The organism is Bhargavaea sp. CC-171006 (assembly GCF_009761675.1).
Taxonomy (GTDB): domain Bacteria; phylum Bacillota; class Bacilli; order Bacillales_A; family Planococcaceae; genus Bhargavaea; species Bhargavaea changchunensis.
In genome coordinates, this window is record NZ_QUZH01000023.1 from 57672 (window position 1) to 115215 (window position 57544).

At 53.3% G+C, this 57544-nt stretch carries 57 protein-coding genes and 1 riboswitch (1 of these 58 running past the window's edge); of the genes, 50 read left to right on the forward strand and 7 right to left on the reverse strand.

The genetic code is table 11. The features are described from left to right. The 8 genes from DZC51_RS09975 to DZC51_RS16345 all read left to right on the forward strand — a co-directional run. On the forward strand, window positions 1–693 hold the 3' portion of the coding sequence (locus tag DZC51_RS09975) for a LacI family DNA-binding transcriptional regulator (protein WP_198304099.1). The gene continues 291 nt to the left of window position 1, outside the view; the window shows 693 of its 984 coding nt (coding positions 292–984); its start codon lies off the left edge, out of view; its stop codon occupies window positions 691–693. Window positions 694–818: 125 nt separating this feature from the next. Beyond that, a complete protein-coding gene (gene hisD, locus DZC51_RS09980; RefSeq protein ID WP_157295340.1) occupies window positions 819–2102 on the forward strand; it encodes a histidinol dehydrogenase in 1284 nt (427 codons plus the stop codon). A 69-nt stretch (window positions 2103–2171) separates the two neighbouring features. Further along, window positions 2172–3491 carry a GntP family permease gene (locus DZC51_RS09985; protein ID WP_198304100.1) on the forward strand — a complete coding sequence of 440 codons (1320 nt, stop codon included), beginning with the start codon at window positions 2172–2174 and terminating at the stop codon, window positions 3489–3491. Between the two features lie 69 nt (window positions 3492–3560). Continuing rightward, on the forward strand, window positions 3561–4496 hold the full coding sequence (locus DZC51_RS09990; protein WP_157295341.1) for a 3-hydroxyacyl-CoA dehydrogenase family protein: 936 nt from the start codon (window positions 3561–3563) through the stop codon (window positions 4494–4496). Further along, window positions 4493–5266, forward strand: a complete 774-nt coding sequence (locus DZC51_RS09995; protein ID WP_157295342.1) for an SDR family NAD(P)-dependent oxidoreductase — start codon at window positions 4493–4495, stop codon at window positions 5264–5266. The genes DZC51_RS09990 and DZC51_RS09995 overlap by 4 nt, the downstream gene beginning before the upstream one ends. A 53-nt stretch (window positions 5267–5319) precedes the next feature. Continuing rightward, a complete protein-coding gene (locus DZC51_RS10000; protein ID WP_157295343.1) occupies window positions 5320–5961 on the forward strand; it encodes a FusB/FusC family EF-G-binding protein in 642 nt (213 codons plus the stop codon). Between the two features lie 14 nt (window positions 5962–5975). Beyond that, a complete protein-coding gene (locus tag DZC51_RS10005) occupies window positions 5976–6740 on the forward strand; it encodes a 3-hydroxybutyrate dehydrogenase (RefSeq protein ID WP_157295344.1) in 765 nt (254 codons plus the stop codon). A gap of 93 nt (window positions 6741–6833) precedes the next feature. Further along, the gene (locus DZC51_RS16345; protein WP_255448120.1) at window positions 6834–6956 is read left to right on the forward strand and encodes a hypothetical protein; all 123 of its coding nucleotides are present in this window, start codon (window positions 6834–6836) and stop codon (window positions 6954–6956) included. Between the two features lie 52 nt (window positions 6957–7008). Here DZC51_RS16345 and DZC51_RS10010 read toward each other — a convergent pair whose 3' ends face one another. Continuing rightward, a complete protein-coding gene (locus DZC51_RS10010; protein ID WP_157295346.1) occupies window positions 7009–7785 on the reverse strand; it encodes an NRDE family protein in 777 nt (258 codons plus the stop codon). Window positions 7786–7965: 180 nt separating this feature from the next. Between DZC51_RS10010 and DZC51_RS10015 the strand changes: the two genes are divergently transcribed. Then, window positions 7966–9438: a S1C family serine protease gene (locus DZC51_RS10015; protein WP_157295348.1), complete on the forward strand. Its 1473-nt coding sequence runs from the start codon at window positions 7966–7968 to the stop codon at window positions 9436–9438. Between the two features lie 19 nt (window positions 9439–9457). Then, window positions 9458–9775: a thioredoxin family protein gene (locus DZC51_RS10020; protein WP_157295350.1), complete on the forward strand. Its 318-nt coding sequence runs from the start codon at window positions 9458–9460 to the stop codon at window positions 9773–9775. Between the two features lie 75 nt (window positions 9776–9850). Here the strand turns inward: DZC51_RS10020 and DZC51_RS10025 are convergent, their stop codons facing one another. Further along, window positions 9851–10138 carry a hypothetical protein gene (locus DZC51_RS10025; RefSeq protein ID WP_157295352.1) on the reverse strand — a complete coding sequence of 96 codons (288 nt, stop codon included), beginning with the start codon at window positions 10136–10138 and terminating at the stop codon, window positions 9851–9853. A 26-nt stretch (window positions 10139–10164) separates the two neighbouring features. Beyond that, a complete protein-coding gene (locus DZC51_RS10030) occupies window positions 10165–10983 on the reverse strand; it encodes an EcsC family protein (RefSeq protein WP_157295354.1) in 819 nt (272 codons plus the stop codon). 153 nt (window positions 10984–11136) lie between these two features. On the opposite strand from DZC51_RS10030, the gene DZC51_RS10035 reads away from it, so the two are divergent. The 6 genes from DZC51_RS10035 (at window position 11137) to DZC51_RS10060 (ending at window position 18274) form a co-directional block, all read left to right on the forward strand. Continuing rightward, a complete protein-coding gene (locus DZC51_RS10035; protein WP_157295356.1) occupies window positions 11137–12258 on the forward strand; it encodes an NAD(P)/FAD-dependent oxidoreductase in 1122 nt (373 codons plus the stop codon). An 11-nt stretch (window positions 12259–12269) separates the two neighbouring features. Next, window positions 12270–13487: an MFS transporter gene (locus DZC51_RS10040; protein ID WP_157295358.1), complete on the forward strand. Its 1218-nt coding sequence runs from the start codon at window positions 12270–12272 to the stop codon at window positions 13485–13487. A 130-nt stretch (window positions 13488–13617) separates the two neighbouring features. After that, a riboswitch (purine riboswitch) is annotated at window positions 13618–13719 on the forward strand. 144 nt (window positions 13720–13863) lie between these two features. Beyond that, window positions 13864–14451: a xanthine phosphoribosyltransferase gene (locus tag DZC51_RS10045; protein ID WP_157295360.1), complete on the forward strand. Its 588-nt coding sequence runs from the start codon at window positions 13864–13866 to the stop codon at window positions 14449–14451. After that, window positions 14448–15776 (forward strand): nucleobase:cation symporter-2 family protein, encoded by a 1329-nt coding sequence (locus DZC51_RS10050; RefSeq protein WP_157295362.1) that lies wholly within the window; start codon window positions 14448–14450, stop codon window positions 15774–15776. Before DZC51_RS10045 ends, DZC51_RS10050 begins: the two co-directional genes overlap by 4 nt. Window positions 15777–15945: 169 nt before the next feature. Further along, window positions 15946–16800 carry a YitT family protein gene (locus DZC51_RS10055; RefSeq protein ID WP_232524115.1) on the forward strand — a complete coding sequence of 285 codons (855 nt, stop codon included), beginning with the start codon at window positions 15946–15948 and terminating at the stop codon, window positions 16798–16800. Between the two features lie 259 nt (window positions 16801–17059). Further along, complete coding sequence (locus DZC51_RS10060; protein ID WP_157295366.1) at window positions 17060–18274, forward strand: NupC/NupG family nucleoside CNT transporter; 1215 nt, start codon at window positions 17060–17062, stop codon at window positions 18272–18274. A gap of 331 nt (window positions 18275–18605) precedes the next feature. On the opposite strand, the gene DZC51_RS10065 is transcribed toward DZC51_RS10060, so the two are convergent. Further along, complete coding sequence (locus tag DZC51_RS10065) at window positions 18606–20348, reverse strand: ABC transporter ATP-binding protein (protein WP_157295368.1); 1743 nt, start codon at window positions 20346–20348, stop codon at window positions 18606–18608. Between the two features lie 163 nt (window positions 20349–20511). On the opposite strand from DZC51_RS10065, the gene DZC51_RS10070 reads away from it, so the two are divergent. The 11 genes from DZC51_RS10070 (at window position 20512) to DZC51_RS10120 (ending at window position 33839) form a co-directional block, all read left to right on the forward strand. Then, on the forward strand, window positions 20512–21153 hold the full coding sequence (locus DZC51_RS10070) for a GGDEF domain-containing protein (RefSeq protein ID WP_157295370.1): 642 nt from the start codon (window positions 20512–20514) through the stop codon (window positions 21151–21153). A gap of 68 nt (window positions 21154–21221) precedes the next feature. Then, entirely contained in the window at window positions 21222–22283 is a 1062-nt protein-coding gene (rlmN, locus tag DZC51_RS10075) for a dual-specificity RNA methyltransferase RlmN (RefSeq protein ID WP_157295372.1), read from the forward strand. Between the two features lie 82 nt (window positions 22284–22365). Then, entirely contained in the window at window positions 22366–22851 is a 486-nt protein-coding gene (locus tag DZC51_RS10080) for a GNAT family N-acetyltransferase (RefSeq protein WP_157295374.1), read from the forward strand. Continuing rightward, complete coding sequence (locus tag DZC51_RS10085) at window positions 22848–23585, forward strand: hypothetical protein (RefSeq protein WP_157295376.1); 738 nt, start codon at window positions 22848–22850, stop codon at window positions 23583–23585. Before DZC51_RS10080 ends, DZC51_RS10085 begins: the two co-directional genes overlap by 4 nt. 202 nt (window positions 23586–23787) lie before the next feature. Further along, window positions 23788–25329 (forward strand): aldehyde dehydrogenase, encoded by a 1542-nt coding sequence (gene adh, locus DZC51_RS10090; RefSeq protein WP_157295378.1) that lies wholly within the window; start codon window positions 23788–23790, stop codon window positions 25327–25329. 20 nt (window positions 25330–25349) lie between these two features. Beyond that, window positions 25350–25706, forward strand: coding sequence for a DUF779 domain-containing protein (locus DZC51_RS10095; protein ID WP_157295380.1), 357 nt, complete (start codon window positions 25350–25352; stop codon window positions 25704–25706). A 359-nt stretch (window positions 25707–26065) separates the two neighbouring features. After that, the gene (locus DZC51_RS10100) at window positions 26066–27439 is read left to right on the forward strand and encodes a hypothetical protein (RefSeq protein ID WP_157295382.1); all 1374 of its coding nucleotides are present in this window, start codon (window positions 26066–26068) and stop codon (window positions 27437–27439) included. A gap of 203 nt (window positions 27440–27642) precedes the next feature. Continuing rightward, a complete protein-coding gene (locus tag DZC51_RS10105) occupies window positions 27643–28101 on the forward strand; it encodes an OsmC family protein (RefSeq protein WP_157295384.1) in 459 nt (152 codons plus the stop codon). Window positions 28102–28182: 81 nt separating this feature from the next. After that, window positions 28183–29355 carry an exonuclease SbcCD subunit D gene (locus DZC51_RS10110; protein ID WP_157295386.1) on the forward strand — a complete coding sequence of 391 codons (1173 nt, stop codon included), beginning with the start codon at window positions 28183–28185 and terminating at the stop codon, window positions 29353–29355. Beyond that, the gene (locus DZC51_RS10115) at window positions 29352–32435 is read left to right on the forward strand and encodes an AAA family ATPase (RefSeq protein WP_157295388.1); all 3084 of its coding nucleotides are present in this window, start codon (window positions 29352–29354) and stop codon (window positions 32433–32435) included. Before DZC51_RS10110 ends, DZC51_RS10115 begins: the two co-directional genes overlap by 4 nt. A 102-nt stretch (window positions 32436–32537) precedes the next feature. Continuing rightward, complete coding sequence (locus DZC51_RS10120) at window positions 32538–33839, forward strand: serine hydrolase domain-containing protein (protein ID WP_157295390.1); 1302 nt, start codon at window positions 32538–32540, stop codon at window positions 33837–33839. A gap of 305 nt (window positions 33840–34144) precedes the next feature. Here DZC51_RS10120 and DZC51_RS10125 read toward each other — a convergent pair whose 3' ends face one another. After that, window positions 34145–35416: an MFS transporter gene (locus DZC51_RS10125; protein WP_232524116.1), complete on the reverse strand. Its 1272-nt coding sequence runs from the start codon at window positions 35414–35416 to the stop codon at window positions 34145–34147. A gap of 178 nt (window positions 35417–35594) precedes the next feature. On the opposite strand from DZC51_RS10125, the gene DZC51_RS10130 reads away from it, so the two are divergent. From DZC51_RS10130 to DZC51_RS10170, 9 genes are all read left to right on the forward strand, one after another. Beyond that, window positions 35595–37484: an ABC-F family ATP-binding cassette domain-containing protein gene (locus DZC51_RS10130; protein ID WP_157295394.1), complete on the forward strand. Its 1890-nt coding sequence runs from the start codon at window positions 35595–35597 to the stop codon at window positions 37482–37484. 22 nt (window positions 37485–37506) lie between these two features. Continuing rightward, window positions 37507–38640, forward strand: a complete 1134-nt coding sequence (locus DZC51_RS10135; protein ID WP_157295397.1) for a conserved virulence factor C family protein — start codon at window positions 37507–37509, stop codon at window positions 38638–38640. 3 nt (window positions 38641–38643) lie between these two features. Continuing rightward, window positions 38644–39078, forward strand: a complete 435-nt coding sequence (locus DZC51_RS10140) for a BrxA/BrxB family bacilliredoxin (protein WP_157295400.1) — start codon at window positions 38644–38646, stop codon at window positions 39076–39078. Continuing rightward, entirely contained in the window at window positions 39075–39857 is a 783-nt protein-coding gene (locus tag DZC51_RS10145; protein ID WP_232524117.1) for a class I SAM-dependent methyltransferase, read from the forward strand. The genes DZC51_RS10140 and DZC51_RS10145 overlap by 4 nt, the downstream gene beginning before the upstream one ends. 132 nt (window positions 39858–39989) lie before the next feature. Continuing rightward, window positions 39990–40256 carry a hypothetical protein gene (locus DZC51_RS10150; RefSeq protein WP_157295402.1) on the forward strand — a complete coding sequence of 89 codons (267 nt, stop codon included), beginning with the start codon at window positions 39990–39992 and terminating at the stop codon, window positions 40254–40256. Between the two features lie 267 nt (window positions 40257–40523). Further along, entirely contained in the window at window positions 40524–41108 is a 585-nt protein-coding gene (locus DZC51_RS10155) for a YpjP family protein (RefSeq protein WP_157295404.1), read from the forward strand. Between the two features lie 141 nt (window positions 41109–41249). Then, window positions 41250–42194, forward strand: a complete 945-nt coding sequence (locus DZC51_RS10160; RefSeq protein WP_157295406.1) for a thymidylate synthase — start codon at window positions 41250–41252, stop codon at window positions 42192–42194. An 18-nt stretch (window positions 42195–42212) separates the two neighbouring features. Further along, entirely contained in the window at window positions 42213–42701 is a 489-nt protein-coding gene (locus DZC51_RS10165; RefSeq protein WP_157295408.1) for a dihydrofolate reductase, read from the forward strand. Further along, window positions 42698–43462, forward strand: coding sequence for a lysophospholipid acyltransferase family protein (locus DZC51_RS10170; protein ID WP_157295410.1), 765 nt, complete (start codon window positions 42698–42700; stop codon window positions 43460–43462). Before DZC51_RS10165 ends, DZC51_RS10170 begins: the two co-directional genes overlap by 4 nt. 41 nt (window positions 43463–43503) lie before the next feature. Here the strand turns inward: DZC51_RS10170 and trhA are convergent, their stop codons facing one another. Then, on the reverse strand, window positions 43504–44133 hold the full coding sequence (gene trhA / locus DZC51_RS10175) for a PAQR family membrane homeostasis protein TrhA (protein ID WP_157295412.1): 630 nt from the start codon (window positions 44131–44133) through the stop codon (window positions 43504–43506). A gap of 102 nt (window positions 44134–44235) precedes the next feature. On the opposite strand from trhA, the gene DZC51_RS10180 reads away from it, so the two are divergent. The 14 genes from DZC51_RS10180 to DZC51_RS10245 all read left to right on the forward strand — a co-directional run bounded on the left by DZC51_RS10180 (window position 44236) and on the right by DZC51_RS10245 (window position 56125). After that, the gene (locus DZC51_RS10180) at window positions 44236–45075 is read left to right on the forward strand and encodes a DegV family protein (RefSeq protein WP_157295414.1); all 840 of its coding nucleotides are present in this window, start codon (window positions 44236–44238) and stop codon (window positions 45073–45075) included. 60 nt (window positions 45076–45135) lie between these two features. Then, the gene (locus DZC51_RS10185; RefSeq protein ID WP_232524118.1) at window positions 45136–45942 is read left to right on the forward strand and encodes an SGNH/GDSL hydrolase family protein; all 807 of its coding nucleotides are present in this window, start codon (window positions 45136–45138) and stop codon (window positions 45940–45942) included. A 6-nt stretch (window positions 45943–45948) separates the two neighbouring features. Beyond that, on the forward strand, window positions 45949–46530 hold the full coding sequence (locus tag DZC51_RS10190) for a YpmS family protein (protein WP_232524119.1): 582 nt from the start codon (window positions 45949–45951) through the stop codon (window positions 46528–46530). A 10-nt stretch (window positions 46531–46540) separates the two neighbouring features. Then, entirely contained in the window at window positions 46541–47065 is a 525-nt protein-coding gene (msrA, locus tag DZC51_RS10195) for a peptide-methionine (S)-S-oxide reductase MsrA (protein ID WP_157295418.1), read from the forward strand. A 4-nt stretch (window positions 47066–47069) separates the two neighbouring features. Further along, a complete protein-coding gene (gene msrB / locus DZC51_RS10200; protein WP_157296052.1) occupies window positions 47070–47501 on the forward strand; it encodes a peptide-methionine (R)-S-oxide reductase MsrB in 432 nt (143 codons plus the stop codon). Window positions 47502–47551: 50 nt separating this feature from the next. Then, window positions 47552–47770 carry a YozE family protein gene (locus DZC51_RS10205; protein WP_157295420.1) on the forward strand — a complete coding sequence of 73 codons (219 nt, stop codon included), beginning with the start codon at window positions 47552–47554 and terminating at the stop codon, window positions 47768–47770. Window positions 47771–47870: 100 nt separating this feature from the next. Continuing rightward, complete coding sequence (gene deoD / locus DZC51_RS10210) at window positions 47871–48572, forward strand: purine-nucleoside phosphorylase (protein ID WP_157295422.1); 702 nt, start codon at window positions 47871–47873, stop codon at window positions 48570–48572. A 93-nt stretch (window positions 48573–48665) separates the two neighbouring features. Further along, window positions 48666–50156: a lmo1851 family serine protease gene (locus DZC51_RS10215; protein ID WP_157295425.1), complete on the forward strand. Its 1491-nt coding sequence runs from the start codon at window positions 48666–48668 to the stop codon at window positions 50154–50156. Between the two features lie 59 nt (window positions 50157–50215). Beyond that, entirely contained in the window at window positions 50216–51115 is a 900-nt protein-coding gene (locus DZC51_RS10220; RefSeq protein WP_157295427.1) for a CobW family GTP-binding protein, read from the forward strand. Continuing rightward, window positions 51108–51362 (forward strand): hypothetical protein, encoded by a 255-nt coding sequence (locus tag DZC51_RS10225; protein WP_157295429.1) that lies wholly within the window; start codon window positions 51108–51110, stop codon window positions 51360–51362. Before DZC51_RS10220 ends, DZC51_RS10225 begins: the two co-directional genes overlap by 8 nt. A gap of 174 nt (window positions 51363–51536) precedes the next feature. Next, window positions 51537–52415 (forward strand): CAP domain-containing protein, encoded by an 879-nt coding sequence (locus DZC51_RS10230; protein ID WP_157295431.1) that lies wholly within the window; start codon window positions 51537–51539, stop codon window positions 52413–52415. 184 nt (window positions 52416–52599) lie between these two features. Next, window positions 52600–54000 carry a spore germination protein gene (locus DZC51_RS10235; protein WP_232524120.1) on the forward strand — a complete coding sequence of 467 codons (1401 nt, stop codon included), beginning with the start codon at window positions 52600–52602 and terminating at the stop codon, window positions 53998–54000. Further along, the gene (locus DZC51_RS10240; protein WP_232524124.1) at window positions 54000–55040 is read left to right on the forward strand and encodes a GerAB/ArcD/ProY family transporter; all 1041 of its coding nucleotides are present in this window, start codon (window positions 54000–54002) and stop codon (window positions 55038–55040) included. Before DZC51_RS10235 ends, DZC51_RS10240 begins: the two co-directional genes overlap by 1 nt. After that, a complete protein-coding gene (locus tag DZC51_RS10245; protein ID WP_157295436.1) occupies window positions 55037–56125 on the forward strand; it encodes a Ger(x)C family spore germination protein in 1089 nt (362 codons plus the stop codon). Before DZC51_RS10240 ends, DZC51_RS10245 begins: the two co-directional genes overlap by 4 nt. 56 nt (window positions 56126–56181) lie before the next feature. Here the strand turns inward: DZC51_RS10245 and DZC51_RS10250 are convergent, their stop codons facing one another. Further along, complete coding sequence (locus tag DZC51_RS10250; RefSeq protein WP_157295438.1) at window positions 56182–57543, reverse strand: MATE family efflux transporter; 1362 nt, start codon at window positions 57541–57543, stop codon at window positions 56182–56184. Window position 57544 lies beyond the last annotated feature (1 nt).

Sequence of the window (57544 nt, forward strand, 5' to 3'; positions counted from 1 at the left end):
ATTGATACAGATGATATCGAACTGCAAATGCATGATATAGATGCCCTGCTGTCTTACCACGTTGCAGGAGTGGTCATCATGGACGCGACTGCATCTCTCCAAACCGCTGAGATGCTCAAGCGTTTCCGCATACCGGCCGTGCTGTTCAATCGTGTCGTTCCGGGTTCCGGGCTACACTCGGTCAGCTGTGAAAACGAAACGGCTGCCAGGGAAATCGCACGTCTTCTTATCGACCGGGGATGTAAATCATTTACATACGTTGGAGGACGTGAAGGAGCTTCCACGCATATTGAGCGCCTGAAAGGGTTTACTGAGGAACTGGAGAATCATGGTTTTGGATGCCAAGTATTGCCGGGTGACTTCACCTATGGCACCGGGTACCGGAATGGTGCTGAAATGGTCGAGTCCGGCCGCCTCACGGATGCGGTGTTTGCCGTGACTGATATTATGGCCTATGGGATTTTTGATGCTTTCCGTGACCGGGGGGTCCGTGTTCCGGAACAGGTCAAGCTTATCGGATTCGATGATATCGAAATGTCTTCCTGGTCCCCTTATCAGCTTTCTACATATGCGCATCCGGTGGACAGGATGGTCGCACTCTCCATTGAACTGCTTCTCGATCCGGAGCGTAGCCATGCGGACGGAGAAGTTCATTATCTCCCGGGTGAGATGAAATTGCGGGGGACTACATAAAAAAACAGTCTTGACTGTTTCGATAATTTTAAGTAATGTACTTTTTGTAAGCGTTTTTGCATACGTATTCACCCATGTTTGCATACGTATTCATTCCAGCAGATCTTGAAAGGGGTCCATCCAATATGAAATTCATCAAACAGGGAAAATCCACTGAAGAAGTTAAACAGAGTGACGCAAAGGTTTCAGAAACGGTAGCTGCGGCACTTTCCGATATCGAAGAAAAAGGCGATGCGGCAGTACGTGAAATGTCTGCTCGGTTCGATAAGTGGGAGCCGGAATCGTTCCGTCTGAGTGAAGAACAGATTTCCGAAATTGTCGGCCGTGTGCCGGATCAAGTCATCGAGGACATCAAGTTCGCACAAAAGAATATTCGTGAATTCGCGGAAGCTCAGCTGGCCTCGCTGAGCGATGTTGAAGTAGAAAACATCCCGGGCGTCATCCTCGGCCACAAAAACATTCCGGTCAACAGCGTCGGATGCTACATCCCGGGCGGCCGTTATCCGATGGTCGCGTCGGCCCACATGAGTGTACTTACAGCAAAAGTGGCAGGTGTCAAGCGGGTGATCGCATGCACACCTCCGATTAACGGAGAGATTCCTGAAGCGACGGTTGCAGCGATGCACCTTGCGGGCGCTGATGAAATCTACCTTCTCGGCGGCATCCAGGCTATGGGCGCCATGGCAATCGGCACGGAAACAATCGAATCGGTCGATATGATTGTCGGACCGGGTAATGCGTTTGTCGCGGAAGCGAAGCGTCAACTGTATGGCCGAGTCGGAATCGACCTGTTCGCAGGCCCTACAGAAACACTTGTTGTCGCAGATGAAACAGCCGATGCAGAAATGATTGCAACCGACCTGCTCGGCCAAGGGGAACACGGCCCGACATCACCGGGTGCTCTCGTCACGACAAGCGAAAAGCTCGCGCATGAGACACTCGAAGAAATCGAGCGCCAACTGCAAGTATTGCCGACTGCTGATGTTGCTCGCGTTTCCTGGGACGATTACGGCCAGGTGATTGTGGTTGATTCGATCGAGGAAGCAAGGGAAGTGGCGGATGAGATGGCTTATGAGCACGTCGAAATCCTGACCGAAAATCCGGATTACTTCCTCGAAAACATGACTAATTACGGCTGCCTGTTCCTCGGTCCTGAAACAAACGTCGCATACGGCGATAAAGTGATCGGAACAAACCATACGCTTCCTACAAAAGGAGCAGCCCGTTACACAGGCGGTCTGTGGGTCGGAAAATTCATCAAGACAGTCACTTACCAGAAAGTGAAGCCAGAAGCAAGCGCCTATATCGGTGAATACGCAGCTCGTCTCTGCCAGCTTGAAAACTTCGCGGGACATGCCGAGCAGGCCTTGCTCCGTGTCCGCAGATACGGCGACCAGAAGAAAAACTAAAAAATCATTTTTTCCGGCCCCGGGTCTTAGGACTCGGCGGCCGGGATACATAATTAGGGGGATTTGTTCATGCTCGGAATGATAGGGATGATCGGGGGCCTGGTTCTGCTCATTTGGTTGACGATGCGCGGAATGAACCTTTTGATCGTCGCGCCGCTCTCGGCGCTGTTTGTTGCTTTGATGAACGGCCTGCCCCTCTTCCCGCAGCTTGCGGAAAAGGGCGCAGCCAACTTCTTGACGGGTTACATGGAAGGGTTCTCAGGGTTCATTATGTCCTGGTATCTGATGTTCCTGGCTGGTGCGATATTCGGTAAAGTCATGGAAGACAGTGGTGCTGCGGATGCGGTATCCAAATGGATCGTTGATAAGCTCGGGATGAAACAGGCGGTTCTTGCGGTAGTCGCGGCCTGTGCGGTCCTGACTTACGGCGGTGTCAGCCTCTTCGTCGTAGCCTTCTCTGTGTACCCGATGGCGGTCAGCCTCTTTAAAGAAGCAGATCTGCCACGCAGGTTCATTCCGGCAGCACTTGCTTTCGGTTCTACAACGTTCACCATGACATCGGCAGGTTCTCCGGAAATCCAGAACTGGATTCCGATCGAGTTTCTTGGCACATCGCCACTTGCTGGATGGGAAGTGAGTCTGATTGTCGCTGTGTTCATGATGGTCTTCGGTTATTGGTGGCTCCGGAAGATGATCCGAAAAGCCGTTTCCAATGGTGAGCATTTCATCGAGAGAGAGTCGGATCACAGGGAAGATCGGGACGAGCTTCCACACCCATTCCTCAGCCTGATTCCGCTGCTCGTTGTACTGTTCGTCTCCTTTGGGTTCCACGACTCCCTGGGTACTTCCGCTCTGATCATTGCGCTTTCGGGCGGGGTGATCGCCACTTACCTTTTGAACCGCAGGTATTTCAGGAACTTCGGGAACGCGGTTTCCGAGGGGACACTCGGCGCGATCGTCGCTATTGCAAATACTGCCGCGGTCGTCGGGTTCGGCGGCGTGGTCAAAACGACACCGGCCTTTGCAACTGCGGTAGATGCGATTACAAGCATACCGGGAAGCCCGCTGATTGGCGGAGCGGTCGCGGTCGGCATTATCGCCGGTTTGACCGGTTCTTCTTCGGGCGGACAGGCCATCGCGTTGCCGCTCCTCGCGCCGCATTATCTGGACATGGGCGTAAATGCGGAAGCCCTTCACCGTACTGTCGCCATTTCCTCCGGATCGCTTGACTCCCTGCCACACGGCGGTTATACAGTCACGACAATCCGGTCTATTGCCGGCGAGACCCATAAGGATGCTTATCCGGCCATGGGCGCCATGACGGTTATCGTACCGCTCGTAGGTGCAGCCCTTGCCGTCATCCTGTTCTCCCTTGGACTGGGTATCTGATCTATCCCCGGCAGCATCCCATGCTGCCGGGTTTTATTTGTGAAATAATGAATGGAAAGGGATGGGAATATGGAAAAGTTGGCAGTGATCGGCAGCGGTACAATGGGACACTCCATTGCGCTCAATGCGGCATGGCGTGATATGGACGTCAAAATGTATGCAACTAATGAAGAAGACATCAGGAGGGCTGAGCAGGGTATTATCCAAAAGCTGCGCACCATGACTGATAATGGCCTGTTCAGCAGCGAGGAAGCCAAATCAATCCGGAAGAGAATCATCATCTCGGATAAACTGCAGGAAGTGGTGGACGGAGCGACATTCGTCATCGAAGCCATTCCGGAAAACCTGGAGCTGAAGCAACAGTTCTACAGCCGTCTGGAAGCGCTGATCGGGCCCGATACGGTCCTTGCCAGCAACACTTCCGGCCTTCAGCCATCTGATCTGGCTTCCGCCCTCAGTCATCCGGAACGGTTTATCGTTACTCACTTCTGGAATCCGGCCCACCTGATTCCCCTGGTGGAAGTGGTTGGCGGCAAACATACATCCGACAGCACAAGAGACCGTGCCATGGACCTGCTCAATGCGATGCAGAAAAAGCCGATCGTCGTGAAGCAGGAGATACAGGGGTTCATCGGGAACCGTCTACAATATGCACTGTTCAGGGAAGCTCAGGCATTGCTCGATGCTGGTGTGGCCGACAAAGAAGACATTGATGCTGCCGTGACATACAGCATAGGCAGACGTCTTCCTGTGACGGGTCCGCTTATGTCGGCTGATTTCGGCGGACTGGATGTATTTAAGTCCATCTCAGATTATTTGTTCAGGGATTTAAGCACGCTTCAGGCTTCGGGCGAAACACTGGACTCATTGGTCGGTTCCGGAAAGCTCGGAGTGAAGTCCGGCGAAGGGTTCTACGATTGGGGCGGCAACCACAGCGAAAAAGTCAGCGCAGAGCGGGAAAATATGCTGATCCGCTTCCTGAAGGATGATGAAAGGAAAGGATGAGTAGAGTGAATAATCATTTTGGGGATTTAGAAGGGAAGTCGGTCCTCGTCACTGGTGGCAGCAAAGGAATCGGCAAATCGATCGCATTGGCTTTTGCTGATCTGGGGGCAAACGTCACCATTGTCGGCCGGAACCCTGATGCCCTTGAGTCGACGCGGCAGGAACTGTTGGTCAGCAGTGCCGGCAGCAGTGCCATCAAGGCGGACCTCTCGGACATTAATGAGACCCGGCGTGTGGCAGATATGACATACGAACGGTACGGTTCGATTGATGTTCTCGTCAACAACGCCGGCATCAACATCGCGAAGCCGGCCTTTGAAGTGACAGAAAATGACTGGGACACGGTACTGGACATAAACCTGAAAAGCGCTTTCTTCATGTGCCAGGCTGCCGGCAGACATATGCAGCGGCAGGGCGGCGGAAAAATCATCAATATCGCTTCCCAGATGGCGTTTGTCGGCTATTACAACCGGGCTGCCTACTGCTCGAGCAAAGGAGGGCTTGTCCAGCTGACAAAAGCCCTCGCGGTCGAATGGGCTCCTCATAAAGTTAATGTCAATGCGGTGGCCCCGACATTCGTCGAAACAGAGATGACGAGCGGTATGATGGAAGATCCCGCATTTATGGAAGAAATCCGCAGCCGAATTCTTTTCGGCCATCCGTCCAAACCGGAAGACGTCAACGGAGCGGTGCTGTTCCTTGCTTCGGCCATGTCCTCATTCGTGACAGGAGACACGATTAAAGTCGATGGAGGATGGACAGCCATCTGACCGGACAAAAGATTCATGTAGAGGTACACTTTTTGTGAGAAGGGGTGTTGCTCATGCAAGAATCCATTAATGGAAGTGAATTTCATTTTATTCTCCGGCAAGCCCGGAATGTCTTGAACGGCCATATGAATGCGAATGATGAGGATGTCCTTGCCGCTGTCAGCCAGATGGCCATCGAGCGCGCCGAACATTCTGCGTCAGATCTGCCTGATGAATTGGCGGATTTAATCCGGAGTATCGGAACCATCAGAGAACGCGAAGACTATGACCGGTTCAGGGAACAGTTGCTTGCGTTTGTCAGGCCGATGGCGGAAGTGGCGGACAGGGATGTGAAAAAGCTGTTTCCGAAAGTCAAGAACTTGCGTATGCCGAAGTTTGCAGAAGCTGTGCGCAAAGAACTCACTTTCCTCGGCTGGAATGATCCAGGCACCAACCGGAAGTATATCGTGTTTGAAAATAGACGGGGATTCACAGGCCTCTACGGACAATTCCGCCCTTCCGGCAAAAAAGGGGTCTGCTCGATCTGCAACGGGATTAACGAGACCGGGCTGTTTCTTACCGAGACCCGCCATTCCGGAGGCGAGACGTACACAAAACGGGGCAATTACATCTGCACCGACAGCATGGCCTGCAACAGGCGGCTGGACGACCGGGAACGGTTTGATGAATTTATCAGGACAGTAACAAAATCTTAAGGGGGATACAGACAATGGAAGATAAAGTATTACTGATCACTGGAGCTGCAAGGGGGATCGGATTCGAGATTGCTAAAGGATTCTCCGAAACAGGGGCGAAAGTGGTCTTGTCGGATATGAACGAGGAAGGCGTCAAACAGGCGGCTGCATCTCTCGGGGAAGGAGCCGAAGGGATTGCATGCGATGTCACTAAAGAGGAAGATGTCATCCGTGCCATCGAATTTACAGTTGAACGCTTCGGCAAAATCGATATTCTGATCAACAACGCCGGAATGCAGCATGTTGCGGATCTGGAAGAATTCCCGACCGAAAAATACCGTCAGCTTATTGATATTATGCTGGTCGGACCATTCATGGCGACCAAACACGTGCTGCCTTATATGAAAAAACAGGGCTGGGGCCGCATCATCAATATGGCTTCCATTAATGGTCTGATCGGCTTCGCCGGCAAGGCTGCCTATAATTCAGCCAAGCATGGCGTCATCGGCCTGACCAAAGTTGCAGCGCTCGAAACGGCTCAGGACGGAATCACCGTCAATGCAATCTGCCCGGGATACATCGATACCGAACTTGTCCGAAACCAAATGGGCGACCTTGCGAAAACAAGAGGTGTTTCGGTAGAAGAAGTGCTGGGAGAAGTGCTTTATCCCCTTATTCCGCAGAAACGCCTGATTGAAATCGGTGAAATAGTGTCGCTCTCAAAATACATCGCAAGTGATGATGCCAAAGGAATGACCGGCCAGGCAGTTGTTTTGGACGGCGGCTATACTGCACAATAATGAAGGAAACCTCTCTGTGAGCCTGTTTCGGCCGTGGCCGTCTGGGGAATCATGAATACAGACGATCAAGCTGAGCAGACAGGAGGGATTTCATTGACCAAGCACTATCCGGACAGCCGTCCGTATCCGTACGATACGGACAAGCCACAATGGGCTACATTCTGGATCGCACTTGTGGGAATCGTAATTGTTATCCTTCTCGAAGCCATGATGTAAAAGAAAACCGGCAGGCTCCATTCGGAGGCCTGCCGGTTTTCGCGATCCGGTATTAATTTTTCCGGATCTGGAAAGTAAAGCGTTCTTCGTTCGTGAACGTCCCGTCCGAAAAGCTGCGTTCGATAAATGTAGCACGGCCGTCCCGGTCGACGAGGATGACCGTCTGGCAGCGGGTGCCGTAACCGCTCATACGGATAAAAAGCGGGGAAAGCGAACGCTCCAGATCAGGGCCGACGCCTGTGTCCGGAAGACGGTGATCAGGGAACGGTTCCGCTTCACCCAAGATTTCAAACAGAACGTCAGGATCGATCGGACAAACATCATCCGCAATCCGTGAAAGCCGCTCGACCCCCAGCTCGACCTTTGGCCATGGCGTATCCAGCATGGCGTTGCTGAGACCATGCGTACCGGGCGGAATCTCTCTGAAACTTCCCGGTGCCTGGTTCGTCTCATACAACAGACGGCCTGGCGTTCCAGCGATGACATTGAACAGATCGTATTGATTTCCATGTACAGAAAGACGTTCCAATGTCGTTTCCATCGGCAGAGAATCATCAAGAAGGTCCAAGACAATGCCGCCTCTCGACCGGGCGCCCGGAGGAGGGGGAATATCAGGCTTACGGACGTTTGTGAGGGCTGCAAAACGGCCCGATTGAGTCAGCCCGAGCCAGGTACCACCGCCGGTCAGGTCCTTACCGGCGATGAGCCCTTCGGGTTTCTCCCAAATATGGGCCGGCGCAGCCGGCCGTTCATAGAACTCATCCCGGTTGGCCGCCACAATCAGCGGGTAGACCGGGTGCTCGCCGTGATTCAACAGCACCAGGCACATGAACATCACCCCTTTGTCAGTTTCAAGTATACCCAACTGCAAGAACGGGGGCGAGAATTGAAATTATGTCTTTTTTCGTGTGCCGGTCTTCATGGAAGCATGATAGAATGAGTGATAATTGTCGAATTGGAAAGGTCACATGGACATTACATATCCACCAGCGGACGGAGTGAACTAATCATGAAATGCCCGAACTGCAAACATAAATTGGATCAACACGAAGGAACCTGTCCGGAATGCGGCGAGCGGCTGACACGCGGCATGCGGAAAAAGAAAAGAACAGGGCTGATTGCCGGCTTGGTTGCAGCGTTGTTCATCCTGACGGGAGGGACATTCGCCACCCTCCAATTCTTGGGAGATGAAGAGGCGGCGGAAGAGACGGTCGCGCCGGAGGAAGAAATTCTTCCGGAAAAGGATGAGGCTGACCTGACAAAAGAAGAGGAACAGCCGGAAGAGGAAGAGGAAGCAAAAGAGGAAACCGAGAACGAGGAAACCGATAAAGAGGAATCGGAAGAACCGGTTGTCCGGGAGGGAACCGTGGAGCGCGCAATCCAGGAAGACAATGCCGTCGCCCAGGAAGCCATCATCCTTCCGGAAAAGATCGCCGGACAGGAGCGGGATGTCCAGCAGATCATCAAAGAATCGTTGCCGAAAGTGTTCACGATCCTCACCGATGAAAATATCGGCTCCGGTTTTCTCTATAAAAAGGGCGGTCTCATTGCGACAAACGCCCACGTCGTGAGCGGCTATACGGATGTCACAGTCCGGAACAGCAACGGGAAGGAATCCCAGGGCCGTGTGATCGGCATCTCGGACCGCTCCGATGTGGCGCTGATCAAGGTCGATGACTATGCCAACAGCGAACCGTTTCCGCTTGAAACCGGTGTGACGCCGATCGGGGCGGAAGTCATCGCGATCGGCAGCCCGAATGGCCTGTCAAATACGGTCACAACGGGCAAACTGACCGCGCACGATCAGAATCTTGAACTGGGTTTCATCTATGAAAATATTTATCAGATCAATGCACGGATCGAACGCGGGAACAGTGGCGGTCCGCTGATTGACGCCAAGACAGGGAAAGTCGTCGGCATCAACTCCCTTGTCATGCAGGACAACAGCCTGGTGGGCTTTGCCATTCCGCTCTACAGCATGACCGGCCTGCTTGACCAGTGGGCAGCAAACCCGATGACTCCAGAACAGGTCGCAGGCATTTTTGGTGCGTATGATGAATTTGAGGGCGGAGCCGCATCGCCGGAAGACGACCAATTTGAAGGCGGCTGGGAAGGCGATTCATTTAATGAGATTGCCCTTGAAAACTTCATTCTGAGTTTTGGCCACTTCCAGACACTCATGAAGGATGCAGGAGATTTCTTCTGGGTAGAGGATCTTGTCCAGCCGGAAAGCCCTGCCTATGATAAACTGTCACAAGAGGCGAAACAGCTGGCCGACAGCGGCATCAAGTATGAATTAACCGGCCAGGACGTCACATCGTCAGAGATTTTTGATGAATATGCAATTGTGCATTCAACCGAAACAGAAAAGACGACCGCAGCTGACGGTACGGTCACTGAGAACGAAGTGAAGCGGGACTATAAGGTCATCATCGACAGCAATGGCTTCTTCCAGGTGTCCGACGTCACCGTCGCCGAATGATGCAATAGGGGGTATCTTAATGGAAAAGTTGGAATCGATTGATCAGTTTAATGAACTGAAGCAGGAAGAACGCGTCGTATTTATGTTCACTGCGGGCTGGTGCCCGGACTGCCGCTTTGTCGATCCGTTCATGCCGATGATCGAGGCGGATTATCCGGAGTATACATTTGTCTCGGTAGACCGCGACGAATTCATCGATCTGTGCGGGGAACTGGATATCTACGGCATCCCGAGCTTCATCGCCTTCAGCGAAGGTGAAGAAACGGGCCGATTTGTCAGCAAAGACCGCAAGACAAAAGAGGAGATTGAATCCTTCCTGAATGGACTTGCCTCTTAAACTATCAGAAAACGCCTGCCGGCCGGCAGGCGTTTTTATTATCCGTAAGACAGGCGGGGGAATTCTCAATGAACGTTAGAGTACCTGTAAACTCAGCGAGAGAATGTGTAATTCCGTTGGGGCAATGTGCAGACTCATGAGAGAACGGGCAAACTCACTGCAGGAATGTATAAATTTAACCTGAATCCCTGCGTTTAAGCTTGATTCTCCTGCTTCCAATTGACGGCTATCCGGATTCACTTTAAAACCAAACGCCTGCCGGTTTGGCAGGCGCTTTTTGCTATCAATTTCGTCATTCGAGTGCTCAGTTTCTTCATTTGATGTCTTAACTTCGTCATTCGGTTCTTCCTGTTCCCAAGTCACTATTGTCATGCTTCTTGGAAAAACTGCTAGTCCATACTTGACCCCGCCTGAACATGCAGTGATGCAAGCCGTTCGCGGATTCGGCGTTTCCGATAAAGGATGGCACCGGCTTCCGCCAGTTCCGAAATCGTGTTCCGGTTGGTGATGGCGCCGAATACGAGTCCTGCCACCGGAATCAGTTGAAACAATTTCTTCATTCCCCACCGGTCACGGAATGATAGGACGACTTCCCGCCAGCCCTTCAGTTCCGATACGATCTCCCGACGGGCCTCTTCGCTTCCTCCATCAAGGTGATCCATCTGCTTCAGGATGGAATCTCTGCCGTGACTGTCGGACGTGACAAATTGCATTACTTTGACGATAAAAAGCCGTTCCTTTGGATCTGCGGGATCATATCCATAACACATGGCAATGTCCTGGAGGGTCTTCAACTGCAAACCGAGCAGCACAGGAATATCCAGCGACAAGGTGAAGATGCCTCCAAACCCGGTGGATGCCCCCTGGACGGTCGCGAGGTTCGTCCTGGTGCCGGCGACGCGGTCCGCGGCTTCGTCCATTGCAGAGACCGGCATCCGCCCTGCATCAGCGATGGTGCGGACCTGCTGGTTGTGGAAGTAGTTGGAGACCGCTTTTTCGGTACTCAGGTAACCGCCGCCCGTCTGGACAAACTTGCCAAGCTCGTCCAGTGCCTTGCCCACCTTGTTTTGGATGAACTCAGGGGTCACCTTGTCCAGCAAAGCGAAAGGGATCCGGCCGAGGCGGTCCCAGATTCTCATCTTTCCCTGGTCCTTCTCCCATTTTCTGATCTGTTCCAGTTCCTGTTCAAGCCATTGTCTTGATTCCATAAGCTACCTCCAGTACGGTTTGTCTGATCTGTATACGTCTCCTATACCCGAAATGTTTCATCGGAAGCGGCAAACGCAGTTGGAACGGCTTGCCAGTGCCTGCTGTTCAGATACAATAGAAGAGGAATCCAAACAGAAATCAGGTGTCAGTCAATGAATCATGTAATCATCATCGGCGGCGGAATCCTCGGAGCTTCTGCCGCCTATCATCTTTCGAAATCAGGACATGCCGTGACGGTTATTGACCGGGAAGAACCCGGACAGGCGACGGGAGCAGCTGCGGGTATCATTTGTCCGTGGCTTTCACAGCGCCGGAACAAGGCATGGTATGCGCTAGCCAAAGGGGGAGCCGCCTTCTATCCGGATCTCATCCGCTCCCTTGAACAGGACGGTGAGACGGAAACCGGTTACCGTCGTGTCGGCGCACTGAGTGTACATACGGATCCCGCGGTGCTCGATCTTGCGGAAGAAAGGGCCATTACCCGGAGAGCGGAGGCTCCTGAAATCGGGGGGATCCGAAGACTCGGCGAAGAAGAAACAAGGGAACTAATCCCGATGCTTGGCGATGAATTTGCTTCGGTATGGGTCAGCGGGGCGGCCAGGGTCAATGGCGGACAGCTTCGTGACGCGATGCTTTCCGCTGCCCAAAAACACGGTGCAGCATTTGTCCGCGGTTCCGCAATCGTTTCCGTGGAAGACGGTCAAGTAAACGGAGCGGTTGTTGACGGAAAACTGATCCCGGCGGATACCGTGATGGTGACAGGGGGTGCCTGGGCTGCGGAGGCAGTTGCGCCGCTTGGCCTCAAGCTTGAAGTCCACGCTCAGAAAGCCCAGATCCTCCATCTTCGGCTTGAGGGAGAGCCGACGGGAGATTGGCCGGTCATCATGCCGCCGCGCCGCCACTATATCGTGCCGACCGATGGCGGAAAGGTCATCGTCGGAACCACCCATGAGGATGAACACGAATTCGAGATGACTCCGACTGCAGGGGCCATCCATGAAATGCTCGACAAGGCGTTTGTCACGGCTCCGGCACTGAAGGAAGCGGTATTCGAGGAAGTGAACGTGGGTTACCGGCCGTTTACGGCGGATAATCTGCCAGTAGCAGGACTGCTCGGCGGCATCGGCGGACTGTATTTCGCGAACGGGCTGGGCTCCTCCGGTCTGACCGTCGGGCCTTATCTTGGTGTTCAGCTCGCCAAAATGGCTATAGGTGAACCGCTGGACATCGATCCTTCACTTTACAGTCCTGATAAGGCGATCGCTGCGGAATAGGGGGTGACACTATGGCGGCTACAGCTGCTACATTGAAACGGGCGCCGGATCCCGTTTATCCGGTCATGTTCGCCATCGGCGGATGCCATCTTCTGAACGACGCCATATCGGCAGTTGTTCCGGCGATGTATCCGATTCTGCAGGCGGAAAACGGCTACAGCTATTTTCAGCTTGGCTTGATCACGTTCGTGCTTCAGATGCTATCTTCGGTCATGCAGCCGGTCGTCGGAATCATCAGTGACAAAAAACCCCGTCCGTGGATGTTGCCGGCTGCCATGGCACTTGCGTTCATCGGAATTGTGCTGCTTGCATTTTCTCCTGAGTACTGGATGCTCCTTGTCGCGGCGATGTTCCTCGGACTCGGATCTGCAATCTTCCATCCGGAGGGATCCCGGGTGGCCTTCCTGGCCGGCGGGGCAAAGCGCGGGATGTCGCAGTCGATCTTCCAGGTCGGCGGGAACAGCGGACAGGCCCTTGCTCCGGTGATCACGGCACTGATCCTGATTCCGCTCGGACAGACGGGTGCCGCATGGTTCCTGCTCCTTGCCGCTGCAGGGATCGTCATCCTGTCCCGCGTCGCTCGCTGGACAAGTAATCGCCTCAAGGAAGAGGATGCGGCAGCCAAGGGCAGGAAGCGCCAGATTGCCGGCATTTCAGGACTGACTCCGGGGAAGGTGAAAGCGGGAATCGCACTTCTCCTGATTGTCATTTTTGTGCGGTCTTTTTATGTAGTGAATATGCAGGGGTACTATGTTTTTCATCTGACCGGTGAATACGGACTGACTGTCCGTCAGGCGCAGTACTTTATCTTCATGTTCCTTGCGCTCGGCGCGGCCGGAACATTTTTCGGCGGACCGTTCGCTGACCGGTATGGAAGAAAGCGGGTCATTGCGGCTTCTGCCCTCATTCCGATCCCGCTTGCCGTCGCTTTGCCTCATCTGCCGATCTGGCTGGTTGCGCCGGTACTCGGCATCATCGGTTTTGTCCTGATGTCAAGTTTTTCCGTCTCCGTCGTCTATGCACAGGAACTTGTTCCGGGGAAAATCGGGACAATGGCCGGCCTGACTGTCGGGTTTGCCTTTGGCATGGGAGCAATTGCCTCCGTCGCAATTGGTGCGTTCATGGACCTGGCGGGTGTCTATGCGACGATGGTCGTCATTAGCCTCCTGCCGATTCTCGGTATTGTCTCCCTTTACTTGCCGGATGAACGCCAATCTGTACCTTCATGATCAGAAAGGTGATAAACGTTCGGATGCTGGTGTGCTGCAGTATGGCAGAGCACCGAAAACGCTTCCTGTTTTCGGTGAATTCCGTATATTGACGTCTTGCTTGAAAACTTCTGTTGCCGTGATATACTAAGCCCAATCAATATCAGACGCTCATATAATCGCAGGGATATGGCCTGCAAGTTTCTACCGGCCCGCCGTAAACGGGCCGACTATGAGAGGCAATGGGAATCAGAGATGGGGGACAGCCCCCGTCTTGTTTCTTTTCCACCGGAATCTATTCAGCCGGCGGCCATGCCCCTCTTCTTGGGGCATCGGACGCCGGCTTTTTGGTTTCCTGCCAGTTGAGCGCCGTGGTAAACAAACGGGAGGAATCATATTGAAACAGCTTCAAGAAAAGATTGCTTCGGAAGGCCGTGTGCTTTCTGAAGATGTGCTGAAGGTGGACTCGTTCCTGAACCACCAAATCGATCCCAAGCTCATGCAGGCGATCGGGGAAGAATTCTCCCGCCGGTTTGAACATGACGGAATCACCAAAATCCTGACCATCGAATCATCCGGCATTGCACCCGCAGTGATGGCGGGACTGATCATGGGGGTTCCGGTCGTCTTCGCCCGTAAACGGGCATCGCTTACGCTCACGGAAGGGCTGATCAGTGCAGATGTCAAATCGTTCACCAAACAGACTGTGAATACGATCTCGGTCTCCGGTGATTATGTGACATCCGATGATACGCTTCTCATCATTGATGACTTTCTTGCTAACGGTCAGGCGGCACTTGGTCTTCTGGATATCGCGGGCCGTGCCGGTGCATCTGTGGCAGGGGTGGGAATCGTCATTGAAAAAGGCTTCCAGCAGGGCGGCAAGTTACTTCGGGAACAGGGCGTCCGCGTTGAATCACTTGCCATCATTGACTCGCTTGCAGACGGAAAAGCCACATTCCGTGAGGAGGCTGAGACACGATGAAGCAAGGTATCCGTGAAACAACACTCGGCATCCAGCATCTTCTGGCCATGTATGCCGGTGCAGTCCTCGTGCCGCTCATAGTGGGCGGGGCAATCGGGCTCAGTGCCGAGCAGTTGACTTATCTCGTTGCAGTGGATATCTGCCTGAGCGGTGTGGCGACCCTGATGCAGCTTGCCTCCAACCGTTTCTTTGGTATCGGGTTGCCGATCGTACTCGGCTGTACGTTCACGGCTGTCGGTCCGATGATTGCCATCAGCGGGGAATATGGGCTGTCGGCGCTCTATGGCTCGATCATCCTGTCCGGCCTGTTCATCGTGCTGATCAGCCCGTTCTTCAGTATGCTGAGAAAATTCTTCCCGCCGATCGTCACCGGCACGGTCGTCACGATCATCGGGCTCACTTTGATCCCTGTTGCCATCAATAACATGGGCGGCGGACAGGGTGCGGCGGACTTTGGTTCCGCTGCAAACGTGTCGCTTGCATTTGCAACACTTCTGATTATTATTCTGATCTATAAATTCGCCACAGGCTTTATCCGGGCCATTTCGATCCTGCTTGGTCTGGTCGCCGGCACGCTTATGGCATCTGCAATGGGGATGGTCAGCTTCAACAATGTCCGGGAAGCGTCCGCGTTCCATATGCTTGAGCCGTTTTATCTCGGTACCCCGTCCATAGTCTGGCCGGCAGTGATCACGATGTGCCTCGTAAACATCGTGTCCCTCGTCGAATCTACCGGTGTTTATTACGCGCTGAGTGATATCACCGGCAAAAAGATCACCCGGAAAGACCTGTCCCGCGGTTATCGTGCCGAAGGGCTCGCGGTCATGCTCGGCGGATTCTTTAACGCCTTCCCGTACACGGCCTTCTCGCAGAACGTCGGACTTGTGCAAATGACCGGAGTCAAGACACGTCGCGTCATTGTGATTACCGGCATCATGCTGATTGCGCTCGGCTTCCTGCCGAAAGTCGCGGCGATCACCACCGTCATTCCGACTTCTGTACTTGGCGGAGCGATGCTTGCCATGTTCGGAATGGTCGCCACACAAGGCATCAAGATGCTGAGCAAGTGCATGGGCGAGTCTCAGGAAAACGCGCTGATCGTGGCATGCTCGGTCGGCCTTGGCCTTGGCGTCTCCGTTGTTCCCGATCTGTTCAGTGCACTGCCTCAGGGCGTGCAGATCCTGACCAGCAACGGAATCGTCGCAGGAAGCTTCACCGCAATTGTGCTGAACATTGTCTTCAATATGCTACCCACCAAAGCTTCTGCACCGGCAGCACAGGACGCTGCGGCCGTCACAAAGCAGAGTGCACAAGAAGCTTCCTAATAAAAAGAAACCATACTGTGATACTGGCAGTGCGGTTTCTTTTTGGTTTCCCTTTTCTATTAAACTCTTTATTTATTGTGCTATATCATCAGTCAGCTAAAGGAATTCAGAACTTCCGTACGGAGCGGGACTGCTAAAATAGATGGGATGCAACAAGGAGGGAACCGGTTTGAAGCGTTTCAGGCAAGCTGTATTTAATGATTATCTGCTAATCATCTTCGGGTCGGCACTGGTCGGTTTGAGCTTTAATCTGTTTCTCCTGCCCGCCAGACTGGCTGCCGGCGGAGTGTCGGGGATCAGCACCATCACATATGAGCTGTACGGATTCAATCCTGCAATTGTTCAGTGGCTGATCAACATTCCGCTGTTTATCCTGGCGGTGATCCTGGCCGGGCGAGACTTCAGTATGAAGTCTCTGGTCGGCACGCTATTTGTCCCGCTGACCATATGGATGACAGGCGGGCTTAAAATAGGGGTGGAAGACCCGTTTCTGGCATCGATCTACGGCGGGATTCTCCTCGGGGTCGGGCTTGGTATTGTATACCGGGGCAACGGCTCGACAGGGGGTACCGCGCTGATTGCGCAGATTCTGAAGAAGTTTACCGGGCTTTCCAGCGGGTTCGCCCAACTGATCGTCGATGGCGCAGTTGTTCTGACCTCGGCATTTGTATTTGACTTTGAACTGGCACTGTTTGCTCTCATAGCCATCTATGTGACAAGTAAAGTCATCGACTTCGTCCAGCTTCGGACCTCTCCACAGAAACTGATTCTGATCATCACCGAGAGGGAAGAGGAGGTCAGGACGATCATCCGGGATGAAATCGATCGGGGGCTCACAAAATTGCGGGTCACAGGTGGTCACTCCAACAAGGAACGGACAATGATTCTCTGTGTGGCTGAACAGGCAGAAGCAGTGTATCTGAAAAAGATGCTGAATGAAAAAGAACCCTCGTCTTTTGTCATTTTTGTGAACGCTTCCGAGATTCTGGGGCATGGATTTTCAAAGGAACGGATTTACGAATAAAACCGGCGAAACGGCTTTCTGAAAGGGAACCGGAATGCCGGTTTTTCCTGTTTATAGGACTCGGACGAAGGGAATGTTGAAGTTGTCATACTTTCCGATGGTTTGCGCAATTGCGGAAATGAATTAGTAGGACATTAAGCATTTACAATGGTATGGCCTATTTGATAACTTAATTAACGACAATGTCTGAAGTCAGACAACATTAATCGATCCGCCTTCCACCCGCGATGGCCGGATTTGAAATGATAGGGGATTAGTCATGAATATTTTGTGGGGCCTGATGGGTATGGCCGTCGTGCTTGGAATCGCTTTTCTGCTGTCGACAGGGAAAAAGTCGATCAACCCGCGTACAATCTTAGGCGGACTGGCACTTCAGCTACTGTTTGCTTTTATCGTCCTTAAGTCGGAAATCGGCCGGAAAGTGCTGTTGAAAGTGACCGAAGCCGTCAACAATGTGATCGGATATGCCGGCGAAGGGATCTCGTTCCTGTTCGGGCCGCTCGCTGACGGCAACGGAGAGTTCGGCGTCATCTTCGCCTTCCAGGTACTGACCATCATCATCTTCTTCTCGGCTCTGATTTCAGTTCTTTACTACCTTGGCATCATGCAGTGGATCATCAAACTGCTCGGGGGCGGACTTTCGAAGCTGCTTGGGACGAGCAAGACTGAGTCCACCTCGGCTGCGGCGAATATCTTCGTGGGGCAGACGGAAGCGCCGCTCGTGGTCCGGCCTTTCCTTAAGAACATGACCAACTCGGAACTCTTCGCGGTCATGACCGGGGGCCTTGCTTCCGTAGCCGGTTCCACACTTGCAGGATACGCGCTTCTCGGTGTTCCGCTTGAGTATCTGATCGCTGCAAGCTTTATGGCTGCTCCTGCAGGTCTGATCATGGCGAAGATCATCATGCCTGAAAAAGAAAAGCCGAAAGATGATGCATTCGTCATGGAAAAAGACACCGGCGCGACCAACGTCATCGATGCCGCGGCAAAAGGGGCGGGGGACGGAATGGCTCTTGCGCTGAACGTCGGTGCGATGCTTCTCGCATTCATCGCGCTCATCGCCCTGCTGAACGGTCTTCTTGGCGGAATCGGATCTTGGTTCGGAGCCGAAGGCCTGACGATCCAAAGCATTCTCGGCTATGTATTCTCGCCACTGGCGTTCGCCATCGGTGTTCCTTGGCAAGAGGCTGTACAGGCGGGAAGCTTTATCGGACAAAAGCTTGTGCTTAATGAGTTCGTGGCATATGCTTCGTTTGCACCGCAAATCGCGGAGCTTTCCGATAAGACGGTCATGGTTGTCAGCTTCGCTCTCTGTGGCTTTGCCAACCTGAGCTCGCTGGCCATCCTGCTCGGCGGCCTCGGCGGCATGGCGCCTGAGCGCCGCCCGGACATCGCCCGCATGGGTATGCGTGCAGTAGCGGCGGGTATGCTTGCTTCACTGCTCAGCGCATCGATCGCCGGCATGTTCATGTAATCGTATATAGGAATTGGAAAAGGGATGCGTCCGCAGTAGCGGAGCATCCCTTTTTTAAATAGGCAATGTTCAGTTGAAGCCAATCGTTTCCGTTTTTCTCCCCCGTTTTGCTCTGGGGGTTCTTTGCCGCGGTATGAATCCACTCACATGCTAACCCAAGCAACGCAATCCCTACCTGCTATTGCGTCCTTGCGGCCCTATAGCCGCGCCAGCGTGAATGAGTGTCCTCCGCATCATGCGAATGGACGCCAGTTCAAACCGATTCCGTTCAATATGAAGCATCACAAGTATTAATAATAACAGATATAGGAAATGGAGTCAAGTGTTTGTTTCAGATCAGCTGTTGCTCGGCATATTCCCTGTACACTGTGTGGGAATCATATAATTCCTGATGGGTACCACTCCCGGTCACACGACCGCCCTCGATAAAAACGATGCGATCTGCATCGACAATCGTGGACAGCCGGTGGGCAATCGCGAATGTCGTGCGTCCGGACATGAGCCGCTGCAGGGCTTCCTGGACAATACCTTCAGAATGGCTATCGAGGCTTGCCGTCGCCTCGTCCATCATGAGGATTTTCGGATCTCTGAGAAATGCCCGGGCGATGGCAATGCGCTGTCGCTGCCCGCCGGAAAGCCGGATGCCCCGCTCGCCGATTTCGGTGTCGAGACCGGACGGGAACCTTCTGATAAATTCTGTAGCGAAGGCCATATCGGCTGCCAACCAGATTTTCTCCTCGGGGATGTCATCCTGTTCAATTCCGTAGAGAAGATTATCCCGTATCGTTCCCGACATCATTGCGCTTTCTTGGGGGACATAACCGATCTGTCTCCGCCAATTCTCAAGTGACAGGTCGGTGATCGGTGTACCTCCGATACGGATCGTCCCGCTGTCAGGTTCGTAAAACCGTTCGAGCAATGCGAACATCGTGGATTTCCCGCCCCCGCTCGGTCCGGCGAATGCAATCATTTCACCGGGTTCCGCCCGGAAGGAGATGTTGTCCAACACCGGCTCTCCGGCCTGGTAGGAGAAGCTGACGTTTTCCGCTGTGACCGGAAGACCCGCCACATCCACGGCAACACCTTGCTGTCCCGGCTCCGGTTCCAGATTGAGAATCTGGATAATCCGTTCTGTAGCTCCCTTTGCTTTCTGCAATTGGGTAAAGAACATGGCAAAAGTCGTGACCGGGAAGACGATCTGGAACAGATACAGAAGAAAAGCGACCAGTGTGCCGGTGGACATCGTTCCATCTGCGACGCGCACGCCGCCATATACGATGATGAATGCGATCACGGCCCACATAATGAGCCCCATCAGCGGCCCAATGACCGCATTGATACGGGCTTCCCGGAGTCCGAAGTTAAAGAGGCGGAGAATCCCGGCCATGCCTTTGTTTTCCTCATCTTCCTCTGCATTCGATGCTTTCATCAGACGGATTTCGCTGATGGTCTGCTGGATGCTTCCGCTGAATGCCGCAGTCTCATCCTGCATTCCACGGGATATTTTGGCCATCCGCCGGCCAAGAGGGATCATAAGCGCCATCGTAACCGGAATCGATACCAGCATGACCAGTGTCATCTGCCAGTCGAGGACCAGCAGCAGCGCCACCGCGCCGATGATCGAAATCAGGCCGCTGATAAACTGCGGCACATGGTTCGAGATGAGTTCCTTCACGATGCCGGTATCATTCACGACCCGGCTGACGGTCCCGCCGCTTGCCTCGGTGTCGAAATGCGAGACCGGAAGCCGCAGCAGTTTGCGCCACATGTTCACTCTCAGGTCTGCCACCAGCTTCTGCCCGGTGTACCCGAGGAGATAGGTTGCTACACCGTCGATGGCGGTCTGGATGAGAAATGCGGCGATAATGGCTGCGATCAGTACAGGACTGAGTGATTCAAGAGAGAACCCGTCCACCAGTTCTTTTGTAAGAAGCGGGATCACAAGACCGACAACGGTTGTGATCAGAAAACCGGCGATGCCGAAGCCGAATGCCGCTTTCGGGATGCCGGTGGAGCGGATCAGGCGCATGAACGGCTTAAGGCCGTCCTGTTCTCCTGCATTTTTAGATACCATGGACAGGCTCCTTTCAATTGATGCTATTTATACGGAACGTTGAACCGGAAAGTTCCATGCCATCCAGCGGGCAGGCGCTTTCAGTCTTTTCCGCCTTCTGAGGATTTCCTTTTTTTATAGTATAATGATAAACATTGTGCAGATTTGATCGGGGAGGGCGGACATGCGCTGGAGGGGGAGGCTCGTCGCAGCCGGAATTGTGGTGTTGTTCAACATCATCCGTTATTTCTACTACCATGTCTATTTGGATGTGCCGTTTGACGGTTCCTTCTTCGTGTTGACGGCAATCTTTCTTGCCATCGCCTATGCAGGAGGCTATCAGTACGATCGTGCGGACTATCTGTCAAGGCGGGACCCGCTCACGGGTGCGTACAACCGCCGCTCACTGATTGACTATGTCAGGAAGCTCCGGCTTTCCGGACATCACGGATACGGAGTGGTCTTGTTTGATCTGGATGATTTTAAGGAGATCAACGATACTTACGGGCATGAAGCCGGGGACGCTGTGCTCCGGGATTTTGCGGAGACCCTTACCGATTTCGTCGGCAGCCGGGGCATCATCGCAAGATGGGGCGGAGACGAGTTTCTCGCCATTTTCCGGGATACAGATGCGGATTTCAAAATGGTCAGGGCCGAGGAAATCTCGGCACGGATGAACGCTCTCGGGTATGCCGGCGGCCGGTCAATCGGAGTGTCGTTTGGCATTGCGGTCTCACCTTCGGATGGCAGAGATCTGGAGTCGCTCGTGGATGCGGCGGATCATGCCATGTATGTCAACAAAACAGGCAGAAAGAGTCAAGTGTGAATACTTGTCGGATCTGCCTGCTTCATATAGGATAAAAAAAGAATTTCAACGGAATGGGGCAATATACCATGAAACAATCGATCTACGGATTGACCTTCGAACAGCTTCAGCAGTGGATGGCTGACCACGGCCAGCAGAAGTTCCGTGCTGCTCAGGTATGGGACTGGCTGTACAAAAAGCGGGTCAAGTCGTTCGATGAAATGAAAAACGTCAACAAGGACTGCCGCGAGGTTCTCGACGGAGCCTTTACCATCCGGACGATGGACATTGCCGTCAAGCAGGAATCCAATGACGGTACGGTCAAGTTCCTGTTCCGCCTGGCGGATGGAAACCTGATCGAAACGGTACTGATGCATTTCAGCTATGGACAATCGGTTTGTGTGACGACCCAGGTCGGCTGCAACATCGGCTGCAGTTTCTGCGCGAGCGGGCTGCTGCGCAAGAGCCGTGACCTGAACGCCGGCGAAATCGTCGAGCAGATCATGAATGTCCAGGAGCACCTCGACGTGCTCGGAAAAGGCGAGCGGGTTTCCAACATCGTCGTCATGGGAATCGGGGAGCCGTTCGACAACTACGATAACCTGATGAACTTCCTGCGTGTCGTGAACGACGGGAACGGGCTCGGCATCGGTGCCCGGCACATCACCGTTTCGACAAGCGGCCTCGTAAAGGGCATCCGCAAGTTTGCGGACGAGGATCTCCAGGTCAACCTTGCGCTTTCGATCCATGCACCGAACAATGAGCTCCGCACGAAAATCATGAAGATCAACAAAGCGTTCCCTCTGGAACAGGTCATGGATGCCATCGACTACTTCCTATCGAAGAAAAACCGGCGCATCACGTTCGAATACATCCTTCTTAGTGACGTAAATGACCATGTCGAGGAAGCTCAGCAGCTGGCCAAGCTTCTGCAGAACAAAAAGCACCTCAGCTACGTCAACCTGATTCCGTACAATCCGGTTGAGGAGCATGACCGCTACAGCCGCAGCACTCCCGAGGCGATCGCCGCCTTTGAAAAAACACTCAAGTCCAAAGGCATCCAATGCGGCGTGCGCCTTGAGCAGGGCACCGACATCGATGCGGCATGCGGGCAGCTCCGCAGTAAGCAAATCAAAAAAGACGTCTCCTGACGATACCGGCACGGAATTCATTTTCCGTGCTTTTTTCTTTGCTCGGAATCCGGTATCGTTGAAGGAAAGGGGGAAGCTTCCAATGAAAGATGAAAACCTGTTATTCCGTCCTGCCGTGCGTGTCGATCTCGAGGGGATCGTCGGCATGCTGGCAGACGACAATCTGGGCCGGACACGGGAAAATCCGGAACTGCCGCTTGAGCGTTCTTATGAAGAGGCGTTCCAAGCGATTCATGAGGATCCGAATAATGAGCTGATCGTGGCGGAAGCGGATGGTCAGTTGGCGGGAGTGCTACAGCTCACCTTTCTCCCTTCCATCACCTACAGGGGAAGCTGGCGGGCCATGATTGAAGGCGTCAGGACGGCCTCCTCCATGAGGGGCAGGGGAATCGGCAGGGAACTGATCCTCCATTCCATCCGACTTGCCGAAGAAAAGGGCTGCAGGCTCATCCAGCTGACCACAGACAAAAGCCGGCCGGATGCTATCCGGTTTTATGAAAGTCTCGGATTCAGCCCGACACATGAAGGCATGAAAATGCGGCTGGATAAGGGGGACGGGAAAGAATGAAATCGGTTTTTGCTTTTGAAACCCCGGGGGAAGGCGCCGCTTACGAAACGACAGTCAAACGGCTCATGATGCGGCTCGGTTCCTACGAAGCGTTTCTCCGCAATGCGTTCGGCCTTACGGAAGTGCCGAAGGCCGTGGTATGGACGAGCGGGGATATGGCGCGGGATGTGTTCGGGAATGTTCCGATTCCTGCCTATACCAGAGAAAATCTGATCTTCATGTGTCCGGATCAGGAGGAATGGAAGCAGATCATGTTCGAACAGATGGACGGTGAGGACCTTCCGGAAGTGAGAGCGTTTTACGAATCGGTCGGCGAAATGCAGCTGCTGGATATTCTCGCCCATGAACTGACCCATCATCTGGACCTGTTCCCCGACGATTTTGAGGACGAGCGCACGGATGCGATCTGGTTTGAGGAAGGCATGTGCTTTTACCTGCCGCGCCGGCATCTGTTTGGCGATCCATACTTCGGTCAAGTCATAGCAACCGAGCGTTCGCTTTACAATGCGTTAAGAAACCGCTACGGAAAACATTCACTTGATGATTTCGGAACGGCGTCCTATGAGGGGAGCCTGCCTTCGATCATGTTTGATTACTGGCGCAGCTTTCTTGCTGTCTGTGAATTGGTGGAACGGGAGAACGGCAGCGCACATGCAGTGTTCAAGAAGTACAACAATTGGCATGAAGGGGGAAGGGAACTCCCTCTGACCGAATACTTCGAGATAGAAGTCTGATTGAACTGAAGATTCCGACTATCATAGATTCTGTCATAACCCGAACCGCGGCACATATGTATATATAGGCTGCGGTTCTATTTCTTGGTGCGCGGCAACCTATTTCCACCAAAAAAAGAAATAGAGGTTGAAATGTTCTGTGCTTTCTGACAATATAGAATTGCAGGTAGAAAGCGCATACAAGAATGGGAGGAATGAACAAATGGTAGAAGTGATCAAGTCCCGAGTTTATGCGAAGCCGAACACGGAAGGTGCGAAAGTCAACTTCCGGGAGAAGTACGACAACTATATCGGAGGCCAGTGGGTGCCGCCGGCAAAAGGTGAGTACTTCGACAACATCACCCCGGTGACGGGCCAGGTGTTCACGAAAGTGGCGCGATCCACGGAAGAGGACATCGAGAAGGCTCTTGATGCTGCACATGCCGCCAAGGATGCATGGGGCAAGACTTCAGTCCAGGAACGATCCAGGATCCTCCTGAAAATCGCGGACCGCATGGAAGAAAACATTGAAAAGCTGGCAGTCGCAGAAACGTGGGACAACGGCAAGGCCATCCGTGAGCCGCTGAACGCAGACATTCCGCTGGCCATCGATCATTTCCGTTACTTCGCAGGTGCACTGCGCTCCCAGGAGGGCGGCATCAGCCAGATCGATGAACATACGGTCGCCTACCACTTCCATGAGCCGCTCGGAGTGGTCGGACAGATCATTCCGTGGAACTTCCCGATCCTCATGGCGGTCTGGAAACTTGCTCCGGCGCTTGCGGCAGGCAACTGTGTCGTTCTGAAGCCGGCCGAGCAGACTCCTGCGTCGATCATGGTGCTGGTCGAGCTGATCGAAGACCTTCTTCCTGCAGGTGTCATCAACGTCGTCAACGGCTTCGGCCTTGAAGCAGGAAAGCCGCTCGCGTCCAATCCGCGCATCAGCAAGATCGCGTTCACCGGCGAGACGACAACCGGACGCCTGATCATGCAGTATGCATCCCAAAACCTCATTCCGGTCACGCTCGAACTGGGCGGCAAGTCGCCGAACATCTTCTTTGAAGACGTGTTCGAAGAAGACGATGCCTTCCTCGACAAAGCGGTCGAAGGGTTCGTCATGTTCGCGCTGAACCAGGGCGAAGTGTGCACATGCCCATCCCGTGCGCTGATCCAGGAATCCATCTATGACAAATTCATCGAGCGCGCCATCAAACGCGTCGAGGCGATCAAGACCGGCAACCCGCTGGATCCTGACGTCATGATGGGTGCGCAGGCATCCAACGAGCAATTGGAGAAAATCCTTTCCTATCTGAAAATAGGCAAGGAAGAAGGCGCGGAATGCCTCACAGGCGGAGAGCAAAACCAGCTTGAGGGCGACCTGGAGGAAGGCTACTACGTCAAGCCGACGGTCTTCAAGGGCGATAACAAGATGCGTATCTTCCAGGAAGAGATCTTCGGGCCGGTTGTGGCCGTCACAACGTTCAAGGACGCCGAGGAAGCTCTCCAAATCGCGAACGACACGCTCTACGGCCTCGGAGCGGCTGTCTGGTCCCGTGACACGAACACCGCCTACAAGATGGGCAGGAGCATCGAGGCCGGCCGTGTCTGGACGAACTGCTACCACGTCTATCCGGCACACGCGGCATTTGGCGGATACAAAATGTCCGGCATCGGCCGCGAGACGCACCAGATGATGCTCTCGCACTACCAGCAGACGAAGAACCTCCTCGTCAGCTACGACGAGAACAAACAGGGCTTCTTCTGATCCGGAAGGAGGGTTTCAAAATGGTCGAACGCGTCACCGCAACGGATGAAGCGATCGAACTAATCCAAAAGCTGCAGGAAAAGCACGGACCGGTCATGTTCCACCAGTCCGGCGGCTGCTGCGACGGATCGTCCCCGATGTGCTACCCCGAAGGCGACCTGCTGATCGGCAGCCAGGATGTCCTCCTCGGCGAAATCGGCGGCGCCAAGTTCTATATGAACAAAAACCAGTACGACTACTGGAAGCACACCCAGGTCATCATCGACGTCGTCGACGGACGGGGCGGCATGTTCTCCCTGGAAGGGGTGGAGGGGAAGCGATTCCTCTCCAGATCCCGCGCCTTTACGAAAGATGAGACTGAAGCACTCGGTATTTGAGTGTGACACCCGCCATTTATGGATGGCGGGTGTTTTTGTGTTTGGATTGGGTACGTATTGTGCCAGCTTAAAAATAGGCTTCGTCCGATTGTGACGGTGCTCATAACGGGAATGGACATCGGAAAAGCCGAGACGCTGATCGAACCTCTGGTGAGGGGTATCGACCGGCATCGTTTCAATATGGAGGGATATACATGGGCGAGTTGACATTTGATGGTCATGGGAAGCTTGAAAATTGATATAATGGACCTACCAGTGAACTGAGACTAAACTCCGTAAATGGCGAGAGTTTTGGAGTATAAGATAGTGACGTATCAAGGGAAAGTTAAGCTGATGTGTAGGGAAGAGGGGAAAGAATTTTGAGCAAAAAACTGTTAACCAAAAAAGAAAAAAATAAATTGTTATTTAGTGAAACTATAAAAAATAGTGGCGTCAATTGGCTAATAAGAATATTAAGAAACAAAGAAGATTTAAAAGAAGAGTATTTATCACATGAACAAATCTTAATTTTCCGGGAGCTAAAATCTAACTTATTAAATAACTCTATTAAGGAATGGGAAATTACATTAGCTCCCAATGGCCACTTTACACTTGATAAAGGACCGAAAGAAACTGGGTGGGAAAAGTGCCAATTGTGTGGGACGAAGAATAGATATGTTCATTTTATAAAAAACAAATTTAATAATAGAATTCTTAATGTAGGAAGCGAATGTATTAATGAATTTGGGGATATTGGTTTAATGGCCCATAGAGACAGAAGGCAGTTAATAAGCGAACAAAATAAAAACTATAGAATGCAAAAATTAATAAAAGAAATTCCCTGGGCTAAAAGCAGGGTGGAAAATTGGAATCAGTTTTTTTCAGAGGTAGAATTAATATTGCCGAATCGAATTGAAGAACCCTATGTAAAAGCAGGGAAAATTGCAGAAAGAACACTAAATAAAATATTGAGTAAAAATAATAATAAAGCAGAGATTGAGAAACTTAAAGCACTCTTTGAAAAGCAAGAGAAATATCAATCCAAAGTTTTTAGTTATATTCAAAAATACATCGGACATCCTTTTGCCATGACTAAAGAAATTGATGACTGGCTTAGGATAAATAATCCTGGAAAACATATGGAAATCAAGGGTCGTGTGAAGAAACATGAGAATGCATTAATTGATGCTGAAGTAGCAAGCTTGATTAATGAGCCGGGTTTTTTGGCGATTCTTAAGGACAGATATACTACAAATTTAGACAAAGACAGAATACAATTTCTTGAAAACTCAAAATATGGATTTATATGTTCTGTTTATCCTTATTTTGATATAAAACTTGAGATTTCCAATAAAAATTTTACCACAGCCTATGGAAAATTCTTATTTAGTAATGACGAAGCTTTTAATGAAAAGTATCTATTATTTAATTCGAAATGCTTCGATTCCACCGATATTGAAAGACTTTTAACTAGATACATGGATGAACTAAAGCGGTGTAATATGACGATTGTTAATATTAACAGAAAAAAGAATCAATTAGATATAAAGAGTAATAAAACGAAAAACTATTATAGATTAGATCTTAAAGGTTTTACTGAAAAAAATATGTTTAATCTTTATTCGAAAAGACTAAAGGAAATTTTGAAAGAAATAATAAAAACTAATAACTCATTTTCACACACAGAATATACTAATCTTATAAAACGAGAGAGAGATATTCGTAGTTCTTATAGAGATGAAGTAACAAAGTAACATTAAGTTCTATTGAGCAACTCTAACCAGAATTCAACATTTGATTACAGTGTTCCGCTTTGTTTGTGTTCCCAAGGAATGTTTTAATTGCAAGAATTACTGTAGTTAAACATAAGGAGATGTCTGAGGGCGTGACCTTCCGTTAGTTCTTGCTAACGTGCGCACATCTGTTCTACCATGAAGAAAAAGAGAGAGGTGATTCCATGGCAGAACATATTTTTAAACTGAAAGCGGATTGGCCCGGACTTCGGAACGATGTCGGAGTCATCGAGTCGGGGAATCTGAAGACGAAGATTTCGATTCCTCCAGAAATGGATGGCCCGGGAATCGGGACGAATCCGGATGAAATGCTTCTTGGGGCTGCGGCGACCTGCTATATCATCACGCTGGCGGCCATGCTGGAGCGTTCCGGTATCGACAAGGAGTCGCTCACGGTGGATTCCGAGGCGACCGTGGATGTGACAAATGGGGTCTTTACCTATAAGAGGATTGTGCACAAGCCGAGGCTGGTGCTTGCTGAGGGGACAGACGAGAAGAAGCTCTCCCTTGCCAGGCGCCTTACGGAAAAGGCGGAGACGACCTGCATGATCAGCCGGGCCATCAAAGGGAATGTCGAGATCGGCCTCGAGACGGAAGTGCTGCGGGCAGGGGACACTGACTGAGCCAAAAACTAAACTTGTGAAACAGAATGTGATGGTATAATCATTTAATAGAAAAGACTCGGATGAAAAGGTGGGAAAAAGATGAAATTCTTCCATACGGCCGACTGGCATCTGGGCAAGATCGTCCAGGGGGTGCATATGACGGAGGATCAGAGCCATGTCCTTGAGCAACTGACCGAAGCCGCACGGACGGAACGGCCGGATGCGATCATCATCGCGGGTGATCTGTACGACCGGGCTGTGCCGCCGACCGACGCGGTCCGCCTGCTGGATGACGTCCTCTCGGAAATCGTGCTCGGGCTCGGAATTCCGGTCATCGCCGTATCGGGCAACCATGACAGCCCGAACCGGCTTCATTTCGGCAGTGGCTTTATGAAGGAAAAAGGGTTCCATATGACCGGTATCCTCGAACCGGATGCCGCTCCGGTCATCCTGGAAGACGAACATGGTGAAGTTCATTTCCACTGTGTGCCGTTTGCCGATCCATCGGTCGTCCGGGCGCTATATGACGACGATACGGTTACTAACCATGATGAGGCGATGCGTTGCCTGCTGGAACACCGCTGCGGAGATCTCGATCCGGCAGCCCGCCATGTGATGATTGGACATGCCTTCGTGACACCCGGCGCGGAGCCTGAGGAGAACACGAGCACATCTGAACGCCCGCTGTCTGTCGGAGGGGCGGAATACGTGGATGCGGGGCGCTTTGGCAAGTTCCATTACACGGCACTCGGCCACCTTCACCGGGCCCATGCTGTCGGAAACCCGGTGGTCCGCTACTCCGGATCCCCTCTGAAGTATTCGATCTCCGAGGAAACCCACAACAAGGGCTTCCTTTGCGTGGAACTGGACGGTGAGGGGCAGATATCCGTTAAACACCGTCCGTTGAACCCTCGGCGTGATATGAGGACGGTGGAAGGAACGCTAGTTGAAATTCTTGAGATGCCGCATTCGGAAGACTATGTGTTTGTCCGGCTGCTCGATGAGACGCCCGTCCTATATCCGATGGAACGTGTTCGTTCCGTCTTCCCGAACGCCCTCCATGTATCCCGGGTGATGCCTGTCCGCTCTGACGGAACGGACAAGCCGGGCAGACGCACGGAAGAGATGGATGATGCCGCCATGTTCCGGGCATTCCACGAGGAAATCACCGGCAGTGCGCCGGATGAGGAGACTGAGGAGCTCTTCCGGAGCGTGCTGGATGAGCTGCTGGCAGATGAGCGCGAGACAGTGAAGGAGGCGGTGAAACGATGAAGCCGCTGATGCTGAAGATGACGGCATTCGGACCGTATAAGGAATGCGAAACGATCGACTTCAGGGAACTGGGGGACCGCGGGCTGTTCGCCATCTCGGGTCCGACCGGTTCCGGGAAAACCTCGATTTTCGATGCCATCTGCTATGCCCTGTACGGCAAGGCGAGCGGTGAGGAGCGCGAAGACCGGAGCCTTCGCTCTGACTTTGCGGACGACCAAGTACATACGGAAGTCGAGCTCTGGTTTGAATCGGCCGGAGACACTTACCGGATCATGCGCCGCATGCCCCATGTGAAGGCCGGAAACAAAAGCCCGACCGGTGACCGGATCGAGCTTTTCAGGGTCGACGGGGAATCGGAAAAGCCCGTCACGGACAGACAGATAACAACCGAGGTGAACGCGAAGGTGGCCGAGCTGATCGGTTTTAGCCACGACCAGTTCAGCCAGATCGTCATGCTTCCACAGGGTGAGTTCCGGAAACTGCTCACTTCTGATACGGAAAATAAGGAAAAGATTTTCCGGAAGATTTTCCGCACGAAGAAATACAAAGACATGGAAGCGGTCCTAAAAGATCGAAAATCCTCCGTTGAGGCGGAGTGGAAAGAAGCATCAGGCCGGATCGCCTGGCAGGCCAGGCATCTGCTGGACACGCTGCCTGACCTCAGTGAAGAACTGGCAGCGAGCCTTTCCGATGAACACCCGAATGCGGGGAAAGTGATCGAGGGGCTATTCGGTGAACAGGAGCGCAGGCTGACCGAGACTGACCGGCTGACAAAAGAAGCGGAACAGCTGGAGGCCGGTCTCACGGAAGCCAACCGACGTCTGTCAACTGCTCAAGAGCTAAACACCCGGCTGGAAGAGTGGGAAGAGAAGAAGCGGCAATTGTCCGCACTAAATAACCGCCTCCCGGAAATGGAGGAAAAACGCCGAGCCGTCAATCTTGCACGCCTTGCAGCGAGGATCCGTCCTGCTGAAGAGAAGATGTCGGATGCGGAGCGGGAACGAAAACAGGCGACAAATGCTGTGGAACAGGCAGAGCTCGCGCTCGCCGCGGCAAAGGAATCAGAAAAAGAAGCCGCCTCACGGGCGCTGCAGGTCAGGGAACAAGAACCGCAGATCGATGCCAAGCGACGGGAAGCGGAGAGACTTGAGGAGGCACGGCCACGCCTTGATGAGCGCGATCAGGCACTGCGTGAACTGTCCATTGCACAAGCCGGACAAAAGAGGCTGTCGGAAGAGACGGAGTCCCTCCGCGCGGGCGCCGCAAAGCTTCGGGAAAGACAGGAATTCCTTCGCCAAGAAATCTCGGCCCTAGAAGAAGCTCTTGCCGGAACGGATGAACTTCATGAACAGCTCACGGCTGCCGAGCGCGACTGTGAACTGCTGGAGGAACATCTCCGACTCCTGGAGGTTGTCAGAAAAGCTTACCAGGATTCAAAGCGTGACGAGCGCCGGAAGGATGAAGCAGAAGCCGTGCTGCAGCAGCTGAAACAGCAGCTTCGGGACAGCCAGGCGGCTTCACTTGCTGCTCATCTCCATGACGGTTTGCCCTGCCCGGTATGCGGCAGCACCGAACATCCTTTGCCGGCTGATTCTGCAGACGGTCCTGATGACTCAGCACTTGAAGAGGCAGAATCGGCATTTCTTAAAGCGCAGTCAAATGCGATCAGCTCTGCAGGCGCCTTTAAGATTCAGAACGGCCTGTTGGAGCAATCTGCAGACCGGCTGGCAGGACGCGGGCTGGAAGCAGCAGATGCTGCCGACATCCTGGCAGGCAGAAAGGAAGATGCAGAGCGGCTGCGTGGTGAAATCTCCACTGCCAAGTCGCGCCGAAACCGGCTTTCTTCACTGCGGAAGGATGAGGAAACCCTTCGGGAAAAGGCGGAAGAAGTTGCAGGCAAGCTGACAAGGCATACAGAGGAGCTGGCGGGCACAACAAGCCGGATCGCCTCCTTCGAAGCGACCATCAGTGGCCTGGAGCGTTCGATTCCGGAAGGCTACGATGATGTCCGATCGCTTGATCAGGCTCTATCTGCGCTCCGTGACATGATCGGAAGGCATGACCGCCTGAAAGAAAAGCTGGAAACAGCTGCCACACAAGCGGGGGACAAACGGAAGGCGGCGGAACAGTCGTTGACATTCGCTGTGAGTCAAAGTGAAAAAGCGGAGAACCAGCTCCGGGAGGCAGAAGCCTCCTTCCGGGATAAGCTTGCCGCCTCCACTTTCAGTTCTGCGGAAGCCTATCATGCAGCGCTCATGCCTGATCATCTGGCGGATGAGGCAGAGGAAGCCATCCGTGCGTTCGAGAATGACCTCCATGCCGTGAAGGTGAGGGAAAGCGAACTCGCCGCATCACTGGAGGGAAGTGAGAGGGCGGACCTGGAACAGCTCAGGCAGCTTGCGGAAGAAGCAAAAAGTGCATATGACCTGGCACAGGAGAGGCTCATCCATTCCCGCAATACACTGAACACGGTCAAAAAAGGCATTGCCTCCATGAGGGAAGCCGCAACCGAAGCGGAAGCGCTCGAGAAAAAACTCGGCAAGGTGGCCGGCCTCCATGACCTCGTCCGTGGCCAGAACGCCGATAAGCTGTCATTTGAGCGTTACCTTCAGATCGAATACCTGGAACGGATCCTGCTCGCTGCAAACGAACGGCTGAAGGAACTGTCTAATGGCCAGTTCGAATTGCTCCGGAGCGACCGGCAGGAAGCCCGCGGGCGGCAGAGCGGCCTGGGCATTGACGTATATGATGCGTACACGGGACAGGCAAGGGACGTCCGGACACTTTCCGGGGGTGAGAAGTTCAATGCCTCCCTTTCACTGGCCCTTGGTATGGCGGATGTCATCCAGGGATTCGGCGGGAACATCCGTGTCGACACGATGTTCATCGACGAAGGGTTCGGATCACTCGATCCGGAGTCGCTGCAAAAGGCGATCGAAGCGCTGGTCGGACTGCAGCGGAACGGCCGCGTCGTCGGCGTGATCTCCCACGTCGAGGAACTCAAGTCCGCCATGCCGGCGGTCCTCAAAGTCACCAAATCCAAGGCGGGGCACAGTTCAACCGAATTTGTATTGAAGTGAAGAGGAGCCTTCATCTGCAATGTGCGGATGAAGGCTTCTTTTTGCTTTAGGGAAGGACACCGAATGCATCAGGCGAATAAGAGTGGGGAAGGGGGAGTAGGCATGGATTGGAAGGCATTTGAACAGTTTGCAGAGAAAATACGGGTTAAGGAAGAAATCCCGGGAATGGCGATAGGTGCAGCTCGGAATGGGGTGCCCCTTTTTGTGAGCGGCTTCGGAACGATTGAAGCAGGAGGAGAAGCATACATAACGCCTGATACGGTTTTCGGAACGGCATCAGTGACCAAGTCGTTCACGGCGCTTGCCGTACATATTCTGGCAGCGGAAGGAAAGCTTTCGCTTACGGATCCGGTTGTCAGGTATCTGCCGGAAGCAGAATCGCTACCCATTATCAGGAGTGCAGAAATCCGGCATCTACTCTCACACACAACCGGCATGCCGCCGGTGAAGCGCCGTGAAGAGATAGAGGGGTTTGAAGAACATATCAGGTATCTGGAAAGTCTTGACATGGAACCGATCGGACTTCCAGGCGAGCGGATCAGCTATTCGAATGATGCATTCCTGCTGCTTGGCGCTCTGATTGAACGGGTGTCGGGTGTGAATTACCAGGAATTCATCATGGAGCGCATTGTCCGGCCTGCCGGTATGAAGAGAACCTCTTTCACGCCGCCCGGGCAGGGAGAGGAAACGAACACCGCTGTTCAATACACGGAGAAACTTCTGCCGGTGGACTGGCCGTCACTCGGCAACTATGCTGTCGGCGGCGGAATCCGCTCAACGGTGAATGATCTGCTCGTCTACGGAAGATTGTATACGGACCGCGCATTCAGAGAATCCGTCATCGGAAATGTCGATACAGCGGCAATGCAAGAACCTGTTGCCACGGTCGATGGAACCACTTTCTACGGACATGGCCTGATGGTCACGTCTGACTTCGGAGGTAATGTTCTCATCCACCACGGAGGAGGCCAGCCGGGGGTCTCTTCCTCATTTGGATTCCTTCCCGATCAAGGGATCACTGTTTCTGTCCTAACGAACCGGACGGTTGTCTCCGCGGAAAAGCTGATGAAAGGCGCCATCTATACGGCGCTCGGGCGTTCTCCTGAGGAGTCGATGGTCCGCCTTCCCGAGATTCCGGTATCATCGGATAAATTAAAGACATTCACCGGACATTACCGAAACGACGAAGATCCTGACGGCTTCCGGATCGATGCAAGTGAAAGAGGACTGGTGATGAGGTCCGACGGGCGCACAGATCATCTGCGTCCGGTAGACCCAGGACAATTTCAAAATAATCGAACCGGTAAACTTATCCGTTTCGATGTGGGTAGCGGGGGGAAAGTTGACATGGCTTTCACGGGGCTGCGTGTATATTGGAAATCAAGTAACAATCGGATTAAATGACTGCATTTTACTTAGGACTTCGCACCCATTTTTTAATGTGGACCTACTAATCATGCGCGACCTTCATGGATTTGCACGCAGCGCATCAAAACCTTGCTTTCAGGTAAAAGGTAGTGATTCATGAAAGCGGGGTCGTAGCTCGAAGGGTGCGAGGTGGCAACTCTTGGGGCCCTTGGTGGTAACTCGGACACCTATTGGTGGCGATTCACGTTTTGCCATCGCACTTTCATACTTAAATCACTAAATCACCATTACAAAACGGACGATCCTGAAGCATCCTTGCTCCGGATCGTCCGTATTCATAATTAGTTTTCCGGCACCGGCTCGTATCGGGAAGGATCCGGTACAAAGTACAGGATGATGCCGCCAATGATGAACAGGATGACGAGGCTGAAGACGCCGGCGTTCGTATTGCCCGTCATCTGAGCGGTCACACCGACGAGGAGCGGTCCCATGATCGAGGCGAACTTCCCGAAGATGTTGTAGAAGCCGAAGAATTCATTTGAGTTCTCTTTCGGGACCAGTCGTCCGAAGTAAGAGCGGCTCAGTGCCTGGATGCCGCCCTGTGAGGTGCCGACGAGCATGGCGAGCACCCAGAAGTCGGCGACGGAGTCCATTGAGTAGGCATAGATACAGACGAATGTGTAGACGGCGATGCCGACGTACAGGATCTGCTTCGTGCCGAAACGGTCGGCGAGCCGGCCGTAAAGAATCGCAAAGGGCGCTGCGATGACCTGCGTTACAAAGAGGATGATCAGCAGGCTGTTGGCGTCAATGCCCAGGTCTGAGCCGTACGCGGTAGACATGGAGATGATTGTGCCCACGCCGTCGATATAGAAGAAGTAGGCGAGCAGGAACAAAAACAGGCCGCGGTATTTCCTGATTTCGCGGAACGTGTTGCCGAGCCGCTTGAATGCTTGGATGATCGGCTGCTGGTCCGGTTCGATAAAGTGGATCTGGTGCACATGCCGGAACATCGGCACCGAGAACAGGAGCCACCACGCGGCGGTGATCAGGAACGCGGCACGGCTTGCATTGGTCACGGACAGCGGAATGACCCCGGACTGAGACAGCAGGATGATGGCAATCGAGATGATGAAAGGGATCGTGCTCCCGAAATATCCGATTCCGTAGCCAAATGCCGAGACACGGTTCATGCGTTCCGAGGTGGACACGTCAGTAAGGAACGAGTCATAGAACACATTCGCCCCTGTCGAACCGAGGGCGGCGAACGTATACACGATGAGCAGCATCAGCCAGTTGTCCGCAGGGATGAAGGCGAGAGCGGCAGTGGCACCGGTACCCAATATGAAGAAGCCGGTAAAGAACTTTTTCTTCATGCCCCGGTAATCCGCAATCGTGCCGAGTATGGGGGCAAGCATGGCGAGAATGAAAGTAAAGATGGAAATGGTGTAGCCAAGGTACGCGGTCGAGTCGGTTGCGCTCACTCCCGCATTGGTCGCTGCGGCTTTATAGAACAGCGGGAAGACGGCAGTGGTGATGATGATGGAATAGGCGGAGTTGGCCCAGTCGTAGAACGCCCAGCTTTTCTCTTCTTTGGTCAGCCGGAATTTCAAGTCGTTCCCCCCTCGAGATGAATCGTCACTTGCTACCATTGTATCAATATCGCTTCCGGGAAAGGTTAAGTTTCTGAAAATTTTTCCTGTAAAGAGGGACGAAAACAGCAGGATTGGTTCCGGACCTCTATTTTTAGTATGATGGAATTGTCTATACACCGGATAGGAAGTGGGTAACATGGGGCATCTCATCGTGTCGGGCCTGACGAAGACCGTCGGGGACAAGACACTGTTCAACGATATCAGCTTTACCATAAACGAAGGGGACCGGATCGGCCTGATCGGCATCAACGGGACCGGCAAGTCGACGCTTCTGTCGATTATCGCAGGCGAGCTTGATGCGGACTCGGCATCATTCGACCATCCGAATGACTACCGGATCGCCCATCTGCCGCAGGATCCGCGGCCGGACCCGGAGCTCACCGTGCTTCAGACCGTGTTCGGCGGGGACTCTCCGCTGATCCGGCTGAACCGGGAGTACGAGGAAGTGCTTCGTGCGCTCGGGAACGATCCGGAAAACACCGGGGCCCAGGACCGGTTTGCGGAGCTGCAGAATCGGATGGACGCGGACGGAGGCTGGGACTTGAATGCCCGGGCAAAAACCATCCTCTCAAAACTGGGAATCTCCGATTACGAAGCAAAAACAGGAAGCCTCTCCGGCGGGCAGCGAAAACGCGTGGCGCTTGCCAGGGTGCTGCTCGAGCCGGCAGATCTCCTGCTGCTTGACGAACCGACCAACCATCTTGACGTGACGTCGATCGAGTGGCTGCAGGATTACCTGAAGCAGACCGGCGGCGCGATGCTGTTCATCACGCACGACCGCTACTTCTTGGATTCGGTCGCTTCCAAAGTCTACGAGCTTGCTGACCGGACGCTATACAGCCACCGGGGGACCTACTCGGACTTCCTTGAAGCGAAGGCACTCCGGATCGAGCAGGATGAGGCCACCTTCGAGAAAAACAAGAACCGCTACCGGAACGAGCTGAAATGGATCCGCAGGGGGGCAAAAGCCCGCTCGACCAAGCAGAAAGCCCGAATCGGCCGGTTCGAGGAACTGTCCGAGAAAGTGAAGAAAGAGGACGGCCCGGATCCGCTTGACCTGTCGCTCGCCGCTTCCCGCCTCGGCAAGAAAGTGCTCGAGGGGGAGCGGATTACAAAAGGATATGGCGGCAGGGATATCATCAAAGACTTTTCGTTCCTTCTCCAGGGCGGAGACCGCGTGGCGGTCATCGGACCCAATGGAGCGGGCAAGTCGACGCTCATGAATCTGCTGGCCGGTTCCATTGAGCCGGACAGCGGCGTATTGGACCGGGGTGAGACGGTGAAGATTGCGCACTTCACACAGCATCTGCCCGAGATGGATCCGAACCAGCGGATCATCTCCTATGTCACGGAGGCCTCGAACGACATTCGCAGACAGGACGGCACGCGGTATTCCGCAGTGCAGATGCTCGAGCAGTTCCTGTTCCCGTCCAATGTCCACGGCACGCTGATCGGCAAGCTGTCCGGCGGTGAACGCAAGCGGTTGTATCTGCTGAGGCTCCTGATTGAGCAGCCAAACGTCCTGCTTCTGGACGAGCCGACCAACGACCTGGACCTGGAGACGCTGTCGGTGCTTGAAACGTTCATCGACTCATTCCCGGGAGTGGTCGTGACGATCTCCCACGACCGGTTTTTCCTGGACCGGACTTCCCGCAAACTGTGGATCCTTGATGGATCGGGGGATGTCACGCAGGAACTCGGACTCTATACCGACTATCTCGAAAAGGCGGCAAAGCAGGAGAAAGAATCTGCGGCACCGCCGACTGTTGCAGAAAAACAGGAACAGCAACCGGACAAGCCGAAGAAAAAGAAGATGACGCTCGGCGAGAAGAAAGAATGGGAAGAAATCGGCGGCAAGATCGAGGCGACCGAACAGGCGATCATGGAAGCAGAAGAAGCGCTTGCCGATGCCGGGGCCGACTACGGGAAAGTGAGTGAAATCTCAGCCCGGCTGGATGAGCTCAACGGGGAGTATGAGGTCCTCATCGAGCGGTGGAGCTATCTCGAAGAAATCGCCGAAGCATGATTCACATTGGAGGCATGGGAACATGAAAATCGTAACAATCGAACCAACGCCGAGTCCGAACTCGATGAAAGTGGTCATCGACAGGGAACTGCCGTTCGGCAAGGCATTCAACTATAAACCGGACAGTCTGGAAGAAGCGCCGGACTTTATCCGGCAGATTTTTAACATCGAAGGCGTTAAAGGCATCTATCAAGTCATGGACTTTCTCGCGATCGAGCGGAGCGGCAAATATGACTGGGAGCCGATCCTCGCCGGTGTGCGCGAAGTGTTCGGAGAAGAGCAGGAAGGCAGCACCGAAGCCGCCGAAGCGGATGAACACTTTGGTGAGGTCTACATCCATGTCCAGCAGTACAAGGGAGTCCCGCTACAGGTAAAGGTGTTCGATGACCGCGGCGAGGAGCGCTTCGGTCTCGGCCAGAGGTTTGTAGACGCCATGAATGTGCTCATGGAAGGTGATGACGAGAACTATATCCTTCAGCGCAAATGGGCGGATTACGGCATCCGGTATGGAGACAAAAAGGACATCGGCGAAGAGGTCGTCAAAGAAATCGAAGCGGCCTACCCGCAGGAACGGCTGGACGCCATCATGGAGGCCGGAAGCGAGACGAAAGAGGCACCGGTCCTTGGCCGCCGCAAGGTGACACTTGAGGAATACCGGGCGGCAGACAGTTGGGAAGAACGTTTCCGGCTCCTGGATCAGCTGCCTGACCCGGATATGTCCGACGTCCCGCTCCTTATGGAGGCGCTGAAGGACGAGAAGATGTCGATCCGCCGGCTGGCCGTCGTCTATCTCGGTATGATCGAGGATCCGGCTGTCGTCCCGTATATCGAAAAGGCGATGGAAGATAAAAGTGCACCGGTTCGCCGGACAGCGGCCGACGCGATGAGCGACCTCGGTTTTACTGAGTTCGAAGACCTCGCTATCCGCACGCTGAAGGATAAAAGCAAGATTGTCCGCTGGCGGGGCGCGATGTATCTTTATGAAACCGGTACGGAAAAGGCGCTTCCTGCCCTGAAGGAACTGGAAGATGATCCGGAGTTCGAGGTCAAGCTTCAGGCGAAGATGGCCGAGGCCCGAATCGCAGGCGGGGAGGAAGCAAAAGGCTCGATGTGGAAACAAATGACCGAGATGAGAACAAAAGCGAAAGGGGAATGAACGATGGAAGCATATGAAGCATACATGAAGCAGGTGGCGGAACCGATGCGCCGCGAACTGACAGGACAAGGGTTCCAAGAACTGACGACAGCTGAGGAAGTGGATGGGTTCATGTCATCTGCAGAAGGCACGTCGCTCGTCGTCATCAACTCCGTCTGCGGCTGCGCTGCAGGGCTTGCACGCCCTGCGGTGACCGGAGCGCTGGAGGAACTGGATAAAAAGCCTGACAACCTTGTCACGGTGTTCGCGGGGCAGGACCGGGAAGCAACAGAGAAAATGCGGGGTTACTTCGAGGAAGTGCCGCCAAGCTCGCCTTCGATCGCCGTACTTGAAGGATCAGAGCTGAAATACTTCATTCCGCGTGAACAGATTGAAGACCATGACCTGGAGCAGGTCCAGGAACATGTTTCCGGTGTTCTCCGGCAGATGGTGAAGTGAACCTGCCCGTCGTTACCACAGGCCAGCACCCGGACGATGAAAGTGTCCGGCTTGCGGAACAGGTGGCCGGGGAACTCGGCACAGACTTTGTGCCCCGTAGGAAACGGTCGGTCCGCAAGCTGATGAAAGAATTCGGCAGACCGGTGGTCGTGGCCGGCAAAGAGCGGTACGAGTACCACACCGACCCGGATGTGAAGCCGTTGTTTTTCCATCCGGGACTTGCCGCCATTCGCATCAAACGGCTCCAGGACGGAGGAAATGACGCATTGGTCGATGTGTGCGGTCTGAAGCCTGGGGACACTTTCCTCGATTGCACGATGGGCCTTGCTTCTGACAGCACCGTCGCCTCGTTCGTCACAGGCCCTTCCGGTCAGGTGACCGCATGCGAGGCCGATCCGATCGTCACCTATATTGTCGGGCGCGGGCTTATAACGTACAGCGACTCGCCGCAAGACGTGCTGGATGCCATGCGACGGATCGAAGTACGGAATGTCCGTGCTGCAGAATTTTTGAAAAGCTGCGAGTCGGACAGCTACGATATCGTTTACCTCGATCCGATGTTCGAAGAAGCGATCGAGGAAGCTGCGGCCTTCGCGCCACTCCGTTCCGCCGGCGTCCATGATCTGCCGGATAGTGAACTATTCCGGGAAGCTGTCCGTGTTGCCCGGAAGCGGGTCGTGCTGAAAGCCCACTTCCGATCGGAACTTTTCGGACGATATGGCTTCACGAGAATCGACCGTCCGAACACGAAGTTTCATTACGGATTTATCGGAAAATAATGTCATGAAAGACAGCCGCACGAACCATCTGTGCGGCCTTTTTGATGCGGTTCATTCAAAAAAAGCGTTAGCAGACTTGCTTGTTTTTGTATAATAAAAGCATTCAAAGGATTGCAGAAGGAGATATCCGATATGAGTGACCACTTGGAGCAAGTACTTGAACGGCTAAATCAGATTCACGATTCCCGTGAACGGACGAGAGAAAAAATCAAATTGCTGCTTGAACAGATACCGAAGGGAATCGAAGAGGCGGAGTCCGGAAATTCAGAGGCCGCGGCCATCTATCTATCCGCAACCCATAAGATTCTATCTGCTGCAATGTCAGAAGAAGAAAGCGCCTATAAACGGCTGATCGGGCAACAATCGGAGATCGAGGAGAAAGATGAAGAAACTCCCTGAGCGTTGCTCAGGGAGTTTCTTGTTCCCCGGAAAGGGGGAGTTTGATTGCTGATCAGTGGGTGAAGTTGAAGTAGCTCAGATAGGCAAGAAGCCCGAGGAAGCCGATTCCAATCCAGATGCTTGCGTCCATCATTGTACCTCCTTTGGAGCTTGGGAACTATTTATATTCAGTCCTCGTCTATTGTACAATGAAAACAGCGAGAAGGAAACCACTATACAAACCAGCGGCAATATGTGCCGGCAAATAGAAAAAGCGGGGGGAAGACCATGAAGAAGTGGATTCAGAAGTCTCTGATGGCTGCCGTGGCGCTCGTCACATTCGGCTTTATCACACCGAGCCATGAAATCTGGGATCAACTGCTTGATGAACGGGGCCATAAGGAAATTGCGGGCAGCACCGGTACCGCCGTTGCGGCCGAACTGCCTTCAGCGATCACCGATACGGATGAAGCGCCCTTTGCCGAATTGGCAAAGGTTGCAGCACGTGATCAGTCATACGAAAAGTTCGGCTCGAAAATCGGCCCGACCATCTCAGATGAGTTCGATCAGGTTATCCTCCCGAAGATCGAAGAGGCGATCGAGATGACACTTGCATCGATTGACGATGATGCAGTCCGTTCTCTTTCGATCAGCGAACAGCCCGCCGGCGGCTACTCGGAAAAAATCTTTCACATTTTCGACACAGAAAGCGGCGAGGACCTGATCCGCTTTCACGTACGGACGGACAAGCGTCCGCTCGACGGTTACTATTTCAACTTTCACTACCACACGGCAGAAGACGGATACAGCCGCCATATCGTCCTGGGCGATATTTTCTGGTCCAAGAACACACCCCCTAAATGGCTGTCTTGAAAAGGCCGGCATGGAGTTTTGATTCCATGCCGGCTTTGTGTTGATAAAAAGCGTGGCGGGCGTGTTAGAATTGGGTAGATCGAACGGTAAGCATACATAAGCGACCTGGCGTTTCAATGAAATTATAAGGAGGCATGCGGGATGGAACAATACCTGCAGCTTTGCAGAACAATCATGGAAAACGGAACGGACAAGGGGGACCGCACAGGCACCGGGACACGGAGTATTTTCGGCCATCAGATGCGGTTCGACCTGAGCGATGGGTTCCCGCTCTTGACGACGAAAAAAACGGCGTTCCGGCTGATTGTTTCGGAACTGCTCTGGTTTATCAAAGGGGACACGAACGTCCGGACATTGATTGAAGAGAAGAACCCCATTTGGGATGAATGGGCATTTGAGAAATACGTGCAAAGTAGTGAATACAGCGGCCCGGACATGACGGATTTCGGCAGGCGGGCAGCGAAGAATCCCGCATTTAAAGAAGTCCTTGATCATGAAATGGACAAGTTTCGTGAATTGATCCTGTCTGATGACCAGTTCGCGAAAGCCTACGGGGACCTCGGGCCGGTATACGGAAGGCAATGGCGTTCCTGGCCGGACGGCCGCGACGGGACAATCGACCAGCTCAAGAATGTCCTTGGTTCGATCCGGAACAACCCGGATTCCCGGCGTCATATCGTGAGCGCGTGGAATCCTGCCGAGGTGGAGGATATGGCGCTGCCGCCGTGCCACACGCTGTTCCAGTTCTACGTGGCGGACGGCAAGCTTTCCTGCCAGCTTTACCAGAGGAGCGCGGATGTCTTCCTCGGCGTGCCGTTCAATATTGCTTCCTATGCTCTTCTGACCCATCTGATCGCACGGGAGACAGGTCTCGAACCGGGAGAGTTTGTCCATACGCTCGGTGACGCGCATATTTACTCCAATCACTTCGACCAGGTAAACGAACAACTTTCCCGTGAACCGAGACAATTGCCGTCACTTGTCATTGATGCAGACGACAAATCAATTTTCGAACTGGAGACTTCGGATATCCGCGTGGAAGGATACGATCCGCATCCGAAAATCAAAGCGCCGATCGCGGTGTGATTCAAAGGAGGATAAATGATGATTTCCTATATTGTGGCACATGATCCGAATCTCGTGATCGGCAAAGACAATCAGCTGCCTTGGCATCTTCCGGGTGACCTGGCTTATTTTAAAAAACAGACGATGGGCAAGGCGATGGTCATGGGACGCAAGACGTACGAATCGATCGGCCGTCCGCTCCCCGGGCGCCTCAACATCGTTGTTACGCGCAATCCAGACTATCAGGCCGAAGGGGCTGTTGTCGTGAACTCCGTCAAGGATGCTATCAGTCGTGCGGAGGAATATGCGCCGGAAGTGATGGTGATCGGGGGCGCCGGCCTGTTCAATGAACTGATGGATCAGGTTGACCGGCTCTATGTCACATTGGTAAAACAGCCATTCGACGGAGATACGTATTTCCCGGAATACAGGGAAGGCTGGGTTCTTGTATCCCAATCCGAAGAACATCATTCGGATGATGGCATCCCATATGATTACCGGATTTTTGAGAGGAAGCAGACGCTTTGAATGCGGTACGCTCCATCCGGACATACGGCTATCTTTTTGGCTATTTGCCCTTTTCCATTCCTGCCCTCAGGCAGATCCGCAGGCTGAAAGGCTCCGCCCCGACAGAAAAGCTCGCCGAAACGGTCAGCAAGGAGCCGCGGAAGTGGGCAACCGGGATATTGCGCAGGACAAACAGTGATGTCCGAATGTTCATCAGGGGAACATTGCCTGACGGCCCGGTGCTGTTCGTCAGCAACCATGAAGGGAATTTTGACATTCCGGTTTTGATCGCCCACCTCCCAAAGCCGTTCGGATTCATGTCCAAGGAGGAAGTCCGGAAATTGCCGGTCATCCGTGATTGGATGGAAGAAATGAACTGTGTATTTATTGATCGGTCGGACAGGCGGAGTGCAATACGCTCCATACGTGGAATGGCGGAAAAGCTCCGCTCCGGTCACTCCATGCTCATCTTCCCGGAGGGGACCAGGAGCCGCGGAAAAGATCCGCGGGACTTTAAGACCGGGTTTGTGCGCATCGCCGAAGAAGGCGGCGTCCCGATTGTTCCGGTTACCATCCATGGCACCTCGGAAATCATGGAACAGAACAAAAACCGGATCAGGCCGGCAACCGTAACAGTTGATGTCCTGGAAGCCGTGAGCCATCAGGAGATTCTCGGACGTTCAGCAGCTGAGATCACTCGTCTTGTACAAGAGCGGATCCGTGAAGCAACAGCGGTACGGGCCAGGGAGAAGCGGCAGCAGGAAGCCGGCAGGCCGGCATAAACAATCGGACAAGAAAAAGCAGCCGGAAAACCGGCTGCCCATCATGAATAAAGCAATATGGAGAAATACATCGCGGCACTTCCCCCGATGACAAACAGATGCCAGATGGCATGGTTGTAGGGGATCCGCCGCCAGGCGTAGAAAATGGCGCCGACGGTATAAAGAAGACCGCCGATGACCAGGAGCGTGATCCCTCCGGTGCCGATCACTGCATGGAGCGGGCGGATTGCAAATATGATCAGCCAGCCCATCGCGATGTAGAAGATAAGGGAGACCGCTTCATACCGGTGGATGAAGAATACCTTAAACAGGATACCAAGGATTGCAAGTCCCCAGACGATTCCAAAAAGGGTCCAGCCAAGCGTCCCGCCGAGTGAGGTGAGGACAAGCGGGGTGTAGGTTCCTGCTATCAGCACATAAATGGACGAATGGTCGAGGATTGAAAAGAATCGCTTATATTTTGCAGGCATACTATGAAGCAATGTCGACATGAGGTACAGTACCAGCATCGAGACGCCGAAAATGGTATATGCGGTAATGTGGAGCGCGGAACGATACTCGCTGCCCTTCAGGATAAGGAAAACGAGTGCAGGAATGCTCAGTGCGAAACCGAGTCCGTGCGTGATGGCATTCCACAATTCTTCTTTCTTGTTCTTATAGTCGAAGGCCAATGCCTCCACCTCTCTTTCCTTGACTTGCCGTCCGCCGGATTCTATTCTTCTCTTACCACCAATACCAGCAAGCGAATCAGCGTAATCTGAAGGGGCGACAAGATGACAACCATTCATATCGTAACAGACTCAACAGCAGATATCAGCAGAGAGACCGTCCGTGAACTCGGCATCCATGTCGTGCCGCTCTCCATCCAGATCGGCGGAAAGACCTATGCCGATCAGGTCGATCTGTCCCCGGAAGAATTCCTGGACATGATGGATAAAAGCGAAGAACTGCCGAAAAGTTCGCAGCCGCCAGTCGGTGTTTTTAAGGAGCTATACGAGTCCCTCGGAAAAGACGGCGGAAAGATTCTATCCATCCATATGACCGGCGGGATGAGCGGAACCGTCGAGTCGGCCAGAGCAGCGGCCGAGCTGGCCGATGCCGACGTCACCGTAATAGATTCGGAGTTCATCTCCTTCGGACTGACGTTCCAGGTGATCGAAGCTGCCAGGATGGCAAAGGACGGAAAAGACTTCGAAGAGATATTGAAACGCGTCGACACCATACGGAAAAACACTGCACTATATGTCGTAGTGGATACACTGGAGAACCTCGTCAAGGGAGGAAGGATCGGGAAGGGGAAAGCGATGATCGGTTCCCTGATGAACATCAAGCCGATTGCGGCCCTTAAGGATGGTGTTTACATGCCTGTCGGAAAGGCGAGAAGCCACAAGCAGGTCGTACGGCAGCTTTTCAAAGATTTCAAGGAGCAGACGGTCGGCCGCAAGCTCCGGGCGGTCGGCATCTCCCATGCCAACGGCCTTGCGATGGCGGCCCCGCTCAAGCAGATGATCGAAGAGGACGGATTCAAGGAAGTGAAACTGATGTTCACCTCTCCTGTCATCAGTACCCATACCGGTCCCGGAGCTATCGGCTTCATGTACTACTGGGATTGAGCATGGAAGGCGGGGAGCCTGGGGTTCCCCGTCTTTTGTTTCGAAAAGGGGAATAGAGAAATGAAAAAATGGATTTGGATGCTTGCCGCGATCCTTTTCCTGTCCGGGTGTATGCCGGGAGGCAATCCGGGCGGCTTCGGGGAGATTGGAGAAAGCGGCTTCGGAGAATACGAGGTGCCACCGACCTTTGCCCCCAGAACAGTCGTACTTGTCGGTCTCGGGGACTCCCTTACCCAGGGAGTCGGTGATGAAATGAAACGGGAAGGATACGTCGGCCGCCTCGCGGTTAGGATGGAGGAGTGGAAAGGCGTCAAAAATGTCGACATCCAGAACCTGGCGAAAAGGGGGCGGCGAAGTGATCAGCTTGAAGGTCAGCTTTCCGATCCCCGGGTACGTGAGGCCATAGCGGAAGCCGACATCCTTACCTTGACAATTGGAGGAAACGACCTGATGAAAGTCGTCAAGCAGGATTTGTTCAATCTCGACGCGAAAGCTTTCGAAGGAAAGCTGGAACCGTTCATGAACAGTCTGTCGACTTCGCTTTTTCAGGTCCGCAGGGCCAATCCTGATGCCGTACTCATTATCCTCGGCCTCTATAACCCGCTGACGGTAGTGACCGATGAAGAAAGTGATTTTGACGGGATCCTCTCCGAATGGAACGGCGTCCTCGAAGATGCGGCGGTTGCGGACGGAAGGGCATGTTTTGTCCCGGTGGACGATCTGTTCGTCTCCAATCGGGATCTTGTCTATCACACTGACTTTTTCCATCCGAACAGCAAGGGCTACAGCCGCATGACGGAAAGAATCATGGAATCCCTGTCCCGATGCGGTTTGAACAGGCTGTCCGGTGGGGAATGGGAATTTTGAGGGGGGATGCCGGTGAATAAGTGGAAAATCGCGTTTTTTCTTTTAGCAGCACTGATCGTGACCGGCGTCCTTGCGTTCATCTTCTGGATCAGCCGGCCGGTCGCAGGGACCCCGCTCCCTGAGGCCGCGCCGGCCAGCACCGGGGTGGACAGACTCACCGTTACGGCGACCCGGGAAGACCTGGAGGGAATCGCCAATACGTATATCCGGCAAGCGATCAACAATGATCGGATTCCGGTCACGCTGGAATTTGAGGACGATGTGCTCCTCGTGTCCGAACTGACGGTGTTTGCCGTACAGTTGCCGGTCATGATGCATTTTGAGCCGGTGGTGCTTGAAGACGGAAATCTGTCACTCAAGCAAAAATCAGTGGAGGTCGGCAATCTGACCATTCCGCCTTCCACAATCCTGAAGCTTCTCGGTGATACGGTCGGCTTGCCGGCCTGGATGATCGTGAGGCCGAAGGAAGAGGAACTGTTTATCGACCTTTCCCGCCTGCCCGTATCCGGCGGCATACAGGTGAGGGCGAAGGAAATCAATCTTCCTGATGATGAAATCGAACTGGAGATTCTCATCCCGAGGAAATAGGAGGCATCACATGGCAACCGAAAAAGCTACATTTGCAGGGGGCTGCTTCTGGTGCATGGTGAAGCCGTTCCATAAATACGACGGAGTTGAATCCGTCGTGTCCGGCTATACCGGCGGCCACGTGCCGAATCCGACCTACAGGCAGGTCTGTTCGGAGACGACCGGCCACTATGAGGCGGTTGAAATCACTTTCGACCCGGAAGTTATTTCGTACAGGGAACTGCTTGATATTTTCTGGAGGCAGATCGACCCGACCGATCCGGGCGGCCAGTTTTACGACCGCGGGGCCTCATACAGGACGGCGATTTTCTACCATGACGAAGAGCAGCGTATAGAGGCCGAACGTTCAAAGGAAGAGCTGGAGGCTTCCGGCCGATTTAAAGGGCCTGTCGCTGTCAAAATCCTTCCGGCCAAAGAATTTTATCCGGCGGAAGACGAACATCAGGATTATTACCTGAAGAATCCGGCACATTACAACCGCTATTTTGCGGGGTCCGGCAGAAAAGCATTTCAGGAAAGCATGTGGGAGGAGTGACATGATGAACAAAGAAGATCTGAAGCAGAAACTGACGCCGATGCAATATAAAGTCACCCAGGAAAACGGCACTGAGCCTCCATTTCAGAATGAATACGATGCACACTTCGATGAAGGGATCTATGTTGATATCGTATCCGGCAAGCCCCTCTTCTCATCAAAAGACAAATACGATGCGGGCTGCGGGTGGCCCAGCTTCACCAAGCCGATCGAGGACACCGAAGTCACAGAGCACTTTGACACAAGTTACGGAATGAGACGCACGGAAGTCCGGAGTAAAAGCGCCGACTCCCATCTGGGGCATGTCTTTCCGGACGGGCCGATGGAGGCGGGCGGACTTCGCTACTGCATCAATTCCGCAGCCCTCCGTTTTGTACCGAAGGACAAGCTGGAAGAGGAAGGCTACGGAACCTATCTGAAGCTGTTCGGTGAATAAGCAGAACCCTTCAGGTAATCTGTGAAACAACCAGGAAGGGCGGTGGTCCGGTGAGGCGGACATTCTATCAATACCTCATGTCCCATCGGGGAGGGCCGAAGGATGACCCGAGAGCGGCATTTGCTGAAGCAGCATTTCTCGACCACGAATTCCCGAAGACGGAAATCGGATTTGATCCGCTGTCCCGCTATCTAGAAGAGCGGGCGGACCCAGACATGCCATCGCGTGTTTTTGATGAACTTTGGGAAGAATATCGGGAGACCGACTAAAATCTGGCGTCCGTTTCAAGCGGGCGCCTGTGTTGTGATTGCGGGCGGTCCCAAAACACGATATGATGGAAAAGAATTTGTGAAAGCGGGGTTTGACTAAATGAGCATACACATCAATGCAAAAAAAGGCGAAATCGCCGACACGATCCTACTGCCGGGCGATCCGCTCCGCGCAAAGTACATTGCAGAGACATTCCTGGAAGATGTCGAGCAGTTCAATGAAGTCCGGAACATGTTCGGCTACACCGGGACCTACAAAGGAAAGCGGGTTTCCGTAATGGGTACCGGGATGGGCATACCGTCGATCTCCATCTACATCACCGAACTGATGCAGGAGTATGATGTACAGAAGCTGTTCCGTGTGGGCACATGCGGCGCGATCCAGAAAGATGTCAAGGTCCGTGACGTCATCATCGCCCAGAGCGCGTCAACGAACTCCAAATTTAACGAAATCACTTTCAAGGGCATCGACTATGCTCCGACGGCAGATTTCGATCTCCTGCTGAAAGCATACGAAGCAGGACGGGAAAAAGGGCTGAACCTGAAAGTCGGCAACGTATTTACGGAAGATCTCTTCTACAGTGAGGATTCCGACCATAAAAAATATGCGGACTACGGTGTTCTGGCAGTTGAGATGGAATCTGCGGCACTTTATACGCACGCTGCGAAGTTCGGCCGCCAGGCGCTCTCCGTACTGACCGTGAGCGACCATCTCCTGACGGGAGAAGCCACCTCTTCAGAGGAGCGTCAGACGACATTCAATGAAATGATCGAAGTCGCCCTCGAAGCGGCTATCCAGTAAAGACCGGATTGACCGCCATCGGACGGTGGCGGTCTTTTCGTATATCGGCCCGTCGCACCGGCGGCGGGCCTGCGTTGAAAGTGGTGAAACAACATGGACGAAAATAATAACGGCCGGAACAATGACTCTCCGGAGGAAAATCAGCAGACACCCGCGGGACGTTACCTCCGCATCAAGCCCTTTTTCCTCCTGATGCTCATGTTTGGTCTCGTCCTTCTGACGGCAGGCGTTACATTCTTCGCTCTGACGGTCGGGGAGGACAAAGTGGTCGAGGTGGTCTCGCCAAAGTCCGATCGGGGCGAGTTCAACAAGCTGTATGACGCTTATGACGCAGTGAAAAAGCAGTACTTCGAAGACGTGAGTGACGAAGAACTGGTGAACGGCGCCATCAATGGCATGGTCGATGCCCTGGGCGATCCCTATTCCGATTATCTGGATCAGACGGAAGCCCAGCATCTGAACGAAAGCATCTCTTCAAGCTTTGAGGGTATCGGTGCGGAAATTCAGGAGCGGAACGGCAAGATCATGATCGTTTCACCAATTAAAAATTCTCCGGCTGAAAAAGCGCATCTGCAGCCGGATGACATCATCCTGTCAGTGGACGGCGAGAGCCTGCAGGGCAAGTCCTCGACCGAAGCGGTGACGCTGATCCGAGGCGAGAAAGGCACTGACGTCACCCTGCAAGTGGAGCGGGCCGGACTGGAAGAGCCGATTGATGTGACCATCACACGCGATGTCATTCCGATCGAAACAGTCTATGCCGAGATGGTGGACGATGAAATCGCCCACATCCAGATTACCAGCTTCTCGGAAAACACGTTTGATGAGCTTCTTGAGGCCATTGAAACCATGGAGAAGGATGGCATGAAGGCAATGGCGATCGACGTCCGGCAGAACCCCGGCGGCCTCCTCAGTACGGCAATCGAGATCTCGGACCTTTTCGTCGAGGAGGGCAAGGGCCTCTTCCAAATCGAAGAAAAGGGCAAGAAACCGCAGATCACCTATGCGGCCGGCGGTACAAAAGTGAAAATGCCGGTTGTCCTGCTGATTGACGGAGGCAGCGCTTCTGCATCCGAAATTCTGGCGGGCGCCCTGATGGAGTCAGCAGACATCCGGACCGTCGGCGAGAAATCGTTCGGCAAAGGCACCGTCCAGTCGCCGCAGGACTTCCAGGACGGGTCGAATCTCAAGCTGACCACCGCCAAATGGCTGACGCCCGAGGGTAACTGGATCCATGAGAAAGGGATCAAGCCGACAGATCCTGTGGCTTATCCTGAATACGTGAAACTTCCGTATATCGATCCGAAAACTCCGATGCAGGACGGGGACACATCGATGACCATCCTCTCCGCCGAGCAGATGCTCGATGCAGTCGGCTACGATCCCGGAGAAGCTGATGGCGTCTTTGATGAAGAAACCGCAGAAGCCGTCCGTGCACTCCAGGCGGAAGCCAATCTCGAGGAAAGCGGCATCCTGGAGGGGGACACGACTTTCGCCCTCATGGAAAAGCTGCGCAAGAAGATTGAGAAGGACGACCCGATGCTGAAGAAAGCGTCGGAAATTCTCCACGAACAACTAAAGTAATATTGGCGGGCGGAGTCCATTCTGGATTCCGCCCGCTTCATTGAAAGGATGACTGACCAATGACCGAAGTGTATATCCTGAGCGGTTTTCTGGGGAGCGGAAAAACCTCCCTGCTGACTTGGCTGATCAGGCAAGCAAAGGAGGAAGGGCTGAAACCGGGGGTTATCATGAATGAACTCGGAGAACTGGCATTTGATTCGGAAGCAGTGGAAGACGGCGTGCCGCTAAAGGAAATCCTGAATGGATGCATCTGTTGCACCGGCTCGGAAAAGACCGAGTCACAGATGCAGGCTCTGCTGCATGAGGAAGTAGACATCATTTTCATCGAGACGACCGGGGCTGCGCATCCGGTGGAGGTTCTCGATGCCGTCCATTCACCGCTGTTCGGAGACAAACTCGATGTGAAGGGAATCGTTACCGTGGCTGACGGCAGACGCTACCTTGCCGCTGACGGCATGACACCCCAGGTCCGCATGCTGTTCCTTGAACAGATCCGGCATGCCGGATTCGTCCTTCTGAACAAAAGCGACCTGCTGACGGATTCAGAGAAGGCGGAAGCCGTTATGGGCATCCAGTCACTGAATCCCGGTGCCCGGATTGTGGAAACCATCAACAGCAAAGTTCCTCTGGATGCTCTACGCATCATGACTCAAAAACCGGCTGGAATCCCGGTGCAGAAAGCGGGCATCGGCAGCCACCTTCCGATCGGCACACGCCTTGTGAGATTCAGCAAGCCGGTTGGCCGGGACGCGTTTGAGGACTGGATCCGGTCGTTGCCGGAGACGGTATACCGGATGAAGGGCTATGTACCTCTTGAGGGAAACAAATATCCATCGCTGTTCCAATATGCATATGGGATGGTCCAGTGGATTCCGGAATACATGAACATGCCGGCAAATCTTGTCCTGATCGGTGAAGGGCTCTCCGAAATCCGTGTCCCGGGTGCGGGCGATGAATGACCAAGAGCGTCTGATCTCGGCATACAGCAGACTGTGGAAGGGAAGGGAGGCAGCGCAGCAAGCATCGTCCATCCAGGAAATCTCCTCCCTTGCCGAAGATGAGCTGGCCGACAGGCTGACCCATCCGAGACTGAGAAAAGGCCGTGAAGCCAAGTTCACTGAAATCAAAGATCGCATTCGTTCTTCCGCTCTTCCTGATGAAGATCAGGAAATCCTGATCTGCTTCTATCGGTCTCTGATGCTCTGATGTCAACAGCACTTAATATGAAATAGTCGGGCGTCCTGCCGGAGATTTCCTATGAATCATCCGGCAGGACGCCTATTTTCATAGTCCGGGGGGATGACTGGTCTTGGAGGAAAGTGCTGGAACGATATGCATCCGCTCCTTCGTGTACGATGGTGCCGAAGGGAGGAATTGAGAATGAAAAAAACGATTTCCGTTCTCGCTATGAGCGCGGCGCTTCTTACGCCGGGCCTCACTGCGCAAGCACAGCAGACAACAGAAAACGAACAATTCCAGAAGATCAACGTGGAAGGTGTATCCCTGCATACATATGTAGCTGGAGAAGTCATCCGTATCAACGGTGACGACATCTCCAAATTGGACATCGAAAGCCTGATCCAGAAAGTCCTTAAACAGTATGGCTACAAGCTTCCGGTACCGAACGCCGAACAGGAAAAGCCTGAGACGGTTAAGCAGGAAGCCCCTGCGGCGGAGGAAAAACCGGAACAGCCAAAACCTGCACCGGCTCCAGCACCGGAACAGCCTAAAGAAGAAAAGCCTGCACCGGCACCTGAAAAACCTGCAGAGCAAAAGCCGGAAGTGGAAAAACCTGCAGCACCGGCCCCTGCACCAGCTCCACAGCAACCGTCCCAGCCATCGGCTGAGCCGGCTGAACAAGCACCACAGCAGACTGCCGGCCTGAGTGCAGTTGAACAGAAAGTCCTTGACCTGACAAATGCAGAACGCGCCAAAGCCGGCCTCAAGCCATTGGCGGCAGATACGAAACTCATGGATGCGGCAAGGGCAAAATCCGCAGACATGCGCAAGAACAACTACTTCTCGCACACCAGCCCAACATATGGTTCTCCGTTCGACCAGATGAAGGCTGCCGGCATCAGCTACAAGAAAGCAGCCGAGAACATCGCAATGGGCCAGCGGACTCCTGAAGAAGTCGTCAAAGGCTGGATGGAATCACCTGGCCACCGCCAGAATATCCTGACACCGGAATTCACTCACATCGGTATCGGCTACGATTCCAACGGCCACTACTGGACTCAGATGTTCATTCAGAAATAAGCTGAACGGATATCTTGAGGGTCAACTGATCAGATAAAAACACCCCTTTGTCTCTACCGGAAATTCCGGAAGAGATAAGGGGGTTTTTGTATGCTGTAGTGAACAAGCCTTCATCGGCACACACTCGAATCGAGGAATAAATTTCTTTTTTGGGGCGGATACTTCCTTGAAGAGGTGATTCATTATGAATGCCGAGTTTATGCAATCCATCCACAGCTATTTTAATCATTCCGTGGACTTTGAAGTGAAGGAACGTGAGGTTGCGGGAGTCCCCGCGGTTCTCTGCTACTATACAACACTGATCGATACTGCACTGGCGGACCGGCATCTGGAGATGCTCGAGAAACGGGCGATGGCAGGAAGCGAGAAATGGGGAAATTCCGCTACCTCATCGGCTGAGGCCTTCAGTGAGGAAAAGCTTGCTGAACAGGTGTGCACCGGCAATCTGGTCATCGTCTTCCCGGAGACCAACATGATGCTGGGCATCCAGGTGAACAATGCCCCGAAGCGTTCACCGGAAGAGCCGAAAAACGAGACGGTCGTCCGCGGGGCGCATGAAGGGTTTGTGGAAAGTATCACCGACAATGTTGCGCTGGTCAGAAAACGGCTTCAGCGCAAGGACCTGGTGATGGAAAGCTTCCGGATGGAGAACACCCATGCACACATCAGTATCCTTTATCTTGCGGATGCCATCGACCCGGATGTGCTGGCCCAAATCCGCCAAAGGATCAGAGATATACCGTACAAGGAGTTCTACAGCATGGGACAGACCGAGGATTATCTTGAGGACCAGGTGTATTCACCTTTTCCTCTGTTCCTGAATACCGAGCGGCCAGACCGTGTGATCTACAGCCTGCTGGAAGGGAAAGCGGCATTATTAACAGACAGTTCACCGACAAGCATTATCACGCCGACCAATTTTTTTGCATTTTACGAGTCACCTGATGACTACAATAGCCGGATCATTGTCGGCTCCTTTTACCGGATGGTCCGGGTCGTCGCTTTTTTCACGGCCATCCTGCTGCCTGCATTCTATATTTCCGTCATCAGCTTCCATTCGGAAATCATGCCGATTGAGCTGGCGAAGACGGTAAAAATGCAGATCAATGACATTCCTTACCGGCCGCTTTTGGAAGCATTGATCCTGGAACTGTTCATTGAGCTTATCAGGGAAGCGAGCGTCAGGCTGCCGCAGCCGATCGGCCAGACTGTAGGCATCGTCGGCGGGATTGTCATCGGGGATGCGATCGTCAGCGCGGGTCTTGCCTCAAATCTGATGGTAATCGTCGTCGCGATGACGGCCATTGCCAGCTTCGTCATTCCCTCCGCTGAGATGAATATGGCGGTAAGGCTGATCCGGTTCCCGTTCATGCTGCTGAGTGCCGCACTCGGATTCCTCGGGATGGTGCTTGGAACCCTATTCCTGTTCATCCATCTGCTGAATCTTTCATCTCTCGGACAGCCTTATCTGTCTCCACTTGTCCCGTTCGATCCGAGCCGCTTCAAGGATGTCTTTTTCAGGGTGCCGTTTTACCGTCCGGATAAGCAGCAGCAAACGTTTAATCATGGCGGTAAACGCTCGTGATGAAAATCCGGATTACGCAAACGCAGTTGTTTCTCATGCTGTTCATAGTACAGACCGGCACGGTGTTCATTTCTTTCCAGGCTCCTCTGATCAGGGTGGCCGGCAGCGATGCCTGGCTGGTATTTTTGTGCCTGGGACTGCTTTTCCCCCTGCATCTTTGGCTGTTTGAACGGTTTATCGATCGTTTTATCTGGTCAAAGCCTGTATGTGTGCTTTATGGCCTGTACTGGTATTTTATTTGTTCGAGTCTCATCGGCAAGACTGTATATACGCTTAATGTGTGGGCTTTCCCTGAAACGCCCATGCTTTTGGTCATCGCACTGATGACGTCGGTGCTTTTGGCAGTTGTTCTCAGTAAACCGACCACAGCCATCAATCTGGGGGTCATTCTCATCCCCCTGATTCTGATTTTTGTCTTGTTTGTTTCTTTGGCGGTCAATGATCTGATCTGGACCAACCTGCTGCCAGTCGCGCATCTTTCACTTTCCGAACTGCAAAAGGCGCTCCAGCCTGCGCAGCTGCCTTTTGTCGGGATCGAGTTGTATCTGCTCTTCAGGCTCCTGTTGCCGGAAAAGGTGAGTTTTCGCAATTTGGCAATCTACAGTTCCATCTGGTTAGCCTTTTTCATGTATATGCTGATTTTTCCGCTTGCCTACTTTTCCCTGAAAGAATTCGACCTGTTCCCGGACCCGATCATGTATCTGCTGAAATCACAGGAGGTCACATTTGTCGAACGGCTTGATCTCTTTTTCATTTATATCTGGCTGGCATGGTCGATTGTCACGGTGTGCATATATGCATTTGCGGTCGTCCGTCTCCTTACGCTGATGGGGATTGCCAATTACAAGAAGCATGCCGTCTGGATGGCCGTCATTTTCATATTTATCACGAATACCATGGCGACGAAAAGCGCCGTTGAGATGAATGCCATTTTAATCCCATATCTTCATACTGTGTTTGCCATGGCAATTCCGGCGTTTATCATCATATCCAATCAAATGAGGAGGCGGAAAAGAACCGGGGAGGGGGCAAGCGGATGAAGCGTTTGATGTTTTGGGTGCTGCCAGCCGTGCTGCTGCTTTCAGGATGCTGGGATGAGCTTGTCTTCAGGGATATTCAGGTTGTGACTATGGCGGGAATCGACGGAAACAAGGATGAAGTGACCGTCTATTACGGCTTTCCTGAGCTGCTGGACAGCCAGCCAGTACCACAGTCACTCGAGTCGAAAGGGCGTACCTACTCAGAAGCGAGGAACACGGCCAATGAGCGCTCCGATGAAGTGCTTGACCTCAGCTATCTTCAGGTATTCTTAATATCAGAGGAGGCGGCAAAGCACAGGATCTACGATTTCATGGATTCCTTTTTCCGCGTTCCCAGGAACCGGGTAACCGGGCATATGGCAATCGCACAGGGAGACATGAAACAATACTTCGATAATCCGGGATCATCCGGCGCGCCAAAGAACGAATCCGAAACGTTCGGAAAAAAGATCGATACGTTCCACAAGTATTCCCTTTCCACCATGTATGATCTCCAGCAGGTCTGCACGATTCTTTTTGATGATGGGATGGACTTGTCACTTCCCGTACTTAAAATCGAGGAACAGACCGGAGAACCGGAGCTTGCGGGTACCGGGCTGTTCAGCGGCATGGAGTACACGGGAGAAGTTCTGAGTCTCGACGAAGGCCGATTACTCGCCATGCTGAAGAAGGAGACGGGCACCATTCTCAGGCTGAATTATGATGTGGAAGTGGAGGGGGAAAAGACGCCCATCCAGATCGAGATCATCTCCAATAAGCAGAAGATCAAAATCAAAGGGGAACATGTGGATATCGAGATGCGCATCAAAGCGGAAGTCGAAGAATTTGCACATGGTGCCGTCTATAAAAATCAAAAGCAGATGGACCGGCTGGGCAAGGAACTTGGCAAACTTGTTGAAGAAGATGTCAACAAGCTGATCGGCAAACTTCAGGAGGCGGAAAGTGACGCGATCGGAATCGGGCGCAGGGTACGGGCGTTCCATCACGATCTCTGGGAAAAAGCGAAGTGGAGTGAAACCTATCCTTCACTAGAGATCGATGCGAGCGTCGAATTGAAAATCGAGCGGACAGGCATCCTCGAGTGAGAAGGGCAACACGAAAACCCCGTTGCAGTGTTGGCAACGGGGCTCTTCTATGCGGCTCATCGGGTAGTCCGGAGATCGGCTTTCTTTTTCTGGATGAGCAGAAGACGGATGGACAGAGTAATCGCTCCTGCTGTCAAACCGGTGATCAGTCCGATCCAGTAGCCGAACGGTCCCAGGTCCGTGTTGTTCGCGATCATATAGCCGACCGGAAGGCCGATGACCCAGTACGAGATGATCGCCATGATAAAGGTGACGTTCACATCCTTGTAGCCGCGCAAGGCGCCCTGAACCGGGGCCTGTACGGCGTCCGACAGCTGGAAAAATGCCGCAAAGACGAAGAACTGGACGGCAAGCCGGACGATGGCCTCGTCCTGTGTATACAGGGAGGCGATTCCGTCACGGAATGTGACGAGAATGAAGATGGAAATCAGGCTGAACACGATTGCCAATCCGACACCGAGCCAGCTGTATTCTTTCGCCTCTTTCCACCTGCCGGCACCGGCTTCGTGGCCGACGAGTATGGTCGCACCCATCGAGAGGCTGAGCGGAATCATGTAAAGAAGTGAAGTGAAGTTGAGCGCGATCTGGTGCGCGGAAATGGTTTCAGTCGAGTAGCCGCTCATAAAGAGTGTGACAACCGCAAAGATGCTTGTCTCAGTGAAGATCGAGATGCCGATCGGAACACCGAGGACGATGATTTCCTTCCAGCGGGGAAGGGAGATGCGTTCCCATCCGCGGAATAGCCGGTACGGCTGGAAAGGCCGCTTCGTATGGGTAACAAAGATCGCGATCGCCAGGATGATCCAGTAAGTGATGGCGGAGGCGACACCGGCTCCCACACCGCCGAGTTCAGGGAAGCCGGCCTTGCCAAAGATGAACAGCCAGTTCAGAAGGATGTTGACGGGGGCGGAGAGAAGGGTGATGAACATTGTGACCCTTGTGGCCCCGAGAGCATCAATAAAGGAGCGGATGACCGTATAGGCGAACAGCGGCAGCAGCCCGGCGCTCATCGCCGTCAGGTATCCGGCAGACACCTGGCGCACCTGCTCCTCAAGCGGCATTTGGCCAAGTCCGAAGCGTATGGCAATCTGCAGCAAAATAAACACTGCTGCAGACAGGGCAATGCTTATATACAGTCCTTGCTGTACAGTCGGGCGTGTCTCTTCCTTGCGTCCGGCACCGATCGCCTGGGCGACAATGGGTGTAACGGATAAAAGAATTCCTGCCAGCCCCGTATAGACCGGATTCCAGAAGGAAGATCCGATAGTCACGCCTGCCAGGTGTCCGGAGTCATAACGTCCGGTCATGAGGATATCGAAGAATGTCATGAGGTACATCGCCACCTGAGTGACGAGGATCGGGCCGACGACTTTCGACATGGTCCCCGCTTTCAGACGGAGCGGCCTGCGTGTTTCCATC

Coding starts and splice junctions, on each gene's coding strand:
- hisD (WP_157295340.1), top strand. CDS start 819: ATGAAATTCATCAAACAGGGAAAATCCACTGAAGAAGTTAAACAGAGT.
- DZC51_RS09985 (WP_198304100.1), top strand. CDS start 2,172: ATGCTCGGAATGATAGGGATGATCGGGGGCCTGGTTCTGCTCATTTGG.
- DZC51_RS09990 (WP_157295341.1), top strand. CDS start 3,561: ATGGAAAAGTTGGCAGTGATCGGCAGCGGTACAATGGGACACTCCATT.
- DZC51_RS09995 (WP_157295342.1), top strand. CDS start 4,493: ATGAGTAGAGTGAATAATCATTTTGGGGATTTAGAAGGGAAGTCGGTC.
- DZC51_RS10000 (WP_157295343.1), top strand. CDS start 5,320: ATGCAAGAATCCATTAATGGAAGTGAATTTCATTTTATTCTCCGGCAA.
- DZC51_RS10005 (WP_157295344.1), top strand. CDS start 5,976: ATGGAAGATAAAGTATTACTGATCACTGGAGCTGCAAGGGGGATCGGA.
- DZC51_RS10010 (WP_157295346.1), bottom strand. CDS start 7,785: ATGTGCCTGGTGCTGTTGAATCACGGCGAGCACCCGGTCTACCCGCTG.
- DZC51_RS10015 (WP_157295348.1), top strand. CDS start 7,966: ATGAAATGCCCGAACTGCAAACATAAATTGGATCAACACGAAGGAACC.
- DZC51_RS10020 (WP_157295350.1), top strand. CDS start 9,458: ATGGAAAAGTTGGAATCGATTGATCAGTTTAATGAACTGAAGCAGGAA.
- DZC51_RS10030 (WP_157295354.1), bottom strand. CDS start 10,983: ATGGAATCAAGACAATGGCTTGAACAGGAACTGGAACAGATCAGAAAA.
- DZC51_RS10035 (WP_157295356.1), top strand. CDS start 11,137: ATGAATCATGTAATCATCATCGGCGGCGGAATCCTCGGAGCTTCTGCC.
- DZC51_RS10040 (WP_157295358.1), top strand. CDS start 12,270: ATGGCGGCTACAGCTGCTACATTGAAACGGGCGCCGGATCCCGTTTAT.
- DZC51_RS10050 (WP_157295362.1), top strand. CDS start 14,448: ATGAAGCAAGGTATCCGTGAAACAACACTCGGCATCCAGCATCTTCTG.
- DZC51_RS10060 (WP_157295366.1), top strand. CDS start 17,060: ATGAATATTTTGTGGGGCCTGATGGGTATGGCCGTCGTGCTTGGAATC.
- DZC51_RS10065 (WP_157295368.1), bottom strand. CDS start 20,348: ATGGTATCTAAAAATGCAGGAGAACAGGACGGCCTTAAGCCGTTCATG.
- DZC51_RS10070 (WP_157295370.1), top strand. CDS start 20,512: ATGCGCTGGAGGGGGAGGCTCGTCGCAGCCGGAATTGTGGTGTTGTTC.
- rlmN (WP_157295372.1), top strand. CDS start 21,222: ATGAAACAATCGATCTACGGATTGACCTTCGAACAGCTTCAGCAGTGG.
- DZC51_RS10080 (WP_157295374.1), top strand. CDS start 22,366: ATGAAAGATGAAAACCTGTTATTCCGTCCTGCCGTGCGTGTCGATCTC.
- DZC51_RS10085 (WP_157295376.1), top strand. CDS start 22,848: ATGAAATCGGTTTTTGCTTTTGAAACCCCGGGGGAAGGCGCCGCTTAC.
- adh (WP_157295378.1), top strand. CDS start 23,788: ATGGTAGAAGTGATCAAGTCCCGAGTTTATGCGAAGCCGAACACGGAA.
- DZC51_RS10095 (WP_157295380.1), top strand. CDS start 25,350: ATGGTCGAACGCGTCACCGCAACGGATGAAGCGATCGAACTAATCCAA.
- DZC51_RS10105 (WP_157295384.1), top strand. CDS start 27,643: ATGGCAGAACATATTTTTAAACTGAAAGCGGATTGGCCCGGACTTCGG.
- DZC51_RS10110 (WP_157295386.1), top strand. CDS start 28,183: ATGAAATTCTTCCATACGGCCGACTGGCATCTGGGCAAGATCGTCCAG.
- DZC51_RS10115 (WP_157295388.1), top strand. CDS start 29,352: ATGAAGCCGCTGATGCTGAAGATGACGGCATTCGGACCGTATAAGGAA.
- DZC51_RS10120 (WP_157295390.1), top strand. CDS start 32,538: ATGGATTGGAAGGCATTTGAACAGTTTGCAGAGAAAATACGGGTTAAG.
- DZC51_RS10130 (WP_157295394.1), top strand. CDS start 35,595: ATGGGGCATCTCATCGTGTCGGGCCTGACGAAGACCGTCGGGGACAAG.
- DZC51_RS10135 (WP_157295397.1), top strand. CDS start 37,507: ATGAAAATCGTAACAATCGAACCAACGCCGAGTCCGAACTCGATGAAA.
- DZC51_RS10140 (WP_157295400.1), top strand. CDS start 38,644: ATGGAAGCATATGAAGCATACATGAAGCAGGTGGCGGAACCGATGCGC.
- DZC51_RS10150 (WP_157295402.1), top strand. CDS start 39,990: ATGAGTGACCACTTGGAGCAAGTACTTGAACGGCTAAATCAGATTCAC.
- DZC51_RS10155 (WP_157295404.1), top strand. CDS start 40,524: ATGAAGAAGTGGATTCAGAAGTCTCTGATGGCTGCCGTGGCGCTCGTC.
- DZC51_RS10160 (WP_157295406.1), top strand. CDS start 41,250: ATGGAACAATACCTGCAGCTTTGCAGAACAATCATGGAAAACGGAACG.
- DZC51_RS10165 (WP_157295408.1), top strand. CDS start 42,213: ATGATTTCCTATATTGTGGCACATGATCCGAATCTCGTGATCGGCAAA.
- DZC51_RS10180 (WP_157295414.1), top strand. CDS start 44,236: ATGACAACCATTCATATCGTAACAGACTCAACAGCAGATATCAGCAGA.
- DZC51_RS10185 (WP_232524118.1), top strand. CDS start 45,136: ATGAAAAAATGGATTTGGATGCTTGCCGCGATCCTTTTCCTGTCCGGG.
- DZC51_RS10190 (WP_232524119.1), top strand. CDS start 45,949: ATGCCGGTGAATAAGTGGAAAATCGCGTTTTTTCTTTTAGCAGCACTG.
- msrA (WP_157295418.1), top strand. CDS start 46,541: ATGGCAACCGAAAAAGCTACATTTGCAGGGGGCTGCTTCTGGTGCATG.
- msrB (WP_157296052.1), top strand. CDS start 47,070: ATGAACAAAGAAGATCTGAAGCAGAAACTGACGCCGATGCAATATAAA.
- deoD (WP_157295422.1), top strand. CDS start 47,871: ATGAGCATACACATCAATGCAAAAAAAGGCGAAATCGCCGACACGATC.
- DZC51_RS10215 (WP_157295425.1), top strand. CDS start 48,666: ATGGACGAAAATAATAACGGCCGGAACAATGACTCTCCGGAGGAAAAT.
- DZC51_RS10220 (WP_157295427.1), top strand. CDS start 50,216: ATGACCGAAGTGTATATCCTGAGCGGTTTTCTGGGGAGCGGAAAAACC.
- DZC51_RS10225 (WP_157295429.1), top strand. CDS start 51,108: ATGAATGACCAAGAGCGTCTGATCTCGGCATACAGCAGACTGTGGAAG.
- DZC51_RS10230 (WP_157295431.1), top strand. CDS start 51,537: ATGAAAAAAACGATTTCCGTTCTCGCTATGAGCGCGGCGCTTCTTACG.
- DZC51_RS10235 (WP_232524120.1), top strand. CDS start 52,600: ATGAATGCCGAGTTTATGCAATCCATCCACAGCTATTTTAATCATTCC.
- DZC51_RS10240 (WP_232524124.1), top strand. CDS start 54,000: ATGAAAATCCGGATTACGCAAACGCAGTTGTTTCTCATGCTGTTCATA.
- DZC51_RS10245 (WP_157295436.1), top strand. CDS start 55,037: ATGAAGCGTTTGATGTTTTGGGTGCTGCCAGCCGTGCTGCTGCTTTCA.
- DZC51_RS10250 (WP_157295438.1), bottom strand. CDS start 57,543: ATGGAAACACGCAGGCCGCTCCGTCTGAAAGCGGGGACCATGTCGAAA.